The organism is Kitasatospora sp. A2-31 (genome assembly GCF_022288725.1).
Classification (GTDB): domain Bacteria; phylum Actinomycetota; class Actinomycetes; order Streptomycetales; family Streptomycetaceae; genus Kitasatospora.
In genome coordinates, this window is record NZ_JAKNTA010000002.1 from 465,354 (window position 1) to 520,412 (window position 55,059).

A 55,059-nucleotide genomic window follows, 5' to 3' on the forward strand; every position below is an offset into this window, starting at 1 on the left:
AGGGGTGGGACGGCCCGGGCGGCCCCGGTCGGGCGGGCCGGGCAGCAGACCTGACGGGAGTCGTCGCCGGTGAGCGGGCGGCAGCAGCGACCGGGTGGCCACCGGGCCGTGGCACACACCGCGGACCTGCGCCTCGAGGCGTGGTCGCCGACGGCCGAGGGGTGCATCCGGGAGGTGGTGCGCGCCGCGGTCGAGGCCTTCGCCGACACCTCCGCGGCCCGGGCGACCGGCGAGTACGCCTGCACGGTCACGGCGGAGACCGACGAGGACCTGCTGGTGTCCGTCCTGGAGGAGGTCGTCTACCGGATGGACGTGGCCGGGGAGATCCCGCTCGACGCGGAGCCGGGACCGATCCGGGACGCCGGCGGCCGCCGGTCGCTGGCGGTCCGGTTCCGGATGGCGGACGCCGGCACCGTCGAACCGGTCGGCGCGGTGCCCAAGGCCGTGTCGCTGCACGGCCTCCACCTGCGCGCGGGCCCCGGCGGGTGGACCTGCCGGGTGACGCTCGACGTCTGAACCCCGCCGAACGGGACCCGACAAGCCGGCCCGCGACGAGCCGGCCCCCGCCGAACGGGCCACGAGGAGCCGGCCCCCGCCGAACGGGCCACGAGGAGCCGGCCCCCGCCGAACGGGCCACGACGAAACGACCGGAAGCAAGGACCGGAAGCAAGGACCGGGAGGATGGCACTCACCCTGGCACTGGCCGGCGACACGATGCTCGGACGTTCCGTCGCCGCCGAGCTGCGCCGCTCGCCGACGCCGCAGACCCTGCTGGCCCCCGAGGTGCGGGAGGCCCTGGCCCGGGCCGACCTCGTCCTGCTCAACCTGGAGTGCTGCCTCTCCGCCCGCGGCGCACGATGGCCGAGCCCGTTCAAGGCGTTCTTCTTCCGCGCCCCGCCGGCGGCTGCGGAGGTCCTGGCCGGCCTCGGCGTGGACTGCGTGACCCTCGCCAACAACCACGCCCTGGACTACGGCTACGACGCGCTCGCCGACACCCGCGCCCTGCTGGAACAGGCAGGCGTGCAGGCGGTCGGCGCGGGCCGGGACGCGACGGCGGCCCGGGAGCCCGCCGTACTGGAGTCCGGCGGGGCACGACTCGCGGTGGTCGCCGCCACGGACCACCCGAAGGACTACGCGGCCGCCGCGGACCGCCCCGGCGTGGCGTTCGCCGACCTCCGACGGCACGTGCCGGACTGGCTCACCGACCGCGTCGCCGGCGCCGCCCGGGAGGCCGACGCCGTGCTGGTCACCGTCCACTGGGGCCCGAACATGACCACCCGGCCGCCGGCCCACGTCCGCCGGGCGGCCCCGGAGCTGCTGGCCGCGGGGGCGACCCTGATCGCCGGTCACTCCGCCCACGTCTTCCACGGGGTCGCCGACCGCGTCCTCTACGACCTCGGCGACTTCGTCGACGACTACGCCGTGGACCCGGTGCTGCGCAACGACCTCGGCCTGCTGTTCCTGGTGACCCTGGACGGTCCGGACCCCGCGCACCTCGCACCGGTCGGGGTGGAGGCGGTGCCGCTGTTCCTGGACTTCTGCCACACCCGGCTCGCCCGCGGCGGGGAGCGGGAGTGGATCCGCGAGCGGTTCACCGCCGCCTGCGCCGAGTTCGGCACGGAGGTGGGCGAGCGGGCCGGGCGGCTCGCGGTCGACTGGAGCTGACGGAGAGGTGAGGACGATGGAGATCGCGCTGGTCCAGGAGAGCCCCTACCGCTTCCGCATCGAGCGGCGGGAGCCGATGCGCGTGCCGGGCGTGGTGTTCGCGTCCCGGGAGCTGCTGCCGCAGGCCGCGGGGGACAGGGCGCTGGAGCAGGTGGCCGACGTGGCGACGCTTCCCGGCATCGTCCGTGCCTCCTTCGCCATGCCGGACGTCCACTGGGGCTACGGCTTCCCGATCGGCGGCGTGGCTGCCACGGACGCCGACGACGGCGGGGTCGTCTCACCCGGCGGCGTGGGCTTCGACATCTCCTGCGGCGTACGGCTGCTCGCGGCCGGCATCGACCGCGGGGAGCTCGCCCGCGACCGGCTGCGGCGCCTGATGGACGTCCTCGACCGCACCATCCCGCGCGGCATGGGCGGCGGCGGACTGTGGAAGCTGACGGGCACCGACGAACTGGACGACCTGCTGGTCGGCGGCGCCCGTTACGCCGTCGAGCACGGCCACGGCGTGCCGCGCGATCTGGACCGCTGCGAGGACCGCGGCGTCCTGGTGGGAGCCGCCCCGGGACAGGTCAGCAGCCGGGCCGTGGAGCGCGGCCTCCACCAGGTCGGCAGCCTGGGCAGCGGCAACCACTTCCTTTGAGGTGCAGGCCGTCGACCACGTCCACGACCCCGTCACGGCGGCCGCGTTCGGGCTGCACACCGGCCAGGTCTGCGTCATGATCCACTGCGGCTCGCGCGGCCTCGGCCACCAGGTCTGCACCGACCACGTCCGCGCCATGGACCGGGCCCTGCACCGCTACCGGATCTCCGTCCCCGACCGCCAGCTCGCCTGCACGCCCGTGGACTCCCCGGCCGGGCGGGACTACCTCGGCGCGATGGCCGCCGCCGCCAACTACGGCCGGGCGAACCGGCAGCTGCTCTCCGAGGCCGCCCGCCGGGCATTCGCCGACGCCGCCGGAGCGGGTCTGTCGCTCGTCTACGACATCTCCCACAACATGGCGAAGATCGAGACCCACGAGATCGACGGGGAGCCCCGCCGTCTCTGCGTCCACCGCAAGGGCGCCACCCGGGCCCTGCCACCGGGCGACCCGGAGCTGCCGCCCGACCTCACCGCGGCCGGCCAGCCGGTGCTGGTCCCCGGCACGATGGGGACCGTCTCGTACGTGATGGTCGGCCTGCCGGGCAACGGGGCGTTCCACTCCGCGTGCCACGGCGCCGGCCGGGTCTGGAGCCGCCACCACGCACTGAAGGTGGTCCGCGGCGAACGGTTGCGCGACGACCTGGAGGCGCACGGCATCGCCGTCCGCCCCTCGTCCTGGCGGGGTCTGGCCGAGGAGGCGCCCGAGGCCTACAAGGATGTCGAGGCGGTCGCCGTCGCCACCGAGGGCGCCGGTCTCGCCCGGCCGGTCGCCCGGCTGGTGCCGCTGGGGGTGGTCAAGGGGTGAGCGGGTGACCGCCGGGTCGGCGGCCCGTCCGGCTCCCTCCGGTCCGGCCCGTCCGGCTCCTCCGGTCCTGGTGCGGATCCGCCGGCGGCCGGGTGGCGGCGGATCCGCACCTGCCCGTCCGGCCCCGGCGGCGGGCCGGAACCCGCCGCCGCTGCCCCGGCCGCCGTCGGCCCGGATGACCCCCACGCCTCCGCGCAACGGCGCCCGGAAGCCCGCCGCGTGGTCGGCGGGACGGCGCACGACCCCGGCCTGCGGCAGGAATTCGCCGCGCCCGCGCCCGCGCCCGCCCCCGCCCACCGCTGCCGTCAGCCGGCGACGGACAGCTCGTAGTAGCGCCCGACCTCCGTGAACCCGAGCGACGTGTAGAGCGCGACCGCCGAGCCGTTGTCCGCCCTGACGTTGAGCGCGACCTCGTCGACCGTGTCCAGGAGCCGCCGGCAGAGCTCCGCGACCACGGCCTTGCCGATGCCCCGCCCCCGGACCCGCGGGTGCGTCGTGATGTTGCCCAGGGCGGCGATCCGCTGCACGGGCGACCACACGTGCACGCCCGCGACCGCCACCAGCTCCCCCTTGTCCCGGACGCCGACGTACTGGCCGGTGTCGAGCATGCGCGGGTCGAACCAGTTGCCCGGATAGGCCGTTTCGTACAGGGCCAGCAGCTCGGGCAGGTCGGCGCGGGTCAGCAGCTCGCCGCGCGCGTCCTGACGCAGCAGCCGCGCCCGGTCGGTGAGCGCCATCTTGAGGTGCAGCCCGTGCGACTCGGCGCCGAGCCCGGCGACCAGCAGGTCCTCCGCCCCCTCGGTGATGTGCGCGTAGAGACGTCGGGGCAGCAGACCGGTCAGGCCGCCGAGCAATTCCCGCAGCGCGCCCACGTTGTCGGGCCGTTCGAAGGCGAGCAGCGTCGGCGGGCCGCTCGCGCCGTGGTAGACCAGAGCGATGCTGTCACCCAGGCGGTACCAGCCCGTCCAGGGCCAGAAGAAGTCGTCGAGGTCGCCCAACTCGTAGGCGTGCAGCGCCGGATCGCGGCGTAGCAGGTCGGCGAGCTCGGTGCGGTCGTGAACGGCGGTGGGTATCACCCGGTTGATCATAGTGCGGCCCGTCCGCCCGCCCGCGGCCCGCCGACGCGGCCGGGGAGGTCCCTGGTGGCTGGGTAGTGTGGCGGGTGCCGGTGCGGCTGGCGTGCCGGGAGCGCGAGGGGTGGTGGGGGAGCCGTGGGCGGGCGCGGACCCCGGGTGGCGAGGAGCAGGGCGACGGGAGCCGGGCGGTCGGACGGCGGGCGTTCGGACGAGGAGCTGTCGCTGTACGAGCTGGCCTACCTGGTGGGCGGCGGGTACCGGGTCGCCGAGACCGCCCTGCTGCGGATGATCCGCACCCACCGGCTGGAGATGAACCGGGAGGGGATGCTGCGGGTCATCCGCCCCCGCCCCCACGACGACGTGGAGGCCGTCCTGCTGGCGGCGATCGGCCCGTCCGGCACCGCGTGGCTCGGCGCCCCGCGGGCCGCGCTCGGTCCGAGCGCCCCGGCCCGGGAGCTGGAGGCGCGGCTGCGCCGCCGGGGGCTGCTAGGAGCTGTTGAAGGTTCGGATCTCGCAGTAACCCGGTTCCGGGCTGGTGTCTCTGGTAGAACTCGGGGTCGTGGCGCGTTTTGACGTGACGGATGCCGAGTGGGCCTTGATCGAACCGCATGTGCCGGTGGCGGCCACCGGGCCGCTGCCCCGGCGGGTCCGGGAGCAGTTCAACGGGGTGTTGTGGCGGTTCCGTACCGGCAGCGGCTGGCGGGACGTCCCCGAGCGCTACGGAGCCTGGAGCACCGTGTACGCCCGCTTCCGGAGCTGGGTGGCCAGCGGGTTCTTCCAACTCCTGATGGACGAGTTGATCGCGGAGGCCGCCTCGCGCGGGGTGGTCGGGCTCACGCTGGTCAGCGTGGACTCCACGATCGTGCGGGCCCACCACGAGTCGTCCGGGCTGGCGGTCGCCGGGGAGACCCTGGACGCGCTCGAGCAGGCCCTGACCGAGGAAAAGGGGGTTCCACTGCCGCGGCAGAAGGCCGTGCTGAGGGTGACGAGGCAGCGGGACCGGACGACACGTCCGACCCTGACCAGGTTCGTTCCCAGGCGCGCCGTCGGCGCAGGGCCCGGGCCGCGAAAGCCGAACTCGGCCGGTCCCGGGGCGGGCTGAGCAGCAAGATCCATGCCGCTGTCGACTCTGCGGGCCTGCCACTGGCGTTCGTGCTGACCCCGGGCCAGGCGGCCGACTGCCGGCAGTTCCAGACCGTGCTCGACAAGATCCGGGTGCGCGGCCCGGTCGGCCGGCCCCGCACCCGCCCCGATGCGGTGACCGCCGACAAGGCATACTCCTCGAAGGCCAACCGCGCCTACCTGCGCAGACGCGGGATCACCGCGGTGATCCCGGAGAAGGCGGACCAGGCGGCCAACCGGAAACGGAAGGGCTCCGCGGGCGGCCGGCCGGTCACCTTCGATCCCGACCGCTATAAGCGGCGCAACCACGTCGAACGGTGCTTCCAGAAGATCAAGACATGGCGCGGCCTGGCCACTCGATACGACAAGAGCCCGGAGAGCTACACGGCAGGCCTACACCTCCGCGGATCGATCATGTGGTTGAAGTCCCTGACCTCAACCACATGATCCGAACCTTGAACAGCTCCTAGTCGGGGGTACCGGCGCGACGGATGCGGCGGCTGCCCGTCGGAAGGACGCCCTGCTCGTGGGGCTGGCCGCCCCGGTGCTGCTCGCCGTCGTGATCGTCGTCGGGCAGGCAGCCGCGGCCGTCCCGGGCGTGGACCCGGGCCTGGGGATGGTCCTCGGCGGGCTGGCGGCCATCGCGGTGTCCGCCCCGGCTCTCCGGGCCCACGGGCGCCGGCAGGCCGAGCGCGGGCAGTACGACCGGCACCAGCGGCCCGCCGACCGGGTCCGGTCCCTGCTCGACGCCCTGGAGTCCGGGGCGACCGTCCCGCCGGGCTGGCGGGTGGCCGACGACGTCGTGGCCGCGGACGGGCTGACGCCCTGGGGCGCCGTGGCCGTCGGCGGCATCGAGGTGTTGGGGAAGGACCGGCTCACCGCCGCGTTCCACGGCCGCTCGGCGCTGCGGAGCCAGCCGCCCCGGCGCCGAGCGGGTTCCTCCGGCGCCTGCGCCAGTAGGCGGCGGTGACGGCGGCCAGCAGCGGACCCCAGAGCAGCAACGGCGCGTAGCACACCACCAGGACGACGGTGCGCCAGTCGTGCGTGGCCAGGGGGATGCCTGCGTCGTCCAGCGGCTGCCCCGTGAGCGTGAGCCCGTTGGCCAGCATCACCGCGCTGTAGAGCGGTACGACCGTCAGTATCGCGGCCCCGAGGCCGGCCGGTCCGACGGCGGCCACCAGCGGCACCCGGCGCCCCCGCAGGCCGGGGATCCACCGGGGGAACACCTCGCCCCACGGGGCGACCAGGCCGACGGCGGCGAACGCCAGCACCTCGGAGACCACCGACAGCAGCACCACGTACAGCTCGATCGGCAGCCAGCCGAGGTTCCCGGACTCCTGCGCCCCGCCGCCGTCCAGCGGGGCGTGGAAGGTGCACGTCGCGATCCGCCAGATGCTGGACGGCAGGACGGTGAAGGGGACGGCGAAGGCGGCGGTCCGCGCCCACCGGGGCACCCCGGGCACGACGGCGTGGGCGGCGGTCCAGGCGGCGCGCAGCCGCCGGGGCGGGCGTGCGGGCGGTAGCGGCAGGTCGGCGGCGACGGTCATGGTGGCTCTCCGGCGGTGATGGTGAGGGCCGGGCGGGTGTCGGCCCGGCCCGCCACCGAAGATCGCATTCGCAGACCCGTGCCCACCTCGTCCAGTGGACCGAACCACCTCCCCCGCGCGAGGGGCCTCACCCGGAGCCGGCCTCCCGCTCCTGGCGGATCCCCGTCCCCGTTCCCGACGAACCACCCGTGGTACGTGCCGTGCGTCGAACGTGCGCCGCGCTCCCTGAGCGGGCTCGGCGCGGTCCGAGCCCTCGCGAGCCGTCTTGCCGCCCGGACCCTCGGCGGCCGGGGGCCGTCCGGGCTACCGGGGTCGACGGGCCGCTCTCCGGGTGACCGCCGCGCACACCGTGGTGGTCAGCGCCAGGCCGACCGGCAGCACCAGCGCCGCCGACCAGGCGCCCAGACCGTGCTCGGGGATGACGTAGGAGCCCCAGGGTGCTCGGGCCGCGTCCACGCGTTCCCCGGGGTGGCCGTCGTGGCGCAGCGATATCCGCGCCCCTGCGTCCGTGCGGGCCTCGCACTGGACGTAGCCGTTCTTCCCGGCTGCTCGTGTCTCGCAAGCCGTCACGACGACGCTCTGCGCGCCGCCGAGCGGGGCCACCCGGGCGAGGCCGAGAAGCAGCGCGACAGCCGTCGCTCCCGCGCACAGCAACGTCAGCAGCCCCCACATGAGCGTCGTCGACCGCCGCCTGTTCCCACCCCTGCGCATGATCCGAAGCTAGCGACCGGCCGAGGCGGCTTCAAGGGGAATGACGGGGGCGGCCGGCCGGACCGCCCACCGTCCGGCGCGCGTCGAATCGGCGCCGGAATGCATTTCTGGAACGGGAGATTCCTCCTCTCTGTACGGTCCATCGGTGTACGAAGTTGGCCGAGAACGCTCTCTCGTTGCACCTGTCATGAGCGCATAGATTTGGGGCCGCCCCGCGAAGCGTCGGGGTCCGGGTTTCATGTTTGACCACGTAGCAAGGGAGAGCAGATGAGCCTGTCCATGCGCCGTTCCCTCGGTGTCGCCGCCGCTGCCGCGGCCGCGTTGGTCGCCACGAGTGCACCCGCCCTGGCCGCCACCACCAGGGCCGAGAGCGCGACGATCAACCGCACGGACTGCAACCGGAACGACTACCTCGAAATCCACAACAATGGCGGCCGTGAGACGCTCTGCTTCGCGAACGCCGGCGAGGTGCCCGTCGCCATCTACGGCGTGAACTGGGTGGAGTCGGGAAACAATGCGGTGACCTTCCAGTTCCAGCGGAATCTCAATGACCCCCGGCTGGAAACCGTGACGCTCAGCAAGTGGAGCCAGTGGAGCCCCGGCCAGGCGTCCATCCACAAGATCATCTGGATCAAGATCTACTGACGGTCCGAGCGGGAGCACCCACCCGGGCGGAGCGGGGCGGACGACTCCCCCCGCTCCGCCCTGCCGGCCGCGCCCCGCGGCGGGACCGGCGGAATCGGTCGAAGAACCCGTATAGGTCCCTCGCCGACGGGACCTTTCGGTGAGCACGGGCCGGCACGGGGAGGACCTCGCCCCGTACGACACCGTCGGGTCCCGGCCGGAGGACCTGGGCGGAGGCGACGCCTGACGGCGGTCTCCGCCCCTCAGGTACGCCTCAGGCCTCCGCCGCGCGGCGGACGCTCCGGGCCACCAGGACGGCGGCGAGGGTGCAGGCCGCGGCGGGGAGGAGCATCGCCACGGCCGGCGAGCCGTCGTCGGCGCGGGCACCGGCCCCGAGGAAGGCGCCCGTCGCCGCGACGCCGAGGGTCGCGCCGACCTGGCGGACGGCGTTGAGCAGGCCGCCGGCCGCGCCGGCGGTGCCCTCGGGGGCGGTGTCCATCACGGCGGTGACCAGTGCCGGCAGGGCGAACGAGACGCCGAAGCCGGCGAGCAGCAGGCCCACCGCCAGCAGCGCGTACGGGGTGCCGGCCGACACCGCCGCGGCGAACACCGCGCAGCCCGCGGCGAGCAGCGCCAGCCCGCCCAGGACCGGCCGCCACGGGCCGACCCGGGCGACGATGCGCCCGGTGAGCAGGGGGTTGAAGCCGGGCGGCAGGGTCATCGGCAGGAACGCCAGCCCCGCCACGGTCGGGGACAGCCCCAGCGTCTGCTGCAGGACCAGCGGCAGCACGAAGAGCACCCCGACCATCGCGAAGTTGACCGCGGCTCCGGCGAGCAGGAGCGTCGGCACCCCACGGGTGCGCAGCAGCGCCGGCTGCAGCACCGGGGCCGGGCTGCGCCGCTCGCGGGCGGCGAAGACGATCCCGGCGGCCCACGTTCCGGCGGCGGCGCAGCCCGCGTGCGTCCACGCGCCGGAGCCCGAGGCGATCAGCGCGTCGGTGAGGAGGGCGAGCGTCGCGCAGGCCGCCAGCTGGGTCCACCAGTCGATGCGCCGCGCGCCCCGCGGGCAGTGCACGGCCGGTCCGGCCACCAGCGCCAGCACCAGGGCCGCCAGCGGGACGTTCACCAGGAAGACTGCCCGCCAGCCGGAGAGGTCGACCAGGACCCCGCCGGCCATCGGCCCGAAGGCCATCGCGCAGCCGCTGACCGCGGCCCAGACCGCCATCGCGCGGGCCCGCTCCCGGGATGCCGGGTAGAGACGGGCGATGACCGCGGTGCCGGCCGGGACGGAGAGCGCGGCGGCGGCGCCCAGGACGGCGCGCAGCAGCACCAGCGTCCGGAGATCGGGTGCGAACGCGGCGAGCAGCGAGCCGGCGCCGAACGCGGCGATACCGAACCGGAAGGCCCGGTGGGCACCGAACCGGTCGGCTACGGCGCCCGCCGAGAGCAGCAGTGCGCCGAAGGCGACGCTGTACCCGGTGACGGCCCACTGGAGGCCGGCCGTCGAGCTGCCGAGCGATCCGGCGAGGTCGGGTTCGGCCACGGAGAGCACGGTGGTGTCCAGCAGGACCATGAAGTAGCCGAGGGCGACGCCGAGCAGGCCGCGGGCGCGTCCCGGGGGCCGGGTCGGCGAGATCGGCGGGGTGGGGGCAAGGGCTGCGGTCATCGGGGATCTCCGGGAGCAGAGGAGGAGTGGACGGGGGCGACGGCCCACTCTGCTCGGGCGCCACCGCCCGCTCCACCGCCCGGGCCTCACGCACCGTTCGGGGAATCCGAATGCCCTTACGATGGGCCGGTCGAGGAGGAGGGGAACGTGGAGCTTCGCCAGTTGCGCGTGTTCGAGGCGGTGGTGGCCCACCGCACGGTCACCGCCGCGGCCGCCGCCCTCGACCTCGCGCCGTCCTCGGTGTCGGAACAGATCCGCGTGCTGGAGCGGAGTCTGGGCGTCGCCCTCTTCGACCGGGCACCGCGCGGGATGACCCTGACCCCGGCGGGGCAGCGGCTGCTGCCGTGGTCCCGGAGCCTGCTCGACCAGGCCGAACAGGCCCGCCGGGAGGTCTCCGCCGCCCGCTTCGTGCTGCGCCTCGGCGCGTTGGAGACCATCGCGGCCACCCACGTACCGGCCGTCCTGGCCCGCCTCGCCGAACGCCGGCCCGACCTGGACGTCGCCCTCCACACCGACGCCGCCCGCGACGGCCTGCTCGGCGGGGTCGCCGCCGGGGCGCTGGAGGCGGCACTGATCCTGGACACGGCGGGTCCGCTCGGCGAACTCGGCTTCCACCTGCCGCCCGCGCCGCTGGACCACCTCGACCTGGAGGACGTCCCGCTGGTCCTCGTCGCCGCCCCCGCGCACCCGCTCGTCGTCGCCACCGGCGAGCCCGGGACCGGCCCGCTGACCCGTGCCGACCTCCGCGGCCAGCGGCTCCTGGTGAACACCCCCGCCTGCTCCTTCTGGCTCGCCGGCGAGCGCCTGCTCGGCCACGCGGTGGAGCGCGTCCGCACCGGCGGGGTCGCCGTCACCCGTGCCTGTGCCGAGCAGGGGCTCGGGATCGCACTGCTCCCCGAGTTCGCCGTCCGGGCCGAGCTCGCGGCCGGCTCGTTGGTTCGACTCCCTCTGGTGGCGAAGGAGTTGCAGCTCCACCTGCGCCTGGTCTGGCGGTCGGACCGGGAGTCCGTCCCGGGCCTGCGCGAGGTCCTCTACGCCGCGGCGGTGTGACGGCGTGACGGCGTGACGGCGTGACGGCGCGGCGGTGTGACGGCGTGACGGCGCGGCGGTGTGACGGCGCGGCGTCGGGCGGCCGTCGCCGTGGATCGTGCGCTTCGTCAGAAAACCCGCCACAGCGCGCACGCGAACACCGCCGTCACCCACGTCCACAGCACCGAGAAGCCGACGTGGCCCAGGGTGCGCAGGGTGTCGCCGCGCCAGAGCCGGGGCGAGAACACGGTGAACTGGAAGAGCCAGCGGGCGCCCCAGAACACCGTCTGGCCGGCCAGCAGCGCGGTGCCGAGCGGGGTGCCCGCGAGGAGTTCGCGGCCCAGGAAGAGCGGCAGCAGGCCCAGCAGGACGCAGGTCAGCCCGATGAAGAACAGGTGCGCATAGGAGACCTGGCGGGTCATCAGGCTGGTCCCGGCCAGGTCGGAGGGCCAGTCGATCACCCGGGGCAGCAGCGCGTGGAACAGCCCGAGGCCCACCAGTGCGGCGCTGACCAGCCGTAGGTGGAGCTCCACGTCGAGGAGGTCCAGGGATCCGTTCACGCCCCGGCCCTCCGGAAGGCGAAGGCGGTGACCAGACCGGCGATCCGCCGCTCCGCCGCCGGCCGCAGGCCCGCCTCGGCGGCGTGCGCCAGCCAGGTGGCACGCGGCAGGAAGTGCCAGGCGCCCGGGCCGTAGACGGCGGTGTTGGCGGCGTCGCGCAGGTGCTCGACCAGGACGAGCGAACCGCCCGGCCGCAGCACCCGCGCCACTTCGGCGAACAGCGCGGTGCGATCCGCCGGTCTGCGCAGCTCGTGCGCGGCGAACACGGCGAGCACCGAGTCCTGCGAACCGGACGCCGCCGGCAGCGCCCCGGGGCGGCCGGGCAGGCTGCCGGGCGTCGGCGGGACCCGGCGGCGCGCGCGACGGATCGAGCCCGTGGTCGTCAGGGCCGGGTCGTAGAGGTCGGCGATCCGCTGCGGGGCGGCGGGGTGGCGCGAGGCGATCGGGCGGCTCGCCTCGTCGAGGCCGGTGGAGACCACGAGGTGGCGGCCGGGGCCGTCCGGGAGGAGCTCGTCGAGCCAGGCGTAGCCGTGGAGCTCGGAGCGGTCGTAGACGCACCACGTCGCGGCGGTGCCGGCGACGAGCAGCCCGCCGGCGGCGAGCACGCCGGCCCGCGCGAGCAGGGCGGCCGGGGGCGGCAACCGTCGGGCCAGCGCCCAGCCGCCGGCGGCGGTGAGCACACCGGCGGCGTAGAGCGGCCAGTTGTAGCGGATCACCTCGGCCACGCCGGAGGGGCGATGGGCGAGGGCGAGCCCGGTGACCGGGGCTTCGGCCGGGGTGGCGGTCCCGGCCGGGGCGGCGGTTTCACCCGGCGTGGTCCCGGCCGGGGCGCCGGCCGGTCGGTGGGTGCTGCTCATCGGAGGCTCCCGTCGAGGGCGCGGCGGCTGCCCGCCAGCCAGCCGTAGTCGAGGTCGGCGACGTGGAACGCGTTGGCGAGCACCGGCCGGCTGCCGGCCAGCGGCCCGTGGTCGAAGAAGGTCAGCCGCGGCACCTCCACCGCGACCGGTACCGGCTCCCAGCGGGCACGCTCGGCCTTGACGACGATCATCGAGCGGGTCCGGGGCTCGTACTCGAAGGTGTAGGGCAGCGGGCCGGCGAACCGGCGCGCGGCCCGGGCATCGGCGAACGGACTGCCGGGCGGCAGCGGCGCCGGACCGTCGGCGAGTTCGGCCCGGACGTGGAGATCGGCCCGGCCGTCGACACTGACCACCTTGAACTCCAGGGTCCGCCCGACGACCCGGCTGCCGATCCGGGCGAGCCGGTAGTGGTAGCGGGAGAAGAGGTTGCCGCCCGCCACCATCACCCGGCTGCCGGTGTCGCTGCGCAGTATGCGCAGGCCGCGCATGGTGCGGCCGCCGGGGGTGGGGAAGCGCGTAAAGACCCGGTAGCCGGTGAGGACGGTGTCCACACCGAACGCGGCCGGCAACCCGGTCGGGCGCAGGCTGCGGGTGTCCACCAGGGCGGCCGCGACGAAGCCGTGCTCGGTGCCCTCCGGATCGGTGTAGGTGTCCAGCCGGAGCGCCGGCGGGACGAGCGGCGCCAGCTGCTCGGGCGGCAGCGCGTAGGTGAGCACGAGCGAGTGCGCGAAGTGGGTGCGCATCGGGAAGGGGTGGCGTTGCAGCAGGTGTCGCACGGTCATGATCTCCGGTTCGCGGTGCGGGAGACGGCGGGTGAGGCGAGGAGCCCGGCGTCGGGGATGGCGGGCGGCCCGTCGGGGACGACGGGGGAGCCGGCGCGGCCGGTGTTCACAGGCGGACCACCCGGACCACGCCCCAGAGCAGCGAGCGGTCCTCCGCGGCGACGCCCGGGCCGGACGGCCCCGGCTCGCGGATGCTGCGCAGCACGGCGACCCCGCCGGGTCGCACGGCATGGCGGACGGCGGCGCGCAGCCGTCGTGCGAAGGCGGGGCCGGGCCCGTCCAGCACGTTGGAGAGGGTGACCGCGTCGTAGTGGCCGGCGGGGGACCGCTCCAGGTGCTCCACCACGTCCGCCAGGAGCAGCCGCACGAACGGGACGGTTCCGGCGGTGTCGACCTCCGGCCCGGGGGAGGGCGGGTCGGTCCAGGGCTGCTCACGGCCGAGCAGCAGTCGCCACGCCCAGGGGTTGGGGGCGTTGGCATGCCGGGCGAACCCGCGGGCGAGCCGGGCCCGCAGCACGGCGTCGAAGCGGTGCGGAACGACGCAGCGGAACGCCGGCCGGAGTCCGACGGCCAGCGCCCCGGCAGGTCGCAGCGCGGCGGTGAGCAGCAGCCGGAGGCCTGGTCCGTCGAGGGTGCGGCGCCAGTGCTCGCCCTGCGCGGCGAGGTCGTCGAGACGCAGGAAGCGTTCCAGCTCGGACGTGCGCCAGGCGGGCAGCAACGCGCCGGCGGTGGCGCGTCCGGCGGAGAGGAGCCGTTCGGCCGCCCCGGCGACGGCAGGGGCGCCGTAGTGGAGGCGGGCGCGGGCGTAGTCGAGCTGGGCGGGGTTGAGGTCGACGGCCGTCACCTGGTGGCCGGCGGCGGCCAGGGTGGCGGCGGTGTCCCCGGCCGAGGCGATGCAGAGCACCCGGGCACCGGCGCCGGGCGCGGGGAAGGCGGCCAGTTCGACCGCCGGGTCCTCGTACATCCGGCCGAACAGGATGCGCGGGCAGCGGGGTTGGACGGCCAGCAGTCGGCCCTCGGCCCACGGGGTGGCCGGCCGGGCGGTGGCGGTGGCGCTCATACGGCGGCCGCCCCGGTGCGGGCGGGTGCGGCGGCGCCGGCGGTGCCGTCGCTGCCTTCGGGCGCGGAGGCGCCGTCGGGTGCGGCGGCGCCGGCGGTGGCAGGGGCGCCGGCGGTGGCAGGGGTGCCGGCGGTGCGCCCGGCGGCGGCTGCGTGCCGGTCGGCCGGGGCGCTGCGTGCGGTGGCGACCGTCCAGACCAGGGCGAGGAAGACGAGGTCCTGGACGACCAGTCGGCCCGGCTCGGGGATCCGGTCGGCGCCGACGAGCAGCCCGCCGGTGTTGAAGACGAGCACCAGCGCGGTCTGCACCAGTGCCGCGACCCGCGGCAGGTATCCGCTCAGCACCCAGGCTCCGACGCCCAGTTCCGCGAGCCCGATGCCGATCAGCAGCACGTGGGCGGCGGCGTCCGGAAGCAGGGGCAGGCTTTCGACGATGGCCCGCTGGTCGGCGCGGCCGGGGAAGATCTTGCACCAGAGGCCCTCGTACCCCCACATCAGCGCAACGGCGAAGGTGGCGCAGCGGCTCTGCCAGGGTGTCGGCACGGCGGACGGTCCTTTCTGCCGCCGCCCGGACGGGACGTGCGCCGGGGCGCGGCGGAGCACGGCGGGGCAGGCCGGAGCCCGTGATCGGGGCCGGTCGTCTCCGCTCCCGCCCATCATGGCGCACAGCTTTGAACATGTTCAACTTTGCCCTCCCCGTGTCGTGACACGGGCCGTGGAACCGCGGGTGCAGGGGCTTCGTACGCCTTCGCAGGGGCGGCGGTACTACGCTGGCGGCGCCGACTACTGGGGAGCGTCCGGGAACGTGTTCGTGAAGATCTGCGGTCTGAGCACCGCTGCCGATGTCGCCGCAGCCGTCGCGGCCGGTGCCGACGCGCTCGGGTTCGTGCTCACCGAGAGCCCGCGCCGGGTGCAACCGGGGCTGGCGCGGGAACTGGTGGCAGCCGTGCCCGAGAACGTACTGACGGTGGCCGTGTTCCGGGAGGAGCCGGCCGAGTGCGTGAGGGCGGCGGTGCGTGCTGCGGGGGTGAAGGCCGTGCAGCTTCACGGGAACCATCCGGCGGCCGCGTTCGCCGAGCTGTCCGACCTGGGACTGCCGCTGATCCGCGCCACGTCGGCGGCGAAGGCGGCCGGGGCGGACTGCGGGGATCTCGGCGAGGACCTGCTGCTGCTCGACGCGCCGGTGCCGGGGGCGGGGGAGCCGTGGGACTGGGCCGAGCTGGGGGCGAAGCCGCCGGCCGGGAAGTGGCTGCTGGCGGGCGGGCTGAACCCGGCGAACGTCGGTGCGGCGATCGCGGCCGCAAGCCCGTGGGGCGTGGACGTCTCCAGCGGGGTCGAGAGCCGGCGCGGGGTCAAGGACCCGGCTCTGATCACGGCGTTCCTCCAGGCCGCCAAGTCCGCCTGAGCGCACGGAGCGCAAGGGGCCCGCGGATGCGGACCAAGCGGGCCGCTGCCGTCCGGGCCCATCTCGGGCTGCCCGCAGTCACCTCGGCGGCCGTCGGCCGACAGGCCCGGGCGGTCTCCGAGCCGACCCCGCGGTGGACCGGCGCTCCCAGGTGGGTGCCGCACCGCCAGGCCGTTGCGAAGTCAGAGCGAGGCCGGCCGGGCCGACCCGCACTACGGAGGGGCGGCGGTGGCTCAGTCGAACCGGATGTGCTTGGCCCCTGTCCAGGCCCGGCGAAGGCGCCCGCGCAGCGCGCCTTCGGTGTTCGGGGCGAGCGTCAACCCGGACGAGCCGGCGATGTGGTCGGCGACCTGGGGGATCGTGAGGTGATCGGTCCACAGGTGCTCGGCGAACTCGGCCTCGCGCAGGCGCTCCAGGCACACGTCGAGCTTCGACAGGGCGAAGCTCTCCCGGCGCAAGGGGGCGTCCTTCCCGGCGACGATCCGCACGGCCTGCCCGAAGCCACGCTCGCGCAGCCGTCGCAGCACCGTCCCGCGCTCGGCCAGCAGCGCGAAGTGCCGAACGTCGTGGCCGCGCTCCCGCAGTCGACCGACGGTCTCGCGGAAGTACGCCGGTTCCACCACCGTCATCGGCGCGATCACCACGCCGTCGTGCCCGGCGAGGGTGCGGTCCAGCACCTCGAAGACGCCCTGCCGCCACGCGGGAAGGTCCTGGAAGTCCCCGCGCAGCGGTGCGGGCGTCATCCGGTGCAGACCGAAACCCACGTGCTCGGGGTCGCAGATCACACTGCCGGCAAGGCGCCGCTGGATCTCGTGCGCGGTCTGGGTCTTCCCGCCGCCGAAGGGGCCGTTGATCCACAAGAGCATGCACGGAATCTACTGCGGCGGTGCGGCGAACGAAATGGAGTGACCGGCTTCTCCGCGAATGCGCCACGCCCGGCCGGTTTGTCCCCGGTCGGGCGCGGTTCGGGCGAGTTCCGGTCGGTTCCGCGGCGTGCCCCGGTCCCGCGGCCGACCGGCCGACCGGCCGACCGGCCGACCGGCCGACCGGCCGGCCGACGTCAGGCGTCAGGGTTCGTGCCCTGCTGTACCTTCTTGATCCGGTCCGCCTCCAGTGCGATGAACTGCTGCAGCGTCTTGTGGTCGCGCTCGTCCTCGTCCAGCTCGATCAGGGCCACGACCGTGCCGATCCGCATCGCCATGGCCGAGGCGACCGCCCCGGTCGGGGCGTCACTGGACTCGGTGGGCCGCTCGAAGCCCTGCGACTGCTCTGCGGCCGCCTTCAGGGTGATCCGGCGCGCGTTCCGGTCGTCCTTCTCCAGCGACGTCACCATCGCCTCGAAGACGGGGCCCGCGTGCTCCGGGGTGTCGAAGGTCAGCAGGGTGAACCGGATGTCGTTGTCGGGGTTGGAGGCCAGCTCGTACCGGACGGTGCCGCCCAGCTGGATGCCGGAACAGCTGATGGACAGCTTCTTCCGGCAGTCGCTGGAGACCTCGCCCTGCACGATGACCTTCGGCGGCTTCGCACCGGGGGCGAGCCGCCACCCCGAGGGGAGCGAGGCCGGGCTCGGCAACGCGTCCATCACCTGGTCCGGCTGGGACAGCACCACCGTGGCCCGGAACGCGGCCCCGCCGTCGCCCGAGCCGCACGCAGCCGTTCCGAAGGCGAGCGCGCCGGCGGCCCCCACCAGCGCGAGATTCCGCCCGTGTCGCATCAACCCGTCCATCGTGGTCCCCCGTTTCGCTCTTCACCGCGAAGATCATCAGCGGATATCAAATCACATGATCATTGGTCCTTCTGGCTGGCCGTCAGCGGGCCGGGAGGTGGTCCCGATGGGGTCCGGAGCGGGTCGGCTGCACGCTCGGGGGCAGGTGGGGGAGCCGTTCCGGCGCCGCACGCCGCCGGCCCCCTGCGTGCGGCGGTACCGTCCGACACCGCCGGCCCGGACGAGGAACCGACGAGGCCGGTCATCGCGTCACCGCCGACGCCGGGCCGAAGGTGCCGGCAAGGCTGGTCAGGACGGAGCCGGACCAGTCGCTCTCCCCGAAGACGTCGACCGGCATGGCGAGCACGCCGTACTCGCGCTGGAGCGTCTGCGCCGGAATGTCGACCGGGAAGAAGTAGTTGCCCGGACAGGTCCGGCTCGCCTCAGGGATCGCCGCGAGCAACTCGTCCGGCAACCGTTCGAACAGCCGCCCGGCCCGCGCGGCCAGTTCGTCGGCGACCTGCCCAGGCAGGTCGCGGTGTTCGGCCAGCAGGCGGTCGGCGAGCCTCAGCTGTGCCGGTGACGGCGGATCCGCCCGGAACGCTTCGGCCAGCTCGGCCTCCGCCGGTCCCAGCAGGACCACGCCGAACGTGCGGGGCCACAGCCACCCCTTGGTGACCGAATGCAGCAGGACCGCACGACCGGTGTCCAGCAACCGGCGGGTACCGGCATCGAAGGGCGCTCCCAGGTCGTAGACGCTGTCGACCAGCAGGCGGCGGTGCGGCGATTCCTGCAGCCACGAAACCACCGCGTCGCACTCGGCATCGGAGAGGTACCGGCCGAGCGGCTTGCTGGGGTTGGCGAGCAGCAGGTATTCGGGCCGGTCGTCCGCAGGCGACCTCGGGAGGACCGGCGCCGGCAGCGTCGGGTAGGACGCCGGTGCCAGGCCCGCAGCACGAGCCAGCTCGAAGTAGACCGGGTACACGTCGCTCGGCAGCCACAGCCGCGCCTGCACGGCGTGCAGCCGGCGGAACACCAGACCGAGCCCGTGCCGGACCCCTCGGCAGACCATGGCGCGGCCGGCCCGGTCCTCCGGCAGCTCGAAGCGGTGCAGCCAGGCACGGGCGAGATCGCACCGGTGCACCGTGCTCGTGTCGGTCGGTGGTTCCGGTCGCATCGGAGCAAGCGCCCGGTACACGTTGGTCTCGGCGGCGTCCAGGAGCGACGGGGAGGCACCGAGTTGCCGCTGCCGGAATTCCTGGAACTCGTCGAACCTCATGCCGCCGCCCCTTCCGGAACGATCTCGCTGGCCCGGTCCTCCAGGGAGGCGTAGCAGCGCCCGTCGGCCAGGACGTTCCAGCTGCGTGCGATCCCGCTGGTGCGTTCCCAGAGCAGGCTGGGCTCGGTGTAGGCGGCGATCCGCATCGGCCGGCCGTCCCAGCTCCCGCGGTAGACCGGAGCGCCCCAGGGGAGGCGGCTCGCCAGCTCGAAGCCGTTCCGCTCGGCGAAGCCGGTCACGACGGACAGCGAAACCTGGTGCTCGCGGCTCCAGAGATTGGCGGCCCGGTCGAAGTAGAGCGACTCGGTGCTGGTGGAGACGTAGAGCTCCTTGAAGCACACCTCCTCGACACCGAGAGCCGCGGCCCAGGAGAGGTAGTCCGCGACGCCGGCCGCGTCGGCCACGCCGCCGTGCTGGAGCACGCAGATCAGCCGCATCCGCAGGCCCGGCCAGCGGTCACGCTCCGCGCGCCAGGTGTCGACCACGGAGCTCACCGGCGTGCGCAGCATCATCAGCCGCTCGCTGACGGTGTCGTCCTGGTGGTGGCGGGAGACCGCCAATACGCTCAGGCCTGCGGCGCCCAGGGCTGCGAGTCGGCCGGCCCGGTCGGCGTGCTCGCCCTTCGCCAGGGTGTGCGCGTTGGTGATCAGGAGGACCTTCGGGAAGGCCTCCGAGCAGGCGGACACCAGCCGCAGCTGCTGTTCGAAGGGTATGAGCGTGGGCTCGCCGCCCCCGGTGATCACCGCACGCTCGGCACCCGCCGCACGGGCGCGCTCCAGCCAGTGGCTGACCGCGTCCCACGGGACTCGCGCCGGCGCCTGGTCGCTGGAGATGGAAGCCGACGAGAAGCAGAACGAACACCGGGCCTGGCAGGCGGAGGCGACCGGCAGCACCGAGAGCGAGCGCGGTCGCAGGTCGGCGTAGCGCTGCAGCGTCGACCCGTGCAGGTTCAGGGAGGCCGCCATCGCATCCTCGACGGTTGTCGGGCGCAGAACGAACTCCTCGCCCGCCCGGTCGAGCTCGTGGACCGCTGACAACCGGATGCGGGCCTCGTGCCATTCCATGCCGAGGCCGGTCGACGCGTTGGGCACCAGCTCGTCGGGGTCCACCGTGGTCTCCAGCACCAGCAGCCGGTCCCCCGGAATGGCGAGACGGTCGAGCAACCGTCGCGCCTTGCCGATGCCGATCCCCAGCTCCGCACGGGTCAGGAGGTGGAACCGGTCGGGATGGGTACTCTCCGGAATTCCCGCCTTGCCGTAAGCGAATGCGTACTTGTCGAAGCCCCTGGCGAAATTCGACAGCACGATGACGTGGAAACGCTGGTCGCTGTGGTTCATCCCGTCATCATGCACGAGCGTGCCCCGGACGACGGGGCCGAGTGCAGGCGGAACGCGCTCTCCCGGCCCGATCCGATCCGCCGTCAACCACACCGGCCGCCGGGCGTCACGGACCGGTGCGCGGCGCGTCAGCGCCCTCGCTCGCTCCTGCCCCGCCGATCCGGCCGGAACGCCGCCCTGCGCAGGACGCCGCCGTCCGGCCCCGCTCCAACACCCCGGGCGCGGGTGCGTGCACTCGTGCCGTCGGGCAGTGAGTCTGGGTGGGTGAGCATCATGAGCGAGGATCCGGTGAGTCCTGATCAGGTCTATGCGGCCCTGGTGGCGCTGAGGAGGGAGCCGGTCCTCGATCCGGAGCTCTGGCCGGACGGGCCCCAGCAGGACGACCTGCGGCGCCTGCTCGGCGTACTGCTGGCGGTGGTGGAGCTGGAGATCGCCGCCAGCACCCGGCCGGGAAGCGACCGGGACCCGGACGTCGCCGAGGTGCTGCTCGGATGGAACGACCAGGTGGGGGTGGCCCCCGGGTTGTTCGCCAACGTGATGGCCGGCCGGCTGCAGCGCACCGCCCTGCAGCTCATGGGCATCGACGAGGGCGGCGAGGACGGTCAGACCTCGCCGGGCCGCCTGGCGTCGTCCATGGCCGTGGTCGCCGCGGCGGACACCCTGGACGCAGACCTCCACCTCCGGTCCGGTGACGTCGAACGGGTCCGAGAGGCCCTGGGCCGGGCGGAGGTGTCCGTCATCGAGATCCAGCAGGCCATGCACGACCTGCGCGTGGCCATCGGCGACGCGCAGGAGGAGTGATCGCGGTGTCCGGCGTTGAACCCCGGACGAACGGGGGCCGAAAGCCGCATCGAGCTTCCCCCCGCACGACGAGCTCGACGCTGCGCCCTCCCGATGACAGCGGCTTCCTCGTCCCTGAGTACGACCTGCCGCGGTTTCGACCGGACCGGGCCTGTGCCGGCTGAACCGGCACCATCCACACCCGGTGTCCGCGCGGTTGAAGCGCCTCGGACTGCGACACCGCGACCGGTTCCGTCGCCGAGTCCCCCGGAGGGCTTCGGCGGGCGCCCATCGGCTCCCCGGTGGACGCACGTCCACGGGCAAGCTGCTGCTGCGCATCACCGGCTGACCGCGGATACCGTCACGACACGGGACCGAGTGAAGTCCGATGGGAGTCCGACGCCATGCCGAACGAGGAAGTCGACGGCGATCCGCTGCGTCGCAGGCTGACCACCATGGTCGAGCGGTTGCGGCAGGAGCTCGACGGGGTCGCCGAGATCGAGGAACGGGACGACGGGTGGTTCTGGGACGTCTCGGTCCGTCCTGAGAGCGCGGGCCCGCTCGGCTTCTCCTGGCTGGTCCCGGGCGACTCCGCGGACATCGTGTTCGCGGTCGAAGCCGGGGGCGTGAGCTGGGAACTCGGCCGGTCCGTAGAGCAAGTGGACCTCATGGCGGCAATGGTCGACGCGCTTCTGGCGGGCCGCGCCACGGCGGTCTTCGGCCGCGGGAGGTGTGAGGTGACGGTGACCCTGGCCGACGGCACCGAGCAGGTGCAGAGCAACCGTGATCTCCCCACCGGCTGCCTGCCCCTGCCCGGGTGGTCGCGGCGGGGGCGACGTATCGACTACGAGCCCTACGGGCCGTCAGTCCACCGGCGTCCTGGCCGATGACTGACCGGCCCCCGTTCGTCTCCGGCCCCTTCGGTGATGGCCGACATCACCCCCACCGTCGCCTCCGAGGTTCCGATCCCGCGCTGCCGCGTCCTCCCAGCCCATCGACGACCACGCGGACCGGGTGGTGGAGCCGCGCCTGGCCGGGCACTCCGTTCGGCTGTCATGGGCGGGTGGCAGGCTGCTACCGGACAGGTTCGCGGCAAGGCGGAGGGTGCCTACGTGGCGACGGCGAGTGAGATCTGGCGGCTGCTGCAGCAGGACGAGCTGGTCGGGGAGATCGTGATCGAGGGTGGCGACTTCCCGTGGTTGTCGGGTCGCTTCGTGGCGACCCCGGCGTTCGCCGCTTGGAAGGCCTTGTTCGATCGGGAGCTCGCGCTCCTCGAGGAAGAGGACTGGGACCAGTGGGAGCGGGTCGTCGATGAGATCAACAGCAAGCTGATCCTGGCCGCGCCGGTGGGTCCCGTTGCCGAATTCCTGCTTCACGTCGACGGCGGCCAGGCCTGGTTTCGCTGGAGTGACGAGCCTTTCGAGTAACCCCTCACCAGCCGGGAAGGGCTTGATCGTCTCGGTGAGGGCCATGAGGCCTCGATCGTCGAGACGTCCGCCGGCGGCAACTGCCGGGTGAGCGCTACGGTGACAAGGTTGCCCAGCAGCGCTTCCTCGTGGTCGGGTGGTCCGATGCCGGCTCGATGCGCGGTCGCCTGACTAGCAAGCAGCAGTCCGGGGGGCGTCGGTCGGCGGCCTCCGTTCCCGACCGGCTGCAGCGTTGTCACCGATGGTGGCGGCGAGGGCAGGATTCGAACCTGCGTCCACCCGGAAGTCAGAGCCGGGCGCTCCTCCGCAGAGCTTCCTCGCCGCCACCGTGATCATCGCGAGGCCCGCCGCCGGCGGTCAACCGATTATGGGGCGACCGCGGCCGGCGACCCCGCGGTCAGGCCCACTCCTCGGTGGCGGCCCGCTTGGCCTTGCCCGAGAAGAGCCCGGCCGACCGCAACGCGCTCGCCATCAGCGGATCGCCGACGGCGACACCGTGCACCAGTTCCGGTGTCCGCCGGAAGGCGACGGCCCGGACCTCCGGCCTGGCGGTGGTCCAAGCCCCGGCCACCGGATCCACCTTGTGGCGGGCGCAGACCTGCTCGACCAGGGAACGCGGGCACTGCTCGTCGCCCCGCAGCACCTCCCAGGGCAGGGGCAGCTCCGCCCAGACGTAGGTGTCCGGATGCAGCCCGCCGTGCGTCCTGCGATGCCAGTTGGCGACGTCGGCCGCCATCAGGCGGGGCACCTTGCCGGGGCAGAACCGGTCCAGGATGTGCTCCTCGCCCAATTCGGCCACCAGCGCGAACCAGTGGGCCCGCGCGGTGTTCCACGCCTGCGCAGCCTGGTTCCACGTCGACGAGTCGTTGCCGCGGCGCACGATCATCGTGCTGCGTTCCAACGGCTGCCGGTTCCAGGCATCCTCCAGCAGGCCGGCGACTTCTCGCAGCACGCCGTTCCAGCGGACCAGCAACCGGGCGAGGTCCTGGTCTGACACGTGGGCCAGCACGTCGGCCCTCGGGTGTACGTGAGCGACCGCGTACCAACCGGTCAGCTCCGGCCGGCTCTGCAGCCTGCGGAACAGCGCCTCGGCGACCTCGTCGTAGACCTGGCGCTGTCGCCCGTCGGTGAAGACGCTCCGCATGTAGCCGCGCGCGGTGACGTACGCGATGAAGGCCGCCGTGTCAACGTCTGCGGCGAACAGCTCGTACGGCATGTCGTGGGCGAGCGCGCCCTTGCCGGTCATGACGATCTCGCGCCGGCGCTGTTCGTGGACCAGCCGCGCCAGCTTGGCCTCCATGCGCCGCAGCAGCCTGAAGCGTTTGTTGTACTGGCGCTTGGAGATCTCGCCGAAGCCTGCCTCCGCACGCCCTGCCCGGTCGAGACGGTTCATGCCGAAGTCGTTCTGCCCGTACGCGCGGCCGATCTCCTCGCCTGCGCGCCGGATGACCTCCTCGATCCGGGCCGGATCGTCCCCGGCGCTGTCCGGGAGCTCCGGTACGCCCTCGAACAGCTCCGCGGCCCGGCCGAGTTGGCGCTGCGCACCGACCGGGCGCGCGAACTCCTCCCGCATGGACGTGTAGCCGTGCCAGAGGTTGCGCAGTGAGTGCTCGGCGGCCTTGGCGAGGGCGCCCCGGGTCTGCGGGTCGAGTTCGATGCCGGCGGCGGCGTACACGTCCTGGAGGAGCCGGGCCACGTCTTCCGGGCGCTTGCGAAGGCTGAGTGTGGCGTGCAGTTCGCGGAGCAGCTGTTCGACAGCGGTGGACGGCATGGCGCCCACCCTGTCATCGGCCCGCCCGCGGCTCCACCGGTTATCCGGCGACACATCCGTGGCAGCAGGGGGAATCAGGGTAGACCGAAAGGCGGTCCCCCGCGTCGCTCGCTCCGATGACGGCGAGGCGGTGCCCGAGGCTCAGCAGGCTGTGCCTCGTCGCCGCGTCGGCTCAGCGCTCTTCTGACTGCCCGCCAAGGTCTGCAGCCCCTGGCGGGGTGCGGACGAGTGCCGTCGGATCCGCTCGAACGCCGACCGGTCCCGGTATAGCGATGACCTCGACTGAGGAAGCTCGTTGTGCCACACATGAAGCACACTGACCGGTTCCTCACCGGGGCGACCGCCGCGGTCGTGGCCCTGAGCGTGGCCTCCGTCTCCCCGGCGCACGCGGCCGATGGCTACGACCGTTGCCCGGTCGGGTACTACTGCATGTTCTCGGGTCTCGACGGAACCGGCTCCATGATCAAGCTGACGGGGAACACTCCCGATCTCAAGCCGCTCAGCATGGACGACCAGGCCGAGTCGGACTGGAACCGGACGTCCTCCACCATCCACCTGAACGCCCACCTCGCGACGTTCACCGCCGCACCGTCGCCCTGCCCGTCAGGGCATCGGCCGTGCCGGACACGGCGTTCCGGAGCCGGAGGACCGCCGCCTCTAGGAGTCTGATGAAGATCTTGAAAACGTGCCTGACTTGCACCAGTTCGACCTGATTGACATTTACTGGCAATCTGGGGCGAACCGGGCGCCCAAGCCAAGATCTTCAGGAGACTCCTAGGCGAATTCGAGGGGCGGTCTTCCGGGTTTCCTCAGGGTGCGGGGAGCGTAACCCGGGCCGCTGACACTGATACTGCTGGCAAGTTCCCGGTGGTCGTGGCTCCGCCACTCACTGACGCCCTGGATCGGCCCCGGCGTGGCCCGGCGCGGTGCGGCCTGCGGGATCGTCCGCTGTCGGGGGAGCAGCCGCGAGGTACCCGGACCGGACGTGGCGCCGTGCGGTGCGCGCGACGGGTGACCACCTGCCCATGTCGTCTCCGGGTGGCCCCGGCACACCGGTGAGACCGCCAGGTGATATCTGTGTGCCGTGCACCTGACGATCACCCTGTTCTCCCGGCGCGTCCTGCCCGCCCTCGTCTCCGCCGTGTTGTTGGCCGGCTGCAGCGGCTCGGTGAGCGAGGACGCAGCGACCGTGCCGGACCCGGCCGGCGGCCCGGCGCGGCCCGTCGGGACAGCCGGGGGCACAATCGGGGTGTGAGCGAGGAATTCGTCGACCTGGGGTCCGTCACGACGCCGTCTGGAGTGCTCGTCCTGGGCATGGCGTCGTGGATCGACCACTGGCCGGAGCTGGGGCTGCCTCTGTCGGAGCGTGCGAGGGCCGCTGTGGCGTCCGGTGGAGGCCACTTGTGGGAGCAGGAGTGCGAGGCGGTCGCCGTCGCGGCGGCCGGCGACCGGCCTCTGCGGGTCCGGGCGAGGACGGCTCCCTCCTGGTACACCGACGAGCCGACGATCTCGCTGCTCGAGGTCGAACTCGCTCTGCCGTGGACGGGGGAGGGCAACGCTCCGATCCCCCTCGGGGATCTTCCGGTCGACCGGGGTGGCATGGTCCTGGGGGACGGCTCGGGGCTCGACGCCTGGACCGGTATCGACGGTGAACCCGCGGACGGCCTTGCGGATGTCACCTACTGGGGGCTTCACGCGGACGACGCGCACGCACGCTTCGGCGGGCAGCGGATCACCATGCACGGTGCGCAGGGCGGGCCCTGGGGCCGGCTCGACCTGCCGGTGGTCCAGGCGGAGGCGCTTGCCGCCGAGATCGAGGCCTGGCGGGGCGGCCTCCGCGGTGAAGGCATGGCCGTCTCGGTCGACAAGCACACCGACCGGTACGCCTTCCAGCGAGCCGGGTGGCACCATCCCCTGATGGTCGGAGCGATCGAGGTCGGCGGATGCCGGGTGCTCGGCATCGACTGGGAGCCGGCCGATCATTCGATGAGCCACCACGGCGAACGGGCGCTCGGCCAGGTCTACCCGGTGACGCTCGAAGCCGACGGGTCGGGCGGGACGGTGCTGCGGTGGACGATCCGGCCCGAAGACGCCGACGAGGAGGACGGCTACCGCTGAGCCCGGACGGCCCGAGATGCGGCCTGCCATGTCCCGAACGGACCTGCAGGCCCCGTGCGCTGGGGGCTGCAGTGGTGCCCTGCTGGGTTCGATCCGGGCCGCGGTCGCGTTGCGGGACGGGCCGTTGGGCTGCAGACGGCGGACCTGGTCGCGGTCATCGTTGCCGATGGGCTCGCGCACGGTCGCCACCTCCTGGTGTGCAGGTGTACTACACGTCGAATTCTCTAGGGGGAATTACTGATCCAAGGTCATACACCACGAACTACCGATGTAGCTTCCGGTATCGGCCTGATAGCGGAAGTCATGTCACGGAAGTTCTGGTCGTTTGCCTTCGATTGCCGAATTGTAGAAGGTCGTGTCCAGCTCCTTCCTGGGGGTAAGCAGGCTGAATGATCTTGGAACCCTGAGAGGCACTCGTTCTGGGTGCCTCGGGAGCCCTGGCTTACTGTCAGACTGGTCGCGGAGCGGCGCCGCCCATCACTCAGACGCGAGGGAAGGGTGCTCAGTGGGAGAGGTTGAACGGCGGCGGCCTGGTGTGCCGTCAGGGGGAGGTTGGACGCCGGCGGATGTGATCGAGTTGACGCGCTCGGCGCTGGCGGCTGGGGTGATGGTCGTGATCCTCGTGCGGCATCCGCAGCTCGATGCGGCTGCGATGACGTTGCTCGGCACGGGGTTTGCGGCGATCGCGGTTCCGGTGCGGCGTAGTGGTCGACGGTAGGAGCGAAACACGATCCCACATCGGGCCGCTGCGGCAGTTCGCCCTGGCGAACTCGAATCACTCGAACCACACGGTTCAGAGCCGCGCGCTGCACGTCCAGGGCGATGGCGCAACGCCACGGCCCGCCGCTCCGACGAACCCGCTGCCCAGCGCTGCGAGCGCGCCCGGAGCCGTAGCGCGAATGTCGTCCGTTGGAGAAGCCCGCCGCTCCACGACTCGTGCCTGACGCGGAGGGAGGTTCGTGTGGTCAGAGCGCCGGTGACTTCGGCAACGCGTCGAACATGTCGCGGAGTTCGGTGGCATCGATTTCCATCTGCAGGTGACACACACGTGGTCGTCATCGTGGGAGTCAGATGTACGTGGAACGCGAAGCCGTCTTGGACGGGTTCGGTCGGGAGTTTTGGGCAGGCCCCGGTACGCCTGGTCACTTCCGGCCGCGGGCTCCGGCGGGCCGCCCGGTGTGACGGGCGGCTCGCCGGTTCGCCTCAGCCTGCTGCGCGGCGCACGAGGTCGGCGATGCGGGTCTCGTCGGCGGCGGTCAGTTCGGTCAGGGCGTAGGAGGTCGGCCAGAGGGTGCCCTCGTCGAGGTGGGCCTGGTCGCTGAAACCGAGTGTGGCGTAGCGGGACTTGAACTTCCGGGCGTCCTGGAAGAAGCAGACGACCTTGCCGTCGCGGGCATAGGCGGGCATGCCGTACCAGAGCTTCGCGTCGAGGTCGGGCGCGGCGGACTGCACGATCGCGTGGATCCGTTCGGCCAGGGCCCGGTCCGCGGGCTCCATCTCGGCGATCTTCTCCAGGACGGCGGCCGCGTCGGCGGCGGCCTTCTCGGCGCGCGATCCGCGCCGTGACGACGTCTTCAGTTCCTGAGCGCGCTGCTTCATCGCAGCGCGCTCCTCCTCCGTGAAGCCGTCGTGCGTCGCGTCGCCGGCGGTGGCGCTCTCGGAGGTCGTCCGGGTGCTGCGCATGGTGGTGCTCCTCATCTGCGTCGGGGCGGTCGGTGGTTCGGGTGCCCGGGTCCGGCCGGAGGGGCCGGAAGCGGCGGTAGGTACGCTCAGGCGATCCGGCGGCCGGCGCGCGTCAGGTCGCGGCCGGCCAGTTCGTCGGCCTCGCGCCAGGCCTGGATGCGGCGGGGCTCGCTGTGGGGGGTGACGTGGCCGTCATGCTGGCTCCTGGGGAGGTCGGGCGGTGTCGGTCGGGGTCGTGCGGTGTCGGGCCGGGCGGGGCGGCCGATGTGCTCCGGGCGCCCGTCCCCTTCGCCGTGGTCACAGCCTCTCCCATCCGGGCACGGCGCACATCCGTATCCACCGAGGGATGCCCCACGGAATGGAACACCGAATCGACCACGCAACGCTGTCCGCGGACTCACGCAGCCCGCTGCCCCCCACTGCCGGCCACCACCCACCACCCCCGACCCACCGCGCTCGTACGGCGCCGCCCCCACCGCGGATGATACGGCGCCCCCACCGCGGATGATGATGAGGCGCCCACTTGTGACATCGACCCGCGAGGCCGAGGTGCTCACGCTGGTCGGCGACCGTCTCGGCAGTACGTCGATCCGGAGTGCTCCTCGGCGTGGGTGAACACGCCCGTTCCTGGCTGCTGGTCGTGGACGCGCTCGCCGGCCGGATGGGCGGAGTGCTCGACGGCGTCGCGCGATTCCCGGCCGCGTGGGAGCGTGCGGAGCGAGGCGGGCGTCAACGCCCGTTCTCTCTCTCGGCCCGGCCGCCGCGGCGGCCGCCATGGTCCACGGGCTGCGCGGTGGCGAGGACGCCGGGAAGACCTGGTGCGCCGTCACCGACCTGGCGGGAAGCCGGGGGCCGGACTTCAGCCCTGACCGACCGCGAGGCCGAGGTCGGTCAGCGCGCCCGGCCGGCGGCGGCGTGGTCGCCCCCGGTGGCCTCGCGGCCTTAGCACCAGTCCGGAGGCGCCGACCCGCGCGGAACGAGCCGGAGCGGCCGGAGCGGGCCGAGCGGCCGGAGCGGCCGGGGCGGCGCCTGGGTCGACGTGGCCAGTTCGAAGACGGTGGCAGTGCCGGTGACGTCCAGCAGGCGGGAGACTTGGCGGCTGGGCGCGGCGAGGCGGAAGACGATGCCGGCCTCGGCGGCGCCCCGGCGTGCGCGCAGGAGTTCGTTGAGGCCGGCGGCGGAGCAGAAGTCCAGCTCGGCACAGTCGATCACGAGCGTGTGGGGCGGGGGCGTTGCGGTGAGCGCGCCCTGCAGGGCGCGGGCGAGGGCGGGTGCGGTGTCCACGTCGGCGTAGCCGGCCAGGGCCAGGACGAGCGTGCCCGGCAGTGCCGGGCGGTGGTTGGTGCTCAGACCCGATTCCATGACCGCAGCGCCTTTCCGCAGAGCGATGTCCCCCCTCCACGGTTGCCGTTCGCCCACCGGATCGCAGCCCTGGAAACGAAGGGTCACGGTCCCGGAGGGCCCGGGAACGAAGCCGACGGGCCCGGTCCGTGGCTTCCGAGAAGATCGCCCGTGCACCGCTCACCGGTGCGGACGGCCCCGGCCCGCGCCGGCGCCACGGCGACGTGCGGTGTTCGTTCCGGATCCGGGCGCGTACCGTCGTGGGAGGGAGAAAGGCGGCCGACCGTGGTGGAGACGGAGATGGCGGACTCGCAGACCCTGCTGTTCGACAGCGCGAGGCTGGACGAGACCGAGGAGTTCCTTTCGATGGCGTACACGCCGATGCACATCGGCGGGCCCGTCGAGGACGCGCGGGTGCGCATCAGCCGGCGCGCGGCCGGCCCGGTCACCCTGGACCGCCTCGACTTCGGCTACACCATGGCCTACGACGCCCGCGACCTGGGCAGGGTGTGCCTGGTCAGCATGCACGACGGAACCCTCGCAGACCTCACCTCCGGCAGCGAGGAGGTCTTCGGGCCCGGCGAGACGTTCCTCCTCGCCCCGCCGGACCGGCCCTACCGGGGGGAGGTGCGCGCCGCCCGCTACACCATCGCCCTGTTCGACACCGCTCTGCTCGATGCCGTCGCTCCCACCGCGCCCGGCGAGCAGCCGATCCGTCTGACCGGCTCCCGCCCGGTCACGGCGGCCGCGAACCGGCAGCTCGCCTCCGCCGTCGCCTACGTCCGCGACCACGTGCTCGACGACCCGGCCGCCTGCGAGAACGACCTGGTGGTGTCCACCGCGGCCCGGCACCTGGCCGCGGTCGCCCTCGCCGCCCTGCCCCACAGCGCCCGGGACACCGGCCGGCCCAGCGACACCTCCGACGCCACGCCCGACACCGTCCGTCGTGCGGTCGCCTTCATCGAATCCCATGCGGACCAGGACATCACGCTCGCGCGCATCGCCGCGGCCGCATGCGTCACGCCCCGCGCCCTGCAGTACGCCTTCCGCCGTCACCTCGGCACCACCCCGCTCGGCCACCTGCGCCGGGTGCGCCTGGACGCTGCGCACCGTGACCTGCTCGCCGGCGACCCCGGGTCCACGACGGTGACGGAGATCGCGATGCGCTGGGGGTTCGCCCATCCCGGGCACTTCGCCGCCCGCTACCGCGAGGTCTACAGGACGTCGCCGAGCACCGCACTGAACCGGCGGGTCTGACGCGGCCGCGGCCGGCCGCCCGGCGCCACCCGACGACGGCGCCACCCCGCTACCGCGCCACCCCGCTACCGCGCCACCCCGCTACGGCGCCACCCCGCTACGGCGCCACCACCAAGGCTGCGGGGGCCTCATGCCCGCTTCAGGGCGGCCTCGCACACCGGACACCGCCGGTCCGCCAGCTCCGGCGGGTACCAGGGCTCCCCGGGCGCCGACGGCTGATGGTGGGAGTGCGCCATCGCGGCCGTGTCGAGGCCGCAGAGCGTCCGGGCCTGCGGATCCTCCGGCAGGTCGGGGTCCTGCCCGGCCGCATGAACCAGCATGACCGGTTCGTCGGCCCCCTGGTCGTCCCAGGTCCGGTCCAGCTCGAAGAGGACGACGATTCCTGCCACCCCTCGACCATGCGGCACCGCCGCCCGTGCGTCGCCCGGCACGGGCCGGCCGGATGAATTCCCCCGGGCCGACCGCGCCCACCGGCTCCCCGTACGGTTCCGGTCGGTCCCCTCGCGGTGCCGGCCTCGGAGCTGTCCGCGCACCCGGACCGGTCCGTGTCTCTCCCGGGGACCTGCCCCTCCCGGGACCTGCCCCTCCGGGGAACCGCCCCTCCCGGGGACCTGCCCCTTCCGAGAGGACGGGTGCGGCCCGGCGCGTGACGGGCCGCACCCTCGGCGGTGCTACAGGGTGTGGACCAGGTGGGTGGTGAGCAGGCGGGTGAACCGGGCGGGGTCGGGCAGGTCGCCGCCTTCGGCGAGCAGCGCGCCGCCGTACACCAGCTCGGCGATCTCCGTGAGGGAGGGGTTGTCGGGGTCGGCCGCGTGCGCCGTCCGCAGGGCGGTGATCAAGGGGTGGCCGGGGTTGAGTTCCAGGGTCCGCTTGACCGGGGGCATCTGCTGCCCCGTCGCCCGGTACATCTTCTCCAGGGTCGGCGAGATGTCGTGGGCGTCACCGACGATGCACGCGGCGGAGGTGGTCAGCCGCGAGGACAGGCGGACCTGCTTCACCTGCTCGGACAGGGTCGTGGTCAGCCACGGCAGCAGCGCGGCGAAGTCGGCCTCGCGCTGCGCCTTCTCGGGGTCGGTCTCCTGGTCGCCGTCGGCCGGCTCGTCGAGGTCGACCTGACCCTTGGCGATGGACTGCAGCCGGTGCCCGTCGAAGTCGGGGATCTGGTCGGCCCAGATCTCGTCGATGGGGTCGGTGAGGATCAGGACCTCGTAGCCCTTGGCGGTGAAGGCCTCCATGTGGGGGGAGTTCTCCACCGTCGCACGGGTCTCACCGGTCAGGTAGTAGATCGCGTCCTGGCCGTCCTTCATCCGCTCGACGTACCCGCGCAGGGTGGTGGGCTTCTCCGGGTCGTGGGTGGAGGAGGCCGACACCAGCTCCAGCAGCGCCTGGGCGTTGTCGGTGTCCTCGACCAGGCCTTCCTTCAGCACCCGGCCGAACTGGTCCCACAGCTTGCCGTAACGCTCCGCGTCCTTGGCCTGCATGTCCTTGATCGCGCCGAGGACCTTCTTAACCAGACGCCGGCGCACGGCGCGGATCTGGCGGTCGTGCTGCAGGATCTCGCGGGAGATGTTCAGCGACAGGTCGTGGGCGTCCACCACGCCCTTGACGAAGCGCAGGTAGTTCGGCATCAGCGCTTCGCAGTCGTCCATGATGAACACCCGCTTGACGTACAGCTGCACGCCGCGCTTGGTCTCGCGGGAGAAGAGGTCGAACGGTGCCTGCGAGGGGATGAACAGCAGCGCCTCGTACTCGAAGGTGCCCTCGGCGCGCATGTGGATGGTCTCGGCGGGGGCGAGCCAGTCGTGGCTGATCTGCCGGTAGAACTCGTTGTACTCGGTCTCGGTCACCTCGGTGCGCGGCCGGGCCCACAGCGCCTTCATCGAGTTGAGCGTGTCGACCGTGGGCGTCGTGTTCCCGTCGGCGTCGGTGCGCTCGCCGGCCATCCGGATCGGCCAGCGGATGAAGTCGGAGTACTGCTTGACGATCTGGCGGATCTTCCATTCGGCCAGGTAGTCGGCCAGGCCGTCCTCGCCGTCGGCGGGCTTGAGGTGCAGGGTGACCGAGGTGCCCACCGGCAGGCCGTCGACGGACTGGATCTCGTAGGTGCCCTCGCCGTCGGACTCCCACTGGGTACCGGAGTCGGTGCCGGCCCGCCGGGTGCGCAGGGTCACCTTGTCGGCGACCATGAACGCGGAGTAGAAGCCGACGCCGAACTGGCCGATGAGGCTCTGCGCCGTGGCGGCGTCCCGGGACTCCTTGATCTTCTCCAGGAGCCCGGCGGTACCGGATTTGGCGATGGTGCCGATCAGGTCCACGAGGTCGTCCCGGGTCATGCCGATGCCGTTGTCGCGGACGGTCAGCGTGCGGGCTTCCTTGTCGACCTCCAGGGCGATGTGCAGGTCGGACGTGTCGGCCTGGACGGTGGAGTCGGCCAGCGACTCGAGTCGCAGCTTGTCCAGCGCATCGGAGGCGTTCGAGATCAGCTCACGCAGGAAGATGTCCTTGTTCGAGTAGATCGAGTGGATCACCAACCGGAGCAACTGGCGGGTCTCGGCCTGGAATTCCAGAGTCTCGACACTACTGGCCACTTCTGGGGACCCCTTTCGGGAACGATGACGATGGTTGACGGACGCAGCACGGGTCCGGGCGGACCCGTGCGCGCAGGGAAATGGTAGGCGGCCGGACGGATCCTCTGCTGAGGTCGCGTCAGTCCCAGGACCGCCGAGCGGGAGTGCCGGGCTCACTCGCCGCGGAGCTCCTCGATGACCGGGGCGAACGCCTCCATGGCGGGCTCCACGACGGTGATGTACGTGAAGCCGTACCGCTCCCGCTGCGCGCGCAGCTGGTCGGCCATCTGCCGTACCGTGCCGATGAGGAAGGTCGGCAGTTCGAGGGCCTCGTCCTCGGTGAGGTCCGGGACGGTGAGGTACGGGATGCTGCCGAGGGTCGGCCACAGGGCGGCCCGGCGGTCGTCGGTGGCGACGACGGAGTAGATCAGGAGGTTCAGCTCGGCCGGCTCGGCGCGGTCGGCGGCGAAGCGCCGGTACGCGGCGACGCGTTCGTCCAACTGCGCGGCGGTGAGCATGACCGGCCGGCCGTCGGTGTCCGCGCGGCCCCCGGTGAACGCGGCGATCTCGGCATGCCGGGCGGACAGCTTCAGGACGCGGTCCCCGTTGCCGCCGACCAGGAGCGGCGGTCGGGGCCGCTGCAGCGGCTGCGGTGCGTAGTCGCCCGAGCCGTACAGCTTGTCCAACTCCTCGATCGTGCGCCGAAGGTGGTCCACCCGCTCGCCGGGCGTGCCGAAGGGCAGGCCCGCCGCATCGTGCTCCGCCTTCATGTAGCCGGTGCCGAGCCCCAGTTCGAGGCGGCCGCCGGTGAGCTGGTCCGTGGTGGCGACCTCCCGGGCGAGCAGCGCCGGGTTCCAGAAGCCGGAGTCGAGCACGAACGTACCGAGCCGGGGCCGCTCGGTGGCCTCGGCTGCGGCGACCAGGGAGGGGAACGGCGCGGGCCGGCCCAGGTGGTCGGAGACCGTGATCACGTCGTAGCCGAGCGACTCCGCCCTGCGGCACTTGTCGCGCCACTGGTCTCTCGCCGCAGGGGTGAGCAGAGTGACGCCGAAGCGGAACGAGCGGGCCATGACGGCTCCTTGTGCGTAGATGAAGGTGAACTGGCTGCGCCCGCGCCCGATCGGCAAGCACCGCCCGTCAGTCCATCACCTGCGCATGATCGCCGCCACAGGGTTCGTTCGAGGCGAACGCGGCGCCGGTTCGCCGATGCCGCGGGCTCCACGGCACACCGGCTCCTGCCCCGCCGCGCCGTGGAGCCCGGTGCGGAGCGCGCCGTGCGGAGCGCGCCGTGCGGAGAGGATTCGGAGTGCGGTGCGGAGTGCGGTTCGGGGCGTCAGGCCGGTGCGGCGACCAGCAGGGCGAACGCGGTGACGATGACGGCCACCCGCAGGTAGTGGAGCCTGTCCCAGCGGCCCAGTTGCTGCCGCCAGTCCGCGGGGGCGGTGTCGCGGGTCCACCGGGCCGCGCGGGAGTTGATCGGGACGAGCAGGGCGATCGACATCACCACGCTCAGGACCAGCAGGCCGGCGGCCGTGACGACGAGCCCGGTCCCTGCCTCGCCCCATGCGGTCACCGCCCAGGTGACGCCGAGCAGAACCGAGCCGATGTACCAGAAGGGCATCACCCGACCGAGGATGCGGGCCCCGTCGCTGCGGGCGGCGAGCCCGCCGTTGTCCGGCAGCTGGTCGAGGATCGGGTTGACGAAGACCGCCACCGCGAGCTCCACGCCGACCATCAGACCGACCAGCACCACGGTGACGACGGACAGTGCGTTCTGCATGTTCCCTCCCTAGTCCGACCACGGACCTAGCGTCGCTAGGTCCTGAGTCAATGCTAGGCAGTTCGATGCTCGAATGTCTAGCAGTGCTAGATTCCAGCGAGCCGTGGTCACGGTCACCGGGTCGCTGATCAGCCCCCGGTCGCTGCTCAGCCCCGGGAGGGAGGGGGACGGGCGGGTGCCGGTCCTCTCCACCGCTGACCTCCGCCCGGCTGCCGTCAGACGCCGCCGGGCCCGGGCCCTGCCCCCCGCTCCCAGGACCGGTAGGCCTCCACCGCCGTCGGCAGCGTGGGGAAGATCCGGTCGCGGCCGACGGACTCGGTCAGGCCGTACGCGTCGAGGTCGTCCAGCAGGTCCTGTTTGACCCGGGCCAGCGCGAAGACGATCCCGCGGTCGGCCAGCTCGCGCCGCACGGCGTCCACCGAGTCCAGCGCGGTGATGTCCACCTCGACGTTGGCCTCGGTGTTGAGCACGAACCACCGCACCGGAGCGGACTGCTCCGCCACGACGGCCAGCGCCCGGCGCCGGAAGTCCTCGGCGTTGGCGAAGAACAGCGGCGAGTCGTACCGGTAGACCACGAGCCCCGGGACGGTCCGCGCGCGCGGGTAGTCGTCGACGTCGTGCATCCCGGCGAGGCCCGGCACCACGCCCAGCACGGCGTCGTGCGGCCGGGCCACCCGGCTGAGCAGCTCGGCCACCGAGAGGCCGACCGCCACCAGCACGCCGTACAGGATGTCCAGCACCAGCACGCCGGCCAGGCAGCCGACGGCGAGCAGCAGTTCGCGGCGGCGGAAGTGCGCCAGCCGGCGGAACCCGGCGACGTCGATCATCCGGATCGCCGCGTACACCACGAGGGCGCCCAGCACGGCGTCCGGGGTGTCACGCAGCAGCGGGCCCAGGAAGAGCAGCACGGCGACCACCACCAGGCCGGCCGACAGCCCGTAGACCTGGCTCCGGCCGCCCGCCGACTGGGCCAGCGCCGTCCGGCTCGCGCTGCTGCTGACCGGGAAGCCCTGGAAGAACCCGGCGCCGAGGTTCACCGCGCCCAGGGCCAGCAGCTCCTGGTTGGCGTCCAGCCGCGCCTCGCCGCCTGCCGGCCCGTTGCCTGCGCGCCCGCCGCCCGTCGGTCCGGTGCCCGTGGCTCCGCCGCCCGTCTGTCCGGTGCCCGTGGGATCGGCGTCCGTGGGATCGGAGGCCCTGGGCTCGAAGGCGCGCGCGGTGAGGATGAAGTCGGTGTAGCCCACCAGCAGGATGCCCAGGGCCGGCAGGGCCAGCCCGCGCAGATCGGCGAGGCTCGGCGCCTCCGCCCGGGGCAGCCCGGCCGGGATCTCGCCGATCACGGCGAGGCCGTGCTCGCCGAGCGAGAACGCCGCCGAGACCGCCGTGCCGAGAACGACGGCCAGTAGCGGGCCGGGCAGCCGCGGGGCGAAGCGGGCCACCAGGAGGAGCAGCAGCAGGGTGGCGGCACTGAAGCCGAGCGTGGGCAGGTCGACCTCGGAGAGCTTCGACAGGAACGACGCCAGCTGCGGGAAGAACCCTTCGCCCTGCACGTCGACGCCGGTGAGCTTGGACAGCTGGTCCGCCATCATGATCAGCGCCACGCCGGCCAGGTAGCCGATCAGCACCGGCTGGGAGAGCAGGTCGGCGACGAAACCCAGCCGGGCCAGCCAGGCCAGTACGCAGAGCAGGCCGACCACCACGGCGAGCGCGGCCGCCAGCTCGGCGTAGCGGGTGGGGTCGCCGTGGGCCATCGGTGCGACCACGGTGGCGGTCATCAGCGCGGTCGTCGACTCGGGCCCCACCGACAGCAGGCGGGAGGAGCCGACCAGCGCGTAGAGCACGATCGCGGGCAGGATCGCCCAGAGCCCGGCGACCGGCGGCAGCCCGGCCACACTGGCGTACGCCATGACCTGCGGCACGAGGTAGGCCGCGACGGTGACCCCGGCCACGAGGTCGCCCCGCAGCCAGGCGCTCCGATAGTGCCGGAGCCGTGAGAGTCCCGGCAGGGCCGGCACCGCGTGGCGCCACCCCTGCCCGGGGTCATCGGCAGCCATCAGGCCTCCTCTCCGTCGCCCGCCCGGTCCGGTCGCCGGAGACCGCCCGGGACGCGAAGCCGCGTGGCGTGGGGCCCGAGGCGCGAGCCGCGAGCCGGGACCCGGCGGGCCGGCCGGGCCCGGTGCAGATCGTGCGACGCGGTGTGGTGCGGCCCGTCGGACCGGTCCAAAGGGCCATCATCGGGGAAGGGGACGTGGGGATGGGGGAGGAGGAAGGAGTCGCAGATGGTGTCGTCGGGGTACTCCCGCGCTCGGGTGCTGGCATGGACGGCCCTCGCCGCGGTCGCGGGTTCGTTCACGGTGCTGGCCGCCGCCTCGGGCGCGAGGGCGCTCCTGGTCGTGCTGGTCGGGGTGGCCGGGCTGGCCGGTGCGGCATCCGGGTTCTGGCTCGCGGTGTCACGCCGTGGGCCGCTCCGCGCGCTCGGTGTGCTGCTGGTCGTGTGCGCTCCGGCCGCCGTGCTGGCGGTCTGCACCGTGGTGGGGCTCTGGACGGAGGCGCTGGCCGCCCTGGCGCTCTGGACCGCCGGGGGCGCGTGCGCGCGCTGGGCGGTGCGTCAGGTCCGGCCGCCGCGTCCGGTGCGCGCCGTCCGGAGCCGGCCTCCGGCCCGGCCGGTCCTGATCATGAACCCGCGTTCGGGTGGCGGCAAGGTCGGCCGCTTCCGCCTCGCCGAGCGGGCGGAGGCGCTCGGTGCCCGGGTGGTCCTGCTGGACACCGCCGGGGGCGCCCGGCAGGACGTCAGCGAACTCGCCCGTCAGGCGGTGGCGGAGGGGGCCGACCTGCTCGGCGTGGCCGGCGGCGACGGCACCCAGGCGCTGGTGGCAGAGGTGGCGGCCGAGCACGGGCTGCCGTTCCTGGTCCTTCCCGCGGGCACCCGCAACCACTTCGCCATGGACCTCGGCCTCGACCGCGTCGACCCCTCCCGCACGCTGGCCGCGCTCACCGACGGTGAGGAACTCCGGGTCGACCTGGGCCGGGTGAGCGGCCGCCCCTTCGTCAACACCGTCTCCTTCGGGGTGTACGCGCAGGTCGTGCAGAGCCCCGAGTACCGCGACGCCAAGGCCGGCACCGCGCTCGAGGCGATGCCCGACCTGTTGCTCGGCTACTCCGGGGCCCGGCTGGACGTCCGGGCCGACGACGCCAGGCTGGCGGCCCCGCAGGCGGTCCTCGTCAGCAACAACCCGTACGCGGGGCCCCAGCCGCTCGGTGGTGCCCGCCGGCCCCGGCTGGACCTCGGCACCCTCGGTGTGGTCGGCATCCGGGTGGAGAACGCCGCGCAGGCGGCCGAGCTGGCGCTGCGCGGCACCAGGGCGGCCGGGCTCGACGTCCTCACGGCCCGCCGGGTGACCGTCCGGGCGGACCGGCCGACCATTCCGGTGGCCGTCGACGGCGAGGCACTGTCGCTGCCCGCCCCGGTCGACTGCGAGGTCCGGCCCGGCGCGCTGCGGGTGCTGGTCCCGCGGGACCGGCCGGGCGTGCCGGTCGCAGTGGAGCGCCCCGACTGGCGCTGGATCGTGGCGCTGGCCCTCGGCCGTCCGCTGCCGACCGCCCTGACACCCTCGACCGCCCCCAGCGCGCCGACCGCCCCGAGCGCGCCGACACCCTCGACTTCTCGGACACCTCCGGCGGACGGGTCGCCCCCGGCCGGCGGGACGTCTCCGTCCGACCCGACGCCGAACGGCTGACCGGACGGAGCCGCCTCCACGGCCTGAGGTGCCTTCACGGCGTAGGCCGCCGTGGGGGAGACGTCGACGAACGGGCCGCGGCGTTGCCACCGGAGGACGGGCCGTGCGGCCCCGATGCCGTTCAGCAGGCTTGTGACGTCACGTCCCCTCCGTCTCCGCGGCCGGTAGACGACCCGCACGGATCGCCGTCAGCAGGGCGGCGTGGTCACGCTCGTTCTGATCGGCGTAGGACTCCGCGAACCGGACCAGCGCCCGGTCGAAGGTGTCGCCCTTGCCGAGGTAGGCGGCGATGGCGATCCGGTCCCCGGAGCGCGCGTGGGCCCGGGCGAGCGTGGCGCCGCACAGCTCGCCGAACGCCCGCATCCCGCGCGGCACCATGTCCTCCGCCACCGCGATGCCCTTCCAGTCCCGCAGCTGGCGCACGTAGAAGTCCCGGGTCCGGCCGTCGATGCCCTCGACCCGCTCCCAGCCGAGGAAGATGTCGCTGGTCGCCTGCATCAGCCGCTGGCCCGACACCACCCGCTCGCCCTGGTTCCGGTACTGGCTCGCGCCGACGTGCGGGGCGAGCACGGACTCGTCGGCCTCCTTCGCCTGGAGGAACAGCGGATCGTCGTCGTCCCGGCCGAGCAGCAGGAAGATCCAGCAGCGGGTGCCGACGCTGCCGACGCCGACCACCTTGCGGGCCACGTCCACCAACCGGTAGCCGGAGAGCAGGTGGCGGCGGTCCGAGGAGAGGGTGCGGCCGTAGCGCTCGACCAGCCCCTCGAAGAGCGACATCAGCGCGGACTGCTCCAGCGTCGGCAGGAAGTCGCCGAGCGGGACCAGCAGCGGCGGATCCGCGGCGATCCGCACCTGACCGCCCACCACCTCGGTGAGCTTCCCGAAGGCCTGCAGGCTGTCCCGGGTACGGGCCTTCGCCATCGCCTGGTCGAGGCCGCGCAGTCCGTGCCGGGAGACCCGGCCCTCCGCCAGCTCCCGCAGCCGGTCGGCGTCCATCCGGGTGTACCAGACGTCGAGGTTGGGCATGTCCGCGAACCGGCGCATCGCCTCCCGGTAGGAGCGGACCGTCGCCGCCACGATGGCCGCGCGGTCCGAGTCCTCGAACCTGTTCGCCCGCGCCGCGATCACCAGGCTGGACGCCAAGCGCTTCACGTCCCACTCCCAGGGGCCGGGCAGGGTCTCGTCGAAGTCGTTGATGTCGAAGACCAGCTGGCGCTCCGGTGACGCCAGGAGCCGGAAGTTCAGCATGTGGGCGTCGCCGCAGAGCTGCGCCCGGATCCCGGAGTCGGGGCTGTCCGCGAGGTCGGACGCCATGATCGCCGCTGCGCCCCGGTAGAAGCGGAACGGGGACTCGGACATCCGCCCGTAGCGGATCGGGATCAGCTCCTGCACCCGTCGGGCCGACTGGGCCTCCAGGATCGCCAGCGGATCCGGGCGCTGCGGGCCGGGCCGGTACTCGGCGTGGGCGGAGCGGGGCGCCGTCCGGCGCGCCGCCCGGCCGGCCGCCGCGCGCTCCGCGGGGGTGGCGTGCTTCATCGGCCGGGGCTGGTTCTGGCCCATCGACGACCTCCTGGTCACTGCTAGCCGACCGGGCCGACGGAGCCCGACGGGCGGGAAGCCCGGCGGCGAGGTCGGCCACCATCCTCCGATCATCGCCGCGGACGGGCGATCCGGCCTGCCGGGCCCGCCGGGGCGCGGGGGCAGCCGCGGCGCCGGGCACCCCGGCCCCGCGGCGCCGGGCGCCCCGGGCCCGGGACGTCGCGGGCCCGCCGACCGTGGCACCGGCCGCTCGACCCCTGACCCGGCCGGGTAGGCTCGTCGGGTGAACTCCTACTGGCACGTCGTCCTGCCACCGCTCGGCGCCTGAGCGGGCGCACCCGCCGACGGCTCGACCCGCGAGCCCGGCCATAGCCGACCTCATGGAGGCGGCGGCCGCGCGCGACCCCGGACGCCCCTCTGCGGCGGCCCCGGGCCGGTGCCGTGCGCCCGTTGCGAAACCGGATCCCACCAACGGTCTCGACGACGGAAGTTCACACTCGTGTCCCAGCACATCTCTGCCCAGGCAGCCGCCTGCTCCGATGCCCCCACCGGCCCGAGCACCCCCTCGGGCCCCCGCCCCGCCCCCGGCGGGACGTCTCCCACCCGGCCGGGCGCCCGTCCCGCCCTCGGCGGACCGGCGGTGGTCGCCGCCGCCGTGCTCTGGGGCACCACCGGGACGGTCGGCTCGCTGGCCCCGTCCGGCGCCCCGCCGGCCGCTGTCGGCGCGGCCGGACTGGCCCTCGGCGGCCTGCTGCTCCTCCTCTCCGCACCCGGGGCCCGCACGCTGCCGAAGCGGGGCACCGGCAGCGAACGCCGGCTCCTCCTGCTGGGGGTCCTGGCGGTGGCCGGCTACCCGGTGACGTTCTACCCGGCCGTCGCCCGTACCGGGGTCGCCGTGGCCACCGTGATCGCGCTCGGCAGTGCCCCCGTCCTGACCGGCCTGCTGGCCTGGGCCACCGGCCAGGCCCGGCCGACCGTCCGCTGGGCCTGCGCCACCGGCGCGGCCGTCGCCGGCTGCGCCGCGCTGGTCCTGGGGCCCCTGGCAGGAGGCGGCGGAACGCCCGTGGACTGCGGAGGCGTCGTCCTGGCGGCCCTGGCCGGCCTCTCCTACGCGGTGTACTCGCTGGTCGGCGGCCGGCTGATCGCCCGAGGACACCCCTCGGGCGCGGTGATGGGCGTGCTGTTCGGCGGCGCGGCGCTGCTGGTCCTGCCCGTGGTGCTGGGCGGCGACACGGGCTGGCTCCTCTCGCCGCGCGGCGCCGCGGTGGCCGGGTACCTGGCCGCGGTGACGACCTTTCTCGCCTACCGCCTCTTCGGGCACGGGCTGCGGCACACCACCGCCCAGACCGCCACCACGCTGACCCTGGCCGAACCGGCCGTCGCAGCCGTTCTCGGCGTCGCCGTGCTGGGCGAGCGGCTACCGGCGGCGTCCTGGTGCGGCCTGGCCGTGCTCGGCGCCGGGCTCGCCGCCCTCGCCCTCCCCACCGGGGCGGGCCGCCGTCGGCGCTGACGGGCCGGACCACCTGTCCCGTCCTGGCCCGCCGTGGGCCAGGACGGCCGGGTGAAGCCCGAAGCCCCGGCGAACCGGTCGCCCCCGCCGGGGAGGGGGAATTCGGGTGACGGTCGAACGCGGGTGCTGATAGCTTCCGGGCGTGGCCAAGCTGAACCAGATCATCGCCGTCGAAAAGGGCGTCAAGTCGAAGTCGTTCCAGGAGCTGACGCAGGCTCACCAGGACCTGCAGAAGCCCGCGCTGCTCGCCGGCATCTCCCGGACGTACCAGCCCAAGGACGAGGAGGGCGAGCAGCTGCCGCCCGAGTCCACCCGGGTGCAGGTGAAGGCCGAGGACGTGCTGCGCTCCACCGCCGCGACGCTGACCCGGCTGTTCGACGTGACCGCGACCAAGGACTGGGCCAACACCGAGGCCCGGGCCGACGTGGTGGTCGACGGGCGGACGCTGGTGGCGGGTGCGCCGGTCACCTACCTGCTGTTCCTGGAGAAGCAGCTGACCGACCTGCGGACCTTCGTCCGGAAGCTGCCGGTGCTGGACGCCGCCGAGGCGTGGAACCACGACGCCTCCACCGACTCGTGGAAGACCGAGGCGGTGCGCACCATCCGTACCAAGAAGGTCCCGCGCAACCACGTGAAGGCCGAGGCGACGGAGAAGCACCCGGCGCAGGTCGAGGTGTACTACGAGGACGTCGCGATCGGGTACTGGACGACGGTGAAGTTCTCCGGCGCCCTCCCGGCCCGGCGGGTGAACGAGCTCCTGGAGCGGGTCGAGAAGCTCCAGCAGGCCGTCCAGTTCGCCCGCGAGGAGGCCAACGGCGCGGAGGTCACGGACCGCCGGGTCGGCGACGCGGTGTTCGGCTACCTGTTCGGGTAGCCCCATGATCGCCCCCGGGTGAGACCGGGGGTGGCGCGAAGAGCGCAAGCTGACACTGAGGTTGAAGCTGACATCGGGGAACAGGTGGAGGTTCGAGTCCTCCCCCCGGCACCACACGCCGGGGTGGCCCAACACGGAGAGGCAGCCCCGTGAAACTCAGACTCTCGCTCAAGTCTCAGCATTCGCCGCCGAGCGCCGGATCGACCGGTCTGGGGCCGAGAACGTCGAGATGTGGGTTCGATTCCCGCCTGCGCCTCTCCACGGCGCGGTAGCTTGAACGGCAAAGCGCGACGTCGTGAGATTGACCCCCGGCCTTAAACGTGCCGGTGCAGAGCAATTGGGTGGCACACCAGGGGCCCGGGAGCTGGATACCGCTCCCGGGCCCCGTCACGTCCACGCCGGCCCGCGTGCGACCGGCATCCGTCCGGAGCCGGCTCCGTCGGTGAGCGGTGTCAGGACTCCTTGACGACGATCGTCTTGGCGGCCTTGTCGTGCAGGGCCTGCTGGAGGGGCTTGTCCCACAGCGGCCACAGGACGTTCAGCAGGGCGAACAGCGAGCCGATGCAGTAGACCGCGCCGGGCAGGCTGTACACGGCGGCGCGGGCCAGGTAGCCGCTCTCGGCCGCCTTGCCGCCGTGCCCGAGGTCGACGGCCCGCAGGCGCAGCGCCTTCTTGCCGAGCGTCTGGCCGCTCTGGGTGATCAGCATCACGGCCTCGTAGCCGAAGGCGAGCAGCGCCGTCGCGACCGACAGCAGGAAGGAGTTCTTGACGGCGAGGAAGAGCACGACGTTCGGGATCAGCAGCACGGCCACGTCGATCAGTCGGGCCAGCAGCCGCTCGCCGATCGGCGCGAGCTGACGGCTGCCGGGTATCGGCGCCCCGCCGTAGGAGCCGGTCGGCGGCAGCCAGTGCGGCCAGCCGCCCTGCGGCTGGCCGAACGGAGGCTGGCCGTACGCAGGCTGGTCGAACGGCGGGGGAGTGCCGTAGCCGCCCTGCGGCTGCTGCCCGTACGGCGCCTGCTGGCCGTAGGGTGCCTGGCCGTACGGGGCCTGCTGCCCGTAGGGGCTCTGACGGGGGCTCTGGCCGTACGGGGGCTGCTGGCCCTGGCCGCCGGACCGGTCGTAGGGGTTCTGGCCGCTCGGGTAGCCGTATCCCGAAGGATCGTTCGTGCTCATGGTGTGTGCTGCTTCCGTGTTGCGGACGAGGTGTTGCCGCCCGTTCTACCGGGTGGCACTCCCGGAGGTCGACGCGGGGGCGGATCCCGGGTCGACGGGCGGCGGGCCGACGGCGCGTCGGGCGCCGCCCGGGTCGGCCTCCGGGGGCGGTGTCCGCCCGGCCGCGGCGGCGCCGCACCCCGACCGCACGGGCTGACGGATCACCACCAGGGCTCGGTCGGGCCGACCTTGCGCCGGTGGAAGCGTACATCTACAGAACTGTAGAGATAAAGCCTTGGCAAAGGGCGGCCCGGCCGGTGCCGGGTGTACGGGCCGGCGGCCCCGAGCGGGGAGGGGGCGAGTGCCTGCGCCGGAGGTCCGGGCGGCTGGATAGGGTGCGAAGCGTCGGGGGCTGCGCGTGCACCCGACCCCGCACCGTCGAAGGGACCACTCCATGCCGGCCGCACCTGCCACCGGATCCACCGCCCGGCCGCCGCTCACCCGGTTCGGCCTCGGCACGGCCGCGGTCGGTCGGCCCGGCTACATCACGCTCGGCCGCGAGCTCGACCTGCCGGCCGAGCGCACCGTCGAGGCGCTGCGTCGGCGCACCCACGACCTGCTCGACGCGGCCTACGCCGCCGGGGTCCGCTACTTCGACACCGCGCGGTCCTACGGCCGGGCCGAGGAGTTCCTCGGCGACTGGCTCGCCGCCCGGCCCGAAGCCGCCGTCGAGGTGACCGTCGGCAGCAAGTGGGGCTACACCTACACCGCCGGCTGGCGGGCCTCCGGCGTGCCGGTGCACGAGGTCAAGGAGCACACGGTGGAGGTGTTCGACCGCCAGATCAAGGAGACCCGAGCGCTGCTCGGCACGCACCTGGACGTCTACCTGGTGCACTCCGTCACCCCGGACAGCCCCGCGCTGACCGACCCGGCCCTGCACGAGCGGCTGGCCGGCCTGGCCGCCGAGGGCGTCCGGGTCGGGCTCTCGACCAGCGGTCCGGCGCAGGCCGACACCGTCCGCGCGGCACTGGAGGTCTCGGTGGGCGGGCGGCCGCTGTTCGCCGCGGTGCAGTCCACCTGGAACCTGCTGGAGCCGTCCGCCGGGCCGGCCCTCGCGGCGGCGGCCGAGGCGGGCTGGCTGGTGGTGGTCAAGGAGGGCATGGCCAACGGCCGCCTCGCCGACCGCAACGCGACCGGTCCCGGGACCGCCGCACTGCGCGCACTCGCCCGCCGGACCGGCGCGGGCTGCGACGCGCTCGCGCTGGCGGCGGTGGCCGCGCAGCCGTGGGCGGACCTCGTGCTCTCCGGCGCGGCCACCGCCGGGCAGCTCGCCTCCAACCTCGCCGCCGCCGAGCTGGACCTCACGCCGGACGACCTCGCCGAACTGTCCGTGCTCACCGAGTCCGCCGAGGCCTACTGGCACACCCGCGCTGCCCTCCCCTGGGCCTGACGGGCGGTAGGGCCGCTCTCCCGGATCACGTCTCCCGGAGACTGTCGGACCGGCGCACGGACCCCCGGCGTTCCGCGGGGCTCGCGTGCGGTGCGCGCAGTCGCGCGCCCGCCCGGCGTCAGCCCAGCTCGGCCTTCAGCCAGTGCCGGACCTCGGGGGTCACCGGGTCGGTGATGTCGGTGAAGTCGTCGTGCTTGGTGAGGAACTTGGCGACGTACGGGCAGATCGGGACGGCGCGCCGGCCGGCGGCACGCACGTCGGTCAGGGCCTCCCGGACCAGCACGGAGGCGAGGCCCCGGCCGGCGTACTCCTCGTCGACCACGGTGTGGAAGAACACCCGCTGTGTGCCGTGGTCGCGGTACTCGGTGAACCCGGCGAGCCTCCCTTCGACGAGGATCTCGTACCGGTGGCGTTCGTCGGCGGGCTGGACGACGGGGACGGCGGACGGCTGGGTCATGGCGGACCTTTCGGAGGTCTCGGCGCGCGGGGTTCGCGCGGGGGGGCGGCGTGCTCGCGCCCATCATGCCCGAGCCCCGGCCGTAAACGATCACCGGTCCGTGACGCCTCGGGGGCCGCAGGCGGGCGAGTGGCTTTCGGGGGCCGGCGATGCCGCCGCCGCCACCTGAGGAGAAGTACTCATGACAACCGTCGTGACGGCGGGGCAGGATGCGGCCATGGAGATGATCAATGGGGCGGGAATCCGGGTCGGCGTGCCGGCGGCGGTGGTGGCGCTGGTCGTGCTGGTGGCCGGGTGCGGGACGCAACGGGCGGGGGAGGCCGCCGGCGCGGGCGCGGGCGGCGGACCGACGCGTACCGCGACCGCGGGGCCGGCTGCGCCGCTCGACCCGCCGTGCCCGGGCGAGGTCCCCACGCCGGCGTCGACGCTGACCTCCACCGGCTCCGCGCCGAACCCGGCACTCGGTGACCACTATGCGGAGAACAACGGATTCAAGGTCCCGCTCCCGCTGCACGGCCAGCGCCGCTGCGAGGGGCTCGCGGCCGAGGCGCGCATCAAGAGCGCGCTCGAACCGCTGCGCCAGCGCCGCGACTTCACCCCCGAGAGCAGCCGCAACGCGCTCACCGCCCTCGGCTATGCCGCCGCAAGGGTACAGGTGCACGAGAACGGGCCCACCGGGATCTCCTTCCTCGTCGACGCCTCGCCGCTCTGCCTGGAGGGCAGGATGGACGCGGCTGCCACCAGGACGGAATCCTTCGGCGGCTACCCCGACCACACCGGCTGTGACGTCCCGTCGGGCGGTCACTGACACCGCGTGACCCCGAGGCGGTGGAGGGGATCCGTGACGGGCGCCACGGCCCGTCACCCACGGGGGCGGGCCGGGGCCCCCGTCCCGCCGCATCCCGCCTTCCCCCGCCCGGCAGGGGGCAGGCTCGCCCCAGCCCTCCGGGACGCCGGGGGGTGCTACTCCTGCTCGGGGGTGAAGGGGCCCTCGTCGACGAAGCGGCGCAGCTGACGCGCGAAGGCCTCGGCCTCCTCAGGCGGCCAGGAGGCCAGCGAGGCGTCGATGCCGGCGGCCAGCCGCTGCCGGGTAGCCGACACGACGGCGCGGCCCTCCTCGGTGAGCGCGAGCAGGGTCGCCCGACCGTCGGCGGGGTCGGGCTGGCGCTGGAGCAGGGCGGCCCGCTCCAGCCGGTCGGCGCGGCGGGTCACGGTGGTGCGGTCCAGGCCGATCTCGCGGCCGAGGTCGGCGGCGCTGCACGCCCCGGTCCGGGCCAGGCCGCTGAGGACGGGGTAGGTGAGCTCGTCGACCGCCTCCCCGAGCCCGGCGGTCAGCCGGGCGTAGAGGTGCGCGCGAGTACTGCGGCGCAGCAGCAGGCCCAGTGCTTCGGCGATGTCGTGTCCGGTCGAGTTCTCCACCCCTCCAGATTAGCGTGCGCAACGCACGCTTCTCCTCTGTAGTCCCGTCGCCGGCGGCGCGATGGAGCTGCCGCCGTCGGTGCGCCTCCCCGCGTCGACGTGCGCCCCGACGCGCACGGCCGCTCCCGGGGGTGGGAGCGGCCGTGCGGTGGAGCGGTGGGTACGGCTCAGGCGGCCAGCTGCTCCTTCGCGGCGAACCGGGCGGCGATGGCCCGGATGCGGCAGTAGAACGCCGCCGGCTCGTCGGTGTAGCGCCAGGGCAGCGCGTCGACGTAGCCGTCGACCAGCTTGAACTGGGCCAGCGCCTCGGCCGGCCGGTCGGTCATGGTGTAGCACCAGGCGAGCAGGTGACGGATCTCCGCGGCCCGGGGGTGGTCGGCCGGGGCCGCGTCGACGGCGCGGCGGGCCGCGTCCACGGCCGACCGCGCGTACGGGGTGGACCAGTACTCGCTCTCGTTGTCGTCGGGCTCGTGCTCGAAGAGTGCGATCAGCCGCATGCCGGCGAGCAGGCTTCCCGCCGGGGCGCCGGTGGCGGCGCGGTCGGCGAAGGCGTTGGCCTCCTCCTCGGAGCCGTGCCACTTGGCGGACTTGTACTGCACGGCGGCGTAGTGCGCCGGGTAGAGGTGCGGGTCGCGGGCGGTGAGCCCGGCCCAGACCCGGTCGAACTCCGCCGGCGGGTAGTTGAGGCCGAGGGCGATCCAGAGCTCGGTGGTCCACGGCAGCGGGTCCTGCGGGGCGAGCTCCTGCGCCTCGTGTGCGGCGGCGCGGGCCTCGGTGAGCATGCGGTGGAAGCCGTCGGCCTGCTCGTCGCTGGTGTGCTCGGCGTACGCGGCGCCGCGCAGGCGCCAGGCCAGCTTCACCAGCGCTTCGGCGTGGACGAGCGCGGCGTCCGGGTCGCCCGGGCGTTCGGCCCGCCAGGTCCGGAGCCAGTCGTCCTCCTCGGCGGCGACGTCGGCCAGTTCACCGACGATGCGGTAGCGCCGGTCCGGGTCGCGGCCGGCCTCGGCGAGCCCCTCGGCGCAGGCCTGCCAGTCGCCGCCGGTGGCGGTGGCGCGCAGGGCGTCGAGCTCGGGGGAGGGGCAGGCCCGGTCGGTGTTCTGCTGCTCCTCGGGCAGCATGCCGTGCTCGGTGACGACGAGCTCGTGCCAGGCGTCGAGTTCGGCCTGCTTCCTGGCCGTGTAGCGGTTGAGGGCCCAGGTGAGCAGCTTGAGCGCGCCGACGACGACGGCGCTGACGAGGATGGCGATGACGGGGGCTGACATGGGGGAACCTTGTGGATCTCGGAGGGGGCCGGGTCAGGGGGTGGTGACGGCGGCTCAGGGGCTGGTGACGGTGGCCGGGGTGGCGGGGAGACCGGCCTCGGCGAGCAGGGCGCGGACGGCGGCGGTGTCCGGGGCGTCGGCGCAGGCGGCGTCGAGGGAGGTGGTGAGACGGTCGCCCAGGCCGTCGGGCAGCCGCAGGTGGGCCGGACCGGACCAGGACAGCTCCCAGCGGGTCAGGCCGGCGTCCACGAGGGCGAGTACGGCGAGCCGGGAGAGGGCGCCGCGCAGGATGGGGCGGGCCAGTTCGCGGGCGGCCCGGCCGGTCGCGGCGCGGGCCTCGTCGCTGAGGGGCAGCCGCTCGACGAGCTCCCGGGTGCGGCCGGTGTCGATCGCGTCCAGCGCCCCACCGATGGTCGGCGGCAGTCCGAGGGCGGTCAGGGCCTCGCGCAGCGGACGGGTGGACTCGCGGCAGTCGGCGAGCAGCGAGCGGTGCACCAGGTCCGGCCAGTCGACGCGCTCCTTGCGCGCCGCCTCGGGGACGAGGCTGACGACCTCCAGCGCCGCGAGGACCTGCTCGGCGTCGCGCAGCAGGCCGAGGGCGGGGGCGGTGCTGCCGGCGCCGCGGCCGTCGTCGGGCAGCGCTTCGACGGCGGCGACCCGGCGCTCGATCGGCGGGTGCGAGTCGTACGGGTCGGGCTCGGTCTCGGGCAGTTCGAGGGCCAGGGCGTCGAGCTCCTTGCGGCGCTCCGGGTCGGCCAGCAGGTGGGCGAGGCCGCCGTACAGCTGCCCGGGCGGCGGCAGGAGGCCGGCCTCCCAGCCGAGGGTGGCGTAGTTGCCGAGGTAGAAGTCCTGCGCGGCGTCGAGCGCGGGGATGCGGCGCAGCGCGGATGCGGTGGCGTCGCGGCCGGCCAGCCGGGCGGCGACCAGGTCGGCGGCGTACTCCTGGCGGCGGCCGACCGCCTCGGAGACGCGGAGGTAGAGCTTGCCGTACTGGGTGAAGACCTTGGCGAGCACCCGGTCGACACCGCCGGTGGCCTCCTCGGAGGAGGGCTTGCGGCCCTTGGCGAGCCGCTTCTCGGCCTTGGCCTGGAGCTTGGCGGCCTCCTTGGCCTTGTGGGCGTCGGCGCGCTGGTGCAGGCCGCCGACGGTGCGCAGGAGAGCGGAACGGCCGGCCAGGGTGATGCCGGCCAGGCGGACGTCCTGGTTGCTGTAGTGCCCGAACTCGTGGGCCAGGACGGACTCCAGCTCGGCCTCGGTGAGTCCGATCAGCAGCGGGACGCCGATGACCAGGTGCCGCTTGCCGGGCAGCAGACCGAGGAGCCGGGTCTCCTCCCGCACGCCGGCGTTGACCTCGGGGATCAGCCGGATCTCGGACGGGCCGCGGACGCCGGTGCGCTCGGAGATGCGGTCGACGACCTCCCACAGTGCGGGCTGCTCCTGGCGGGTGACCGGCAGTCCGGGCAGCTCGCCGTCCTCCTGCCGGTGGCGGGTCAGGAAGACGACCCGGACCACGGGGTAGGCGATGACGGCGCTGACGGCCCAGACCTTCACCAGCGCCGGGCGCAGCTCGCCGGAGGCCAGGTAGAGGCTGATGTCGACGGCGATCAGTGCGGCGACGATGCCGAGGGCGAGCAGGTAGAAGCCGGCGAGCATGGCGACGGCCGTCAGAGCCCTGACGGATGTGCTCAGACCGGACGAGGGCCTGCCGACGGCAGGCTGGGACGCGCCCATGCGGTTCCTTCATCGTGGGAGCGCCACGGGGGAGGCGGCGCCGGGGAGCGGAGGTGTGACTGAACGTGTGTTCGGCGTGAGCATGGTAGCTGCCGGGGGTGACGTTCCCCCACCCGTTTCCCGTCCGCGACCTGCGGCTTTCGACCCGGATGTCCGTCGTGGCCGGAGAGCGTCCGGCCGCGACGGAGGTGCACCGCCGCCGCCCCGGTGTCAGATGCCGGGCGTCAGCGCTGCGGGCCCGGCGCAGTAGTGGCCGGCGGGGCCGTGGCCGTCTCGGTGGGGTTGCCCGGCTCGGGCTTCGGCGGCGCCGGGTCGGGAACGAAGGCCATCGGCAGGGGCAGCCTGGGGGCGCCGCGCAGAGCCTGGTTCATGGCGTCCCGCCAGATCGGCCTGGGGCCGTCGGCACCGAACACCTCGTCGTGGTGCGGGGTCGGTGCCTGCCGGTGGGGTGCCGGCGGGTTCGCGGGCGTCCGGTCGGGACCTCGAGCCGCAGACCGTCAGTGTTCTTACGGTTGCCTTACGTGACCCGCTCAACTAACCGGATTCCTATCCGGTAGTGCTAGCGTGTCCCCCGAGGCGGATAGATATCCGATTCGTGGGCACGGTCGTGGGAGGTCGAGCTGTGGAGCAGCGGGCAGTGGTGACGGCGGGAACCGGCGGCATCGGATTGGAGACCGCACTGGGGCTGGCGGCGCGCGGGTTCGCCGTGACGGTGGTGGGCCGCGACGCCGGGCGGGGCGCCGGCGCGGTCGAGCGGATCGCGGCGGTCTCGACGGGGGGCCAACCCCGTTTCGTGGCGGCCGACCTGGCGTCGCTCGGCGAGGTTCGGGCGCTCGCCGTCCGCCTGGCGGCGGAGGGGCCGCTGAAGGTCCTGGTCAACAACGTCGGCGCGATGTTCGCGGAGCGGCAGCGGACCGTGGACGGGATCGAGGCGACGTTCGCCGTCAACCACCTGTCGCCGTACCTGCTGACCGAGCTGCTGCTGGACCGGCTCCGGGCCGGCGGGCCGAGCCGGATCGTGAACGTCAGCTCGGCGGCCAGCGCCCTCGCCAAGCGCACGTTCGCGGCCGTCGAACCGCCCGGCGGCTACTACGGCTTCCACTGGTACGGCCGGGCCAAGCTCGCCAACCTCGCCTACACCCTCGACCTGGCCGAGCGGCTCCGCGGCAGCGGCGTCGGTGTCTTCGCGGCCGACCCGGGCGGCGCCGCGACCGACATGACCAACGGCACCATGACCTCGCCCAGGATCGTCTCCCCACCGCTGCGTCTGCTCTGGCCGCTGGTGCGCCGGCGGTTCGAGCGCTCCACCGCCGGTCCCGCGTCCGAGGCCGCACGGTCGTCCATCGCTGCCGCCACCGACCCCGCGCTCCACGGGCAGACCGGACTGCTCATCGGCCCGGGAGCCCAGCCCGTCCCGGCCTTCCGCGGCGCCACCGACCCCAAGGTCGTCTCCGACGTCCTCCGACTCAGCCGGCAGCTCGCCGACCGATGGGCCAGCGTGTGACGAGGCCGCCGACGTCATGACGAGGCATCAGGGCGGCGCAGCCTCGTCCGCGCCCGCCGCCCTGCGCCTCGGTGGCCGGCGGGCAGCCCGGCGGCCACCGGAGGCGCTCGACCGGCCGGTCGCCGTCAGCGCGGCGGGCGCAGCCCCTCCAGCAGGATGTCGAGGTAGAGCTCCCGGCGGGCTTCGTCGCTGTCGCCGGAGCGCAGCGCGTGCTCGATGCCGCAGAGCAGCCGGCGCACGTCGCCGGGCCCGAGGTCGGGCCGGACGGCGCCGGTCAGGAGGGCGCGGTCGAGCAGCTGTGCCACGGCCCGGTCCAGCTCGGCCTTCAGAGCGGCCGTCTCCGGTTCGGTGTCACTGGCGGACTCCAGCACGGAGGCGAAGCCGGTGTCCTCCAGCGCTCGGGCGAGGGTGAACCGCAACAGGCGGTTCAGGCCGGCCAGGGCGTCCTCGTCGTCGGCCGCGGCCCGGGCCTCGGCCACCAGCTCCCGGAACCGCTCGGCCGACAGCGCCTCCATCAGCGCGAGGCGGTTGGGGAAGTGCCGGTACACGGTTCCCACCCCCACCCCGGCGAGCCGGGCGATGGCGTTCAGCTGGAGGGAGTCGTCGCCGGCGGCCAGCTGCTCGCGGGCGACCTGCAGCACCCGGGCGCGGTTGCGTGCGGCATCCGCCCTCAGCACTGGCCCGGGCCCGGCGTTCGACGTCATCGTCCCAGCATAATCGGCCCCCGCCGCCGTCCGGCGGCGACCGCCGGCCCCCGAGCGGCCGTCCGCTCCTCGTTGGCGGGGCGGTGAGGTCGGCCGGCGGCCGGCGGTACTCCTTCGGTGCCGGTGAGCCCGGGAGCGAGGCGGCCCACCGTCTCGAACCCGCTCCGGGACCCTTCGAGTTCGTGCGACGGCCCCGGGTGAGGTTCTGCTCGACCGTCATCTGCTCGAACAGGACCTCCGGCCCGGACCCGGCCCCCGGCTCGATGCCCAGGTCGACGACGAGGAGCCCGGCCTCCCGCGGCGCGGCGAACGGCTCGGGCTCCCCGTACTCCGCCCGGCAGCCGATCTTCCGGACGCTCCGCTCGGCGAGGCCGTGTCGGGCAGCCGCGGCCGTCGGCTGCCCGACGTCGGCGGCGGTGGCCGACCGGTCTCAGGTCAACCGTCGTCCCCGGAACGCTGCACCGGGACGGACCGGCCCCGGTCGTGCTGCAGTGCGCGGAGGTCGGCGAACATCCCCGGCGCTGCGGCCAGCTCGTCGAAGCCGCCCTCCTGGATCACCCGGCCGTGGTCGAGCACCACGATGCGGTGCGCGACCCGGGTGTTCTCCAGGTTGTGGGTGACCAGCACGGTGGCGCAGTTCCTGGCGATATCGGCGAGCCCGGTGAAGATCCGGTGCTCGGCGCGCGGGTCCATCGCGCTGGTCGGCTCGTCGAGGACCAGCAGGGTCCCGCTGCGGGCCCGGTGGAAGGCGGCGGCGGTGACCACCCGCTGCCACTGGCCCTCGCTGATCTCGGCGCCGCCCCAGAACTCCTTGGCCAGCAGGGTGCCCAGGCCGTCGTCCAGTTCGGCGATCACCTCGTCGGCGCCGGTGGCGGCCGCGGCCGCCAGCACCGCCTCGTCACCGTCCTCGCTCGGCTGCCCCAGGGTGATGTTCTGGCGTACGGTCAGCGGCCAGTGCGAGAAGTCCTGCTGCACCAGCGCCGTCTGCCGCCACAGCAGGTCGGGGTCCATCGCCCGGGTGGAGACGCCGTCCCAGGTCACCTCCCCGCCGTCGGGCAGGGTCAGGCCGCACAGCAGCTTCATCAGCGTGGACTTCGCCGCTCCGTTGACCCCGACCACCGCGACGATCTCGCCCCGGCGGACGCGGAAGTCCACCCCGCGCAGGGCGATCCGGTCCGAGTTCGGGTAGGTGAAGGTGACGCCCTTCGCCTCGATCACCGACGTGGCCGGCGGCGGCGCGGCGTCGCCCCGGTCGAGCCGCTGCGCGCGGGCCATCCCGGTGAACTTCTGCCAGTCCCCGACGTACAGACCGGTGCGGTGGACGGCCGCCGAGTAGTTCGCGGCCGAGTGCAGATCGGCGGCGGCCGAGCGCAGCGCGATGACCGCCGTACCCGCCGAGGCGAGGGTGACGTGGCCGTCGGCCAGGAGCCAGGCCAGGCCGCCCCAGACCAGGAACGCCCCGGCGCCGGACGCGACCGCCCCGTAGAGACCGAGCACCGCGCCCCGCTGCGCGGCCGTGTCGGTGGCGTCGGTGACCTTGGCGGCAGCCCGCCGGTAGATCCGCAGCAGGAACGGCGCGAGGGTGTTGGAGCGGATCTCGGCCGCCGAGCGGCGGTCGCACAGGTGCCAGCGCAGGACGTTCGCCGCACGGCTCGCACCGAAGGTCGCCATCATCGCCCGGTAGAAGGCGTTGGCCGCCGCGGTGCGCGCGAGGGCCTGCGGGATCACCGCGACCACGAGCAGCGGCAGCAGCACGGGGTGGATCGTGCCGATCACGAGGCCCGCCGCCGCCAGGTTGGCGGTGTAGCCGATGACGTCACGGCTCTGCGAGAGCAGGTCCCGGGTGGCACCGGCGCCCCGGTCGCCCGCGTCCCAGGCGGCCTGGAACCTCGGGTTGTCGTAGGCGACGAGCTCGGCGCGGGTGGCGGCGTCGATCAGCTCCAGCTCGGCGGCCCGCGCGATCTTCGGGCCGATCCGCTCGGCGGCCCACTCGCTCGCGATGCGCAGCAGGGCGGCCGTCCCGGCCATGGCGGCGAGGAACGCCACGGACGGGACGGAGCGGCTCAGGCGGTCGGCCACGGAGCCGGTGCCGGCCACCAGCTGGGTGATCATCCCGGTGGTGGCCAGCAGGCCGAACGCCTGGGCCACGGCCGACGCCACCGCACAGCCGAGGAGCACGACCAGGGCGCGCCGGTCGGCCTGCCGGCCGAGGCGCAGCGCCAGGGCGAGGAGCCTGGGGAGGGCGCGGGCGGTGGCCCGCAGGGTGGTCTTGCTGCCGTCGATGATCTCGGCGTCGCTGCCCGGGGGCTGCCACTCCATCATCGCGGACTCGTCCGTGCCGTCGGCTGTCGCGGCTGTCGCGGCGCCGGCGGAGGTGTGGGCGGCGGTGGGGTTCAAGCGGCTGCCTCCCCGGCGTGATTCAGTGAACTCGACCGCTCTGTAGGGGAGTTGAGGGAGCTCCAGGGATCTTCCATGGCGCTGCATCCTGCCCCTGTTCGATCGGGGCGTTCAACCCGGGCGGTTCCGGGCGAGCCTCGGCCGAAGGGTGGGATTTCGTTCCCGGCCGCCGCCCGCCGCTTCCCGGCCGCCGCCCGCCGCTTCCCGGCCCGTGCACGGACGGCCCCGCCGTGCGCCTGTTGCAGGGTGGCGGCGGCTGTCGCGGGTGAGCCGCTCGCAGGCACCCCTCCGGGGCCGGGCGGCGACCGTCCCCGCCCCTGGGCGGGGATTCCCTCATCAGGAGGACCGGCCGGCGCGGCGGCTGGCGAATGCCCCGGTCGGGCCCCCGGGGTACGGTCCCCGCAGCTCAGCTCCGCTCGCCCCCGTGCTCGCCGGCCTCCGAGTCCCGCAGCCGCTCGACCGCGTGCAGGGCGGCCTCCCGTGCCCGGGCCGCCTCGCTGTCGGCCGTGCGGCTCTCCGCCCGGGCGGCCCGGACCTGCTCCTGTGCCTCGGCGAGACCCGCGCGTGCCCGCGCGTGACGTTCCTGCGCGTCGGCGAGCGCTGCCTGCGCGCGGTCGGCCTCGTCCTGGGCCCGGGCGGCGTCGTCCTGCGCCCGGTCGGCCTCGTCCTGGGCCCGTTGCCGGATCGATTCCGCGGCGCCCAGCGCGCGCCCGGCCGCGTCGCGGCGGTCG

At 73.9% G+C, this 55,059-nt stretch carries 53 protein-coding genes, 1 tRNA gene and 2 pseudogenes (1 of these 56 cut by a window edge); 24 read left to right on the forward strand and 32 right to left on the reverse strand.

Translation table 11 applies throughout. The features are described 5' to 3' along the window. The first annotated feature begins 108 nt into the window (after positions 1-108). The 4 genes from MCM47_RS06855 to MCM47_RS42510 all read left to right on the forward strand — a co-directional run bounded on the left by MCM47_RS06855 (position 109) and on the right by MCM47_RS42510 (position 3,110). On the forward strand, positions 109-516 hold the full coding sequence (locus MCM47_RS06855; protein ID WP_238859494.1) for an archease: 408 nt from the start codon (positions 109-111) through the stop codon (positions 514-516). Positions 517-681: 165 nt separating this feature from the next. Further along, positions 682-1,665, forward strand: coding sequence for a CapA family protein (locus tag MCM47_RS06860; RefSeq protein ID WP_238859496.1), 984 nt, complete (start codon positions 682-684; stop codon positions 1,663-1,665). A 16-nt stretch (positions 1,666-1,681) separates the two neighbouring features. Next, entirely contained in the window at positions 1,682-2,305 is a 624-nt protein-coding gene (locus MCM47_RS42505; protein ID WP_305067944.1) for an RtcB family protein, read from the forward strand. Between the two features lies 1 nt (position 2,306). Beyond that, positions 2,307-3,110 carry an RtcB family protein gene (locus tag MCM47_RS42510; protein WP_308222293.1) on the forward strand — a complete coding sequence of 268 codons (804 nt, stop codon included), beginning with the start codon at positions 2,307-2,309 and terminating at the stop codon, positions 3,108-3,110. Between the two features lie 305 nt (positions 3,111-3,415). Here MCM47_RS42510 and MCM47_RS06870 read toward each other — a convergent pair whose 3' ends face one another. Further along, positions 3,416-4,186, reverse strand: coding sequence for a GNAT family N-acetyltransferase (locus MCM47_RS06870; protein WP_238859498.1), 771 nt, complete (start codon positions 4,184-4,186; stop codon positions 3,416-3,418). A gap of 156 nt (positions 4,187-4,342) precedes the next feature. On the opposite strand from MCM47_RS06870, the gene MCM47_RS06875 reads away from it, so the two are divergent. The 3 genes and pseudogenes from MCM47_RS06875 to MCM47_RS06885 all read left to right on the forward strand — a co-directional run bounded on the left by MCM47_RS06875 (position 4,343) and on the right by MCM47_RS06885 (position 6,278). Then, positions 4,343-4,759, forward strand: coding sequence for a TIGR04222 domain-containing membrane protein (locus MCM47_RS06875; protein ID WP_238859500.1), 417 nt, complete (start codon positions 4,343-4,345; stop codon positions 4,757-4,759). Next, positions 4,746-5,755, forward strand: a pseudogene (locus MCM47_RS06880) (IS5 family transposase). The gene MCM47_RS06875 and the pseudogene MCM47_RS06880 overlap by 14 nt, the downstream one beginning before the upstream one ends. A 79-nt stretch (positions 5,756-5,834) precedes the next feature. Beyond that, positions 5,835-6,278, forward strand: coding sequence for a hypothetical protein (locus MCM47_RS06885; protein ID WP_238859502.1), 444 nt, complete (start codon positions 5,835-5,837; stop codon positions 6,276-6,278). Here MCM47_RS06885 and MCM47_RS06890 read toward each other — a convergent pair. Both MCM47_RS06890 and MCM47_RS06895 read right to left on the reverse strand, forming a co-directional pair. After that, a complete protein-coding gene (locus tag MCM47_RS06890; protein WP_238859503.1) occupies positions 6,184-6,855 on the reverse strand; it encodes a hypothetical protein in 672 nt (223 codons plus the stop codon). The two genes, MCM47_RS06885 and MCM47_RS06890, sit on opposite strands and share 95 nt — an antisense overlap. 303 nt (positions 6,856-7,158) lie before the next feature. Further along, entirely contained in the window at positions 7,159-7,566 is a 408-nt protein-coding gene (locus tag MCM47_RS06895) for a hypothetical protein (protein WP_238859504.1), read from the reverse strand. A gap of 267 nt (positions 7,567-7,833) precedes the next feature. On the opposite strand from MCM47_RS06895, the gene MCM47_RS06900 reads away from it, so the two are divergent. Continuing rightward, positions 7,834-8,211, forward strand: coding sequence for a beta/gamma crystallin domain-containing protein (locus MCM47_RS06900; RefSeq protein ID WP_238859505.1), 378 nt, complete (start codon positions 7,834-7,836; stop codon positions 8,209-8,211). A 253-nt stretch (positions 8,212-8,464) separates the two neighbouring features. On the opposite strand, the gene MCM47_RS06905 is transcribed toward MCM47_RS06900, so the two are convergent. Beyond that, complete coding sequence (locus MCM47_RS06905; RefSeq protein ID WP_238859506.1) at positions 8,465-9,856, reverse strand: MFS transporter; 1,392 nt, start codon at positions 9,854-9,856, stop codon at positions 8,465-8,467. A gap of 147 nt (positions 9,857-10,003) precedes the next feature. Here MCM47_RS06905 and MCM47_RS06910 point away from each other — a divergent pair, with 147 nt between their 5' ends. Beyond that, positions 10,004-10,906 carry a LysR family transcriptional regulator gene (locus MCM47_RS06910; protein WP_238859507.1) on the forward strand — a complete coding sequence of 301 codons (903 nt, stop codon included), beginning with the start codon at positions 10,004-10,006 and terminating at the stop codon, positions 10,904-10,906. A gap of 107 nt (positions 10,907-11,013) precedes the next feature. Here MCM47_RS06910 and MCM47_RS06915 read toward each other — a convergent pair whose 3' ends face one another. From MCM47_RS06915 to MCM47_RS42515, 5 genes are all read right to left on the reverse strand, one after another. Continuing rightward, the gene (locus tag MCM47_RS06915) at positions 11,014-11,445 is read right to left on the reverse strand and encodes a hypothetical protein (protein WP_238859508.1); all 432 of its coding nucleotides are present in this window, start codon (positions 11,443-11,445) and stop codon (positions 11,014-11,016) included. Beyond that, entirely contained in the window at positions 11,442-12,302 is an 861-nt protein-coding gene (locus tag MCM47_RS06920) for a class I SAM-dependent methyltransferase (RefSeq protein WP_238859509.1), read from the reverse strand. The genes MCM47_RS06915 and MCM47_RS06920 overlap by 4 nt, the downstream gene beginning before the upstream one ends. Beyond that, positions 12,299-13,084 carry a DUF2071 domain-containing protein gene (locus MCM47_RS06925; protein WP_238859512.1) on the reverse strand — a complete coding sequence of 262 codons (786 nt, stop codon included), beginning with the start codon at positions 13,082-13,084 and terminating at the stop codon, positions 12,299-12,301. Before MCM47_RS06925 ends, MCM47_RS06920 begins: the two co-directional genes overlap by 4 nt. 106 nt (positions 13,085-13,190) lie before the next feature. Beyond that, positions 13,191-14,144 carry a DUF3419 family protein gene (locus MCM47_RS06930; RefSeq protein ID WP_238859513.1) on the reverse strand — a complete coding sequence of 318 codons (954 nt, stop codon included), beginning with the start codon at positions 14,142-14,144 and terminating at the stop codon, positions 13,191-13,193. After that, positions 14,141-14,686: a DoxX-like family protein gene (locus MCM47_RS42515; protein WP_308222294.1), complete on the reverse strand. Its 546-nt coding sequence runs from the start codon at positions 14,684-14,686 to the stop codon at positions 14,141-14,143. Before MCM47_RS42515 ends, MCM47_RS06930 begins: the two co-directional genes overlap by 4 nt. Positions 14,687-14,948: 262 nt before the next feature. Between MCM47_RS42515 and MCM47_RS06940 the strand changes: the two genes are divergently transcribed. Then, positions 14,949-15,548 carry a phosphoribosylanthranilate isomerase gene (locus tag MCM47_RS06940; RefSeq protein WP_238859515.1) on the forward strand — a complete coding sequence of 200 codons (600 nt, stop codon included), beginning with the start codon at positions 14,949-14,951 and terminating at the stop codon, positions 15,546-15,548. Positions 15,549-15,781: 233 nt separating this feature from the next. Here the strand turns inward: MCM47_RS06940 and MCM47_RS06945 are convergent, their stop codons facing one another. The 4 genes from MCM47_RS06945 to MCM47_RS06960 all read right to left on the reverse strand — a co-directional run bounded on the left by MCM47_RS06945 (position 15,782) and on the right by MCM47_RS06960 (position 19,869). Further along, on the reverse strand, positions 15,782-16,414 hold the full coding sequence (locus tag MCM47_RS06945; RefSeq protein WP_238859518.1) for an AAA family ATPase: 633 nt from the start codon (positions 16,412-16,414) through the stop codon (positions 15,782-15,784). A gap of 194 nt (positions 16,415-16,608) precedes the next feature. Then, positions 16,609-17,262 (reverse strand): hypothetical protein, encoded by a 654-nt coding sequence (locus MCM47_RS06950; protein WP_238859520.1) that lies wholly within the window; start codon positions 17,260-17,262, stop codon positions 16,609-16,611. A gap of 253 nt (positions 17,263-17,515) precedes the next feature. Continuing rightward, entirely contained in the window at positions 17,516-18,532 is a 1,017-nt protein-coding gene (locus MCM47_RS06955; RefSeq protein ID WP_238859522.1) for an aminotransferase class I/II-fold pyridoxal phosphate-dependent enzyme, read from the reverse strand. Continuing rightward, positions 18,529-19,869: a radical SAM protein gene (locus MCM47_RS06960; protein WP_238859524.1), complete on the reverse strand. Its 1,341-nt coding sequence runs from the start codon at positions 19,867-19,869 to the stop codon at positions 18,529-18,531. The genes MCM47_RS06955 and MCM47_RS06960 overlap by 4 nt, the downstream gene beginning before the upstream one ends. A gap of 273 nt (positions 19,870-20,142) precedes the next feature. Here MCM47_RS06960 and MCM47_RS06965 point away from each other — a divergent pair, with 273 nt between their 5' ends. The 3 genes from MCM47_RS06965 (at position 20,143) to MCM47_RS06975 (ending at position 22,076) form a co-directional block, all read left to right on the forward strand. Then, complete coding sequence (locus tag MCM47_RS06965; RefSeq protein ID WP_238859527.1) at positions 20,143-20,670, forward strand: hypothetical protein; 528 nt, start codon at positions 20,143-20,145, stop codon at positions 20,668-20,670. Between the two features lie 383 nt (positions 20,671-21,053). Beyond that, positions 21,054-21,539, forward strand: a complete 486-nt coding sequence (locus MCM47_RS06970; protein ID WP_238859529.1) for a hypothetical protein — start codon at positions 21,054-21,056, stop codon at positions 21,537-21,539. A 165-nt stretch (positions 21,540-21,704) separates the two neighbouring features. Continuing rightward, complete coding sequence (locus tag MCM47_RS06975) at positions 21,705-22,076, forward strand: hypothetical protein (protein ID WP_238859530.1); 372 nt, start codon at positions 21,705-21,707, stop codon at positions 22,074-22,076. Between the two features lie 245 nt (positions 22,077-22,321). Here the strand turns inward: MCM47_RS06975 and MCM47_RS06980 are convergent. Together MCM47_RS06980 and MCM47_RS06985 are read right to left on the reverse strand one after the other, a co-directional pair. Further along, positions 22,322-22,398 (reverse strand) — tRNA-Gln (locus MCM47_RS06980). Positions 22,399-22,473: 75 nt separating this feature from the next. Further along, the gene (locus MCM47_RS06985) at positions 22,474-23,847 is read right to left on the reverse strand and encodes a hypothetical protein (RefSeq protein WP_238859531.1); all 1,374 of its coding nucleotides are present in this window, start codon (positions 23,845-23,847) and stop codon (positions 22,474-22,476) included. 306 nt (positions 23,848-24,153) lie between these two features. Here MCM47_RS06985 and MCM47_RS06990 point away from each other — a divergent pair, with 306 nt between their 5' ends. The 4 genes and pseudogenes from MCM47_RS06990 to MCM47_RS07005 form a co-directional block, all read left to right on the forward strand. Continuing rightward, positions 24,154-24,516 (forward strand): peptidase inhibitor family I36 protein, encoded by a 363-nt coding sequence (locus MCM47_RS06990; protein WP_238859532.1) that lies wholly within the window; start codon positions 24,154-24,156, stop codon positions 24,514-24,516. A gap of 582 nt (positions 24,517-25,098) precedes the next feature. Next, positions 25,099-25,965, forward strand: coding sequence for a hypothetical protein (locus MCM47_RS06995; protein ID WP_238859533.1), 867 nt, complete (start codon positions 25,099-25,101; stop codon positions 25,963-25,965). Positions 25,966-26,533: 568 nt separating this feature from the next. After that, positions 26,534-26,683 carry a hypothetical protein gene (locus MCM47_RS07000; protein WP_238859534.1) on the forward strand — a complete coding sequence of 50 codons (150 nt, stop codon included), beginning with the start codon at positions 26,534-26,536 and terminating at the stop codon, positions 26,681-26,683. A 13-nt stretch (positions 26,684-26,696) separates the two neighbouring features. Then, a pseudogene (locus MCM47_RS07005) lies at positions 26,697-26,878 on the forward strand (IS630 family transposase); the annotation flags it as partial. 290 nt (positions 26,879-27,168) lie between these two features. On the opposite strand, the gene MCM47_RS07010 reads toward MCM47_RS07005, so the two are convergent. After that, on the reverse strand, positions 27,169-27,648 hold the full coding sequence (locus tag MCM47_RS07010; protein ID WP_238859535.1) for an iron chaperone: 480 nt from the start codon (positions 27,646-27,648) through the stop codon (positions 27,169-27,171). A 942-nt stretch (positions 27,649-28,590) separates the two neighbouring features. Next, positions 28,591-29,010, reverse strand: coding sequence for an STAS domain-containing protein (locus MCM47_RS07015; RefSeq protein ID WP_238859536.1), 420 nt, complete (start codon positions 29,008-29,010; stop codon positions 28,591-28,593). A 279-nt stretch (positions 29,011-29,289) separates the two neighbouring features. Between MCM47_RS07015 and MCM47_RS07020 the strand changes: the two genes are divergently transcribed. After that, positions 29,290-30,246, forward strand: coding sequence for a helix-turn-helix transcriptional regulator (locus MCM47_RS07020; protein WP_238859538.1), 957 nt, complete (start codon positions 29,290-29,292; stop codon positions 30,244-30,246). A gap of 128 nt (positions 30,247-30,374) precedes the next feature. Here MCM47_RS07020 and MCM47_RS07025 read toward each other — a convergent pair whose 3' ends face one another. The 5 genes from MCM47_RS07025 to MCM47_RS07045 all read right to left on the reverse strand — a co-directional run bounded on the left by MCM47_RS07025 (position 30,375) and on the right by MCM47_RS07045 (position 36,644). Continuing rightward, positions 30,375-30,635, reverse strand: coding sequence for a hypothetical protein (locus tag MCM47_RS07025; protein WP_238859540.1), 261 nt, complete (start codon positions 30,633-30,635; stop codon positions 30,375-30,377). Between the two features lie 282 nt (positions 30,636-30,917). Further along, the gene (gene htpG, locus MCM47_RS07030; RefSeq protein WP_238859541.1) at positions 30,918-32,834 is read right to left on the reverse strand and encodes a molecular chaperone HtpG; all 1,917 of its coding nucleotides are present in this window, start codon (positions 32,832-32,834) and stop codon (positions 30,918-30,920) included. A gap of 152 nt (positions 32,835-32,986) precedes the next feature. Then, a complete protein-coding gene (locus MCM47_RS07035; protein ID WP_238859542.1) occupies positions 32,987-33,883 on the reverse strand; it encodes an LLM class F420-dependent oxidoreductase in 897 nt (298 codons plus the stop codon). A gap of 263 nt (positions 33,884-34,146) precedes the next feature. Next, positions 34,147-34,593 carry a DUF1772 domain-containing protein gene (locus MCM47_RS07040; RefSeq protein ID WP_238859543.1) on the reverse strand — a complete coding sequence of 149 codons (447 nt, stop codon included), beginning with the start codon at positions 34,591-34,593 and terminating at the stop codon, positions 34,147-34,149. 215 nt (positions 34,594-34,808) lie between these two features. Next, positions 34,809-36,644: a SulP family inorganic anion transporter gene (locus tag MCM47_RS07045; RefSeq protein ID WP_238859544.1), complete on the reverse strand. Its 1,836-nt coding sequence runs from the start codon at positions 36,642-36,644 to the stop codon at positions 34,809-34,811. A gap of 225 nt (positions 36,645-36,869) precedes the next feature. Here MCM47_RS07045 and MCM47_RS07050 point away from each other — a divergent pair, with 225 nt between their 5' ends. Then, complete coding sequence (locus MCM47_RS07050; RefSeq protein ID WP_238859545.1) at positions 36,870-38,327, forward strand: diacylglycerol kinase family protein; 1,458 nt, start codon at positions 36,870-36,872, stop codon at positions 38,325-38,327. A gap of 138 nt (positions 38,328-38,465) precedes the next feature. Here MCM47_RS07050 and MCM47_RS07055 read toward each other — a convergent pair whose 3' ends face one another. Further along, a complete protein-coding gene (locus MCM47_RS07055) occupies positions 38,466-39,887 on the reverse strand; it encodes a DUF2252 domain-containing protein (protein WP_238859546.1) in 1,422 nt (473 codons plus the stop codon). Positions 39,888-40,365: 478 nt separating this feature from the next. Here MCM47_RS07055 and MCM47_RS43180 point away from each other — a divergent pair, with 478 nt between their 5' ends. Both MCM47_RS43180 and MCM47_RS07065 read left to right on the forward strand, forming a co-directional pair. Then, the gene (locus MCM47_RS43180) at positions 40,366-41,376 is read left to right on the forward strand and encodes a DMT family transporter (protein WP_238859548.1); all 1,011 of its coding nucleotides are present in this window, start codon (positions 40,366-40,368) and stop codon (positions 41,374-41,376) included. 142 nt (positions 41,377-41,518) lie between these two features. Further along, positions 41,519-42,250, forward strand: coding sequence for a hypothetical protein (locus tag MCM47_RS07065; RefSeq protein WP_238859550.1), 732 nt, complete (start codon positions 41,519-41,521; stop codon positions 42,248-42,250). A gap of 452 nt (positions 42,251-42,702) precedes the next feature. Here the strand turns inward: MCM47_RS07065 and MCM47_RS07070 are convergent, their stop codons facing one another. Then, positions 42,703-43,425, reverse strand: coding sequence for an RDD family protein (locus MCM47_RS07070; protein WP_238859552.1), 723 nt, complete (start codon positions 43,423-43,425; stop codon positions 42,703-42,705). A 433-nt stretch (positions 43,426-43,858) separates the two neighbouring features. Here MCM47_RS07070 and MCM47_RS07075 point away from each other — a divergent pair, with 433 nt between their 5' ends. Continuing rightward, positions 43,859-44,854 carry an aldo/keto reductase gene (locus MCM47_RS07075; protein ID WP_238859554.1) on the forward strand — a complete coding sequence of 332 codons (996 nt, stop codon included), beginning with the start codon at positions 43,859-43,861 and terminating at the stop codon, positions 44,852-44,854. Positions 44,855-44,972: 118 nt separating this feature from the next. On the opposite strand, the gene MCM47_RS07080 is transcribed toward MCM47_RS07075, so the two are convergent. Further along, a complete protein-coding gene (locus MCM47_RS07080; RefSeq protein ID WP_238859556.1) occupies positions 44,973-45,311 on the reverse strand; it encodes a GNAT family N-acetyltransferase in 339 nt (112 codons plus the stop codon). Between the two features lie 181 nt (positions 45,312-45,492). Here MCM47_RS07080 and MCM47_RS07085 point away from each other — a divergent pair, with 181 nt between their 5' ends. Then, positions 45,493-46,119: a hypothetical protein gene (locus MCM47_RS07085; RefSeq protein ID WP_238859559.1), complete on the forward strand. Its 627-nt coding sequence runs from the start codon at positions 45,493-45,495 to the stop codon at positions 46,117-46,119. A gap of 155 nt (positions 46,120-46,274) precedes the next feature. Here MCM47_RS07085 and MCM47_RS07090 read toward each other — a convergent pair whose 3' ends face one another. The 4 genes from MCM47_RS07090 to MCM47_RS07105 form a co-directional block, all read right to left on the reverse strand. Then, positions 46,275-46,730 (reverse strand): MarR family transcriptional regulator, encoded by a 456-nt coding sequence (locus MCM47_RS07090; protein ID WP_238859561.1) that lies wholly within the window; start codon positions 46,728-46,730, stop codon positions 46,275-46,277. Between the two features lie 167 nt (positions 46,731-46,897). Beyond that, positions 46,898-47,992 (reverse strand): hypothetical protein, encoded by a 1,095-nt coding sequence (locus MCM47_RS07095; protein WP_238859563.1) that lies wholly within the window; start codon positions 47,990-47,992, stop codon positions 46,898-46,900. A gap of 54 nt (positions 47,993-48,046) precedes the next feature. Next, a complete protein-coding gene (locus MCM47_RS07100; RefSeq protein ID WP_238859566.1) occupies positions 48,047-49,723 on the reverse strand; it encodes a M48 family metalloprotease in 1,677 nt (558 codons plus the stop codon). Positions 49,724-49,947: 224 nt separating this feature from the next. Then, positions 49,948-50,136 carry a hypothetical protein gene (locus MCM47_RS07105; protein ID WP_238859568.1) on the reverse strand — a complete coding sequence of 63 codons (189 nt, stop codon included), beginning with the start codon at positions 50,134-50,136 and terminating at the stop codon, positions 49,948-49,950. A 209-nt stretch (positions 50,137-50,345) separates the two neighbouring features. Between MCM47_RS07105 and MCM47_RS07110 the strand changes: the two genes are divergently transcribed. After that, on the forward strand, positions 50,346-51,227 hold the full coding sequence (locus MCM47_RS07110) for an SDR family NAD(P)-dependent oxidoreductase (RefSeq protein ID WP_238859570.1): 882 nt from the start codon (positions 50,346-50,348) through the stop codon (positions 51,225-51,227). A gap of 125 nt (positions 51,228-51,352) precedes the next feature. On the opposite strand, the gene MCM47_RS07115 is transcribed toward MCM47_RS07110, so the two are convergent. The 3 genes from MCM47_RS07115 to MCM47_RS07125 form a co-directional block, all read right to left on the reverse strand. Next, a complete protein-coding gene (locus tag MCM47_RS07115) occupies positions 51,353-51,931 on the reverse strand; it encodes a TetR/AcrR family transcriptional regulator (RefSeq protein WP_238859572.1) in 579 nt (192 codons plus the stop codon). Positions 51,932-52,366: 435 nt separating this feature from the next. Beyond that, the gene (locus MCM47_RS07120; protein ID WP_238859574.1) at positions 52,367-54,328 is read right to left on the reverse strand and encodes an ABC transporter ATP-binding protein; all 1,962 of its coding nucleotides are present in this window, start codon (positions 54,326-54,328) and stop codon (positions 52,367-52,369) included. Between the two features lie 406 nt (positions 54,329-54,734). After that, positions 54,735-55,059 carry the 3' end of a hypothetical protein gene (locus tag MCM47_RS07125; protein WP_238859577.1) on the reverse strand. The gene runs 707 nt beyond the window's last position, so the window shows 325 of its 1,032 coding nt (coding positions 708-1,032); its start codon lies off the right edge, out of view — the gene reads right to left on this strand; it ends in the stop codon at positions 54,735-54,737.

Excerpts from the sequence above, each read along its gene's own strand:
- MCM47_RS06900 (WP_238859505.1), top strand. The coding sequence starts at position 7,834 with ATGAGCCTGTCCATGCGCCGTTCCCTCGGTGTCGCCGCCGCTGCCGCG.
- MCM47_RS06950 (WP_238859520.1), bottom strand. The coding sequence starts at position 17,262 with ATGCGACACGGGCGGAATCTCGCGCTGGTGGGGGCCGCCGGCGCGCTC.
- MCM47_RS06990 (WP_238859532.1), top strand. The coding sequence starts at position 24,154 with ATGAAGCACACTGACCGGTTCCTCACCGGGGCGACCGCCGCGGTCGTG.
- MCM47_RS06975 (WP_238859530.1), top strand. The coding sequence starts at position 21,705 with ATGGGCGGGTGGCAGGCTGCTACCGGACAGGTTCGCGGCAAGGCGGAG.
- MCM47_RS06955 (WP_238859522.1), bottom strand. The coding sequence starts at position 18,532 with ATGAGGTTCGACGAGTTCCAGGAATTCCGGCAGCGGCAACTCGGTGCC.
- MCM47_RS07095 (WP_238859563.1), bottom strand. The coding sequence starts at position 47,992 with ATGTCAGCCCCCGTCATCGCCATCCTCGTCAGCGCCGTCGTCGTCGGC.
- MCM47_RS07020 (WP_238859538.1), top strand. The coding sequence starts at position 29,290 with ATGGCGGACTCGCAGACCCTGCTGTTCGACAGCGCGAGGCTGGACGAG.
- MCM47_RS07070 (WP_238859552.1), bottom strand. The coding sequence starts at position 43,425 with ATGAGCACGAACGATCCTTCGGGATACGGCTACCCGAGCGGCCAGAAC.
- MCM47_RS07015 (WP_238859536.1), bottom strand. The coding sequence starts at position 29,010 with ATGGAATCGGGTCTGAGCACCAACCACCGCCCGGCACTGCCGGGCACG.
- MCM47_RS07080 (WP_238859556.1), bottom strand. The coding sequence starts at position 45,311 with ATGACCCAGCCGTCCGCCGTCCCCGTCGTCCAGCCCGCCGACGAACGC.
- MCM47_RS07010 (WP_238859535.1), bottom strand. The coding sequence starts at position 27,648 with ATGCGCAGCACCCGGACGACCTCCGAGAGCGCCACCGCCGGCGACGCG.
- MCM47_RS07115 (WP_238859572.1), bottom strand. The coding sequence starts at position 51,931 with ATGACGTCGAACGCCGGGCCCGGGCCAGTGCTGAGGGCGGATGCCGCA.
- MCM47_RS06945 (WP_238859518.1), bottom strand. The coding sequence starts at position 16,414 with ATGCTCTTGTGGATCAACGGCCCCTTCGGCGGCGGGAAGACCCAGACC.
- MCM47_RS06965 (WP_238859527.1), top strand. The coding sequence starts at position 20,143 with ATGAGCGAGGATCCGGTGAGTCCTGATCAGGTCTATGCGGCCCTGGTG.
- MCM47_RS07040 (WP_238859543.1), bottom strand. The coding sequence starts at position 34,593 with ATGCAGAACGCACTGTCCGTCGTCACCGTGGTGCTGGTCGGTCTGATG.
- MCM47_RS06860 (WP_238859496.1), top strand. The coding sequence starts at position 682 with ATGGCACTCACCCTGGCACTGGCCGGCGACACGATGCTCGGACGTTCC.
- MCM47_RS06890 (WP_238859503.1), bottom strand. The coding sequence starts at position 6,855 with ATGACCGTCGCCGCCGACCTGCCGCTACCGCCCGCACGCCCGCCCCGG.
- MCM47_RS07100 (WP_238859566.1), bottom strand. The coding sequence starts at position 49,723 with ATGGGCGCGTCCCAGCCTGCCGTCGGCAGGCCCTCGTCCGGTCTGAGC.
- MCM47_RS07085 (WP_238859559.1), top strand. The coding sequence starts at position 45,493 with ATGACAACCGTCGTGACGGCGGGGCAGGATGCGGCCATGGAGATGATC.
- MCM47_RS07075 (WP_238859554.1), top strand. The coding sequence starts at position 43,859 with ATGCCGGCCGCACCTGCCACCGGATCCACCGCCCGGCCGCCGCTCACC.
- MCM47_RS42505 (WP_305067944.1), top strand. The coding sequence starts at position 1,682 with ATGGAGATCGCGCTGGTCCAGGAGAGCCCCTACCGCTTCCGCATCGAG.
- MCM47_RS07035 (WP_238859542.1), bottom strand. The coding sequence starts at position 33,883 with ATGGCCCGCTCGTTCCGCTTCGGCGTCACTCTGCTCACCCCTGCGGCG.
- MCM47_RS07055 (WP_238859546.1), bottom strand. The coding sequence starts at position 39,887 with ATGGGCCAGAACCAGCCCCGGCCGATGAAGCACGCCACCCCCGCGGAG.
- MCM47_RS07045 (WP_238859544.1), bottom strand. The coding sequence starts at position 36,644 with ATGGCTGCCGATGACCCCGGGCAGGGGTGGCGCCACGCGGTGCCGGCC.
- MCM47_RS06905 (WP_238859506.1), bottom strand. The coding sequence starts at position 9,856 with ATGACCGCAGCCCTTGCCCCCACCCCGCCGATCTCGCCGACCCGGCCC.
- MCM47_RS06970 (WP_238859529.1), top strand. The coding sequence starts at position 21,054 with ATGCCGAACGAGGAAGTCGACGGCGATCCGCTGCGTCGCAGGCTGACC.
- MCM47_RS06930 (WP_238859513.1), bottom strand. The coding sequence starts at position 14,144 with ATGAGCGCCACCGCCACCGCCCGGCCGGCCACCCCGTGGGCCGAGGGC.
- MCM47_RS07050 (WP_238859545.1), top strand. The coding sequence starts at position 36,870 with ATGGTGTCGTCGGGGTACTCCCGCGCTCGGGTGCTGGCATGGACGGCC.
- MCM47_RS06925 (WP_238859512.1), bottom strand. The coding sequence starts at position 13,084 with ATGACCGTGCGACACCTGCTGCAACGCCACCCCTTCCCGATGCGCACC.
- MCM47_RS06985 (WP_238859531.1), bottom strand. The coding sequence starts at position 23,847 with ATGCCGTCCACCGCTGTCGAACAGCTGCTCCGCGAACTGCACGCCACA.
- MCM47_RS06960 (WP_238859524.1), bottom strand. The coding sequence starts at position 19,869 with ATGAACCACAGCGACCAGCGTTTCCACGTCATCGTGCTGTCGAATTTC.
- MCM47_RS06920 (WP_238859509.1), bottom strand. The coding sequence starts at position 12,302 with ATGAGCAGCACCCACCGACCGGCCGGCGCCCCGGCCGGGACCACGCCG.
- MCM47_RS06895 (WP_238859504.1), bottom strand. The coding sequence starts at position 7,566 with ATGCGCAGGGGTGGGAACAGGCGGCGGTCGACGACGCTCATGTGGGGG.